The organism is Arenibacter flavimaris, assembly GCF_030291335.1.
GTDB lineage: Bacteria > Bacteroidota > Bacteroidia > Flavobacteriales > Flavobacteriaceae > Arenibacter.
The window spans coordinates 1-57,671 of the sequence record NZ_JASWIM010000024.1; the positions used below are offsets into that span (position 1 = coordinate 1).

The 57,671-nt window shown below is 39.4% G+C and carries 37 protein-coding genes and 1 tRNA gene (1 of these 38 running past the window's edge); 24 read left to right on the top strand and 14 right to left on the bottom strand.

What is annotated here, in order from left to right; genetic code table 11:
• Nucleotides 1–309: 309 nt before the first annotated feature.
• Nucleotides 310–383, bottom strand: a tRNA-Arg gene (locus tag QSE00_RS16770).
• Between the two features lie 334 nt (nucleotides 384–717).
• Here QSE00_RS16770 and QSE00_RS16775 point away from each other — a divergent pair.
• From QSE00_RS16775 to QSE00_RS16810, 9 genes are all read left to right on the top strand, one after another.
• Nucleotides 718–4,668: a hybrid sensor histidine kinase/response regulator transcription factor gene (locus tag QSE00_RS16775; RefSeq protein ID WP_286106829.1), complete on the top strand. Its 3,951-nt coding sequence runs from the start codon at nucleotides 718–720 to the stop codon at nucleotides 4,666–4,668.
• Nucleotides 4,669–5,109: 441 nt separating this feature from the next.
• Nucleotides 5,110–5,457, top strand: a complete 348-nt coding sequence (locus QSE00_RS16780) for a hypothetical protein (protein ID WP_286106830.1) — start codon at nucleotides 5,110–5,112, stop codon at nucleotides 5,455–5,457.
• Between the two features lie 18 nt (nucleotides 5,458–5,475).
• A complete protein-coding gene (locus QSE00_RS16785; protein ID WP_110356503.1) occupies nucleotides 5,476–5,820 on the top strand; it encodes a DUF4870 domain-containing protein in 345 nt (114 codons plus the stop codon).
• Nucleotides 5,821–5,862: 42 nt separating this feature from the next.
• Nucleotides 5,863–7,926 carry a hypothetical protein gene (locus QSE00_RS16790; protein WP_286106831.1) on the top strand — a complete coding sequence of 688 codons (2,064 nt, stop codon included), beginning with the start codon at nucleotides 5,863–5,865 and terminating at the stop codon, nucleotides 7,924–7,926.
• A 122-nt stretch (nucleotides 7,927–8,048) separates the two neighbouring features.
• On the top strand, nucleotides 8,049–8,441 hold the full coding sequence (locus QSE00_RS16795; protein ID WP_110356501.1) for a hypothetical protein: 393 nt from the start codon (nucleotides 8,049–8,051) through the stop codon (nucleotides 8,439–8,441).
• Between the two features lie 12 nt (nucleotides 8,442–8,453).
• The gene (locus QSE00_RS16800) at nucleotides 8,454–9,059 is read left to right on the top strand and encodes a hypothetical protein (RefSeq protein ID WP_286106832.1); all 606 of its coding nucleotides are present in this window, start codon (nucleotides 8,454–8,456) and stop codon (nucleotides 9,057–9,059) included.
• 5 nt (nucleotides 9,060–9,064) lie between these two features.
• A complete protein-coding gene (locus QSE00_RS16805) occupies nucleotides 9,065–9,700 on the top strand; it encodes a hypothetical protein (protein WP_286106833.1) in 636 nt (211 codons plus the stop codon).
• Between the two features lie 178 nt (nucleotides 9,701–9,878).
• On the top strand, nucleotides 9,879–10,196 hold the full coding sequence (locus QSE00_RS25250; protein ID WP_353477483.1) for a DUF3592 domain-containing protein: 318 nt from the start codon (nucleotides 9,879–9,881) through the stop codon (nucleotides 10,194–10,196).
• Between the two features lie 12 nt (nucleotides 10,197–10,208).
• Nucleotides 10,209–10,931, top strand: a complete 723-nt coding sequence (locus QSE00_RS16810) for a hypothetical protein (RefSeq protein ID WP_286106834.1) — start codon at nucleotides 10,209–10,211, stop codon at nucleotides 10,929–10,931.
• A 19-nt stretch (nucleotides 10,932–10,950) separates the two neighbouring features.
• Here QSE00_RS16810 and QSE00_RS16815 read toward each other — a convergent pair whose 3' ends face one another.
• The 3 genes from QSE00_RS16815 to QSE00_RS16825 form a co-directional block, all read right to left on the bottom strand.
• A complete protein-coding gene (locus tag QSE00_RS16815; protein WP_286106835.1) occupies nucleotides 10,951–12,699 on the bottom strand; it encodes an alpha-amylase family glycosyl hydrolase in 1,749 nt (582 codons plus the stop codon).
• Nucleotides 12,700–12,746: 47 nt separating this feature from the next.
• Nucleotides 12,747–13,673 (bottom strand): carbohydrate kinase family protein, encoded by a 927-nt coding sequence (locus QSE00_RS16820; RefSeq protein WP_286106836.1) that lies wholly within the window; start codon nucleotides 13,671–13,673, stop codon nucleotides 12,747–12,749.
• 100 nt (nucleotides 13,674–13,773) lie between these two features.
• Nucleotides 13,774–15,066, bottom strand: coding sequence for an MFS transporter (locus QSE00_RS16825; RefSeq protein ID WP_286106837.1), 1,293 nt, complete (start codon nucleotides 15,064–15,066; stop codon nucleotides 13,774–13,776).
• Nucleotides 15,067–15,754: 688 nt separating this feature from the next.
• Between QSE00_RS16825 and QSE00_RS16830 the strand changes: the two genes are divergently transcribed.
• The 4 genes from QSE00_RS16830 (at nucleotide 15,755) to QSE00_RS16845 (ending at nucleotide 25,145) form a co-directional block, all read left to right on the top strand.
• Nucleotides 15,755–16,807 (top strand): LacI family DNA-binding transcriptional regulator, encoded by a 1,053-nt coding sequence (locus tag QSE00_RS16830; protein ID WP_110356491.1) that lies wholly within the window; start codon nucleotides 15,755–15,757, stop codon nucleotides 16,805–16,807.
• Nucleotides 16,808–17,190: 383 nt separating this feature from the next.
• Complete coding sequence (locus QSE00_RS16835; RefSeq protein ID WP_286106838.1) at nucleotides 17,191–20,202, top strand: SusC/RagA family TonB-linked outer membrane protein; 3,012 nt, start codon at nucleotides 17,191–17,193, stop codon at nucleotides 20,200–20,202.
• Nucleotides 20,203–20,211: 9 nt separating this feature from the next.
• Nucleotides 20,212–21,723 carry a RagB/SusD family nutrient uptake outer membrane protein gene (locus tag QSE00_RS16840; protein ID WP_110356490.1) on the top strand — a complete coding sequence of 504 codons (1,512 nt, stop codon included), beginning with the start codon at nucleotides 20,212–20,214 and terminating at the stop codon, nucleotides 21,721–21,723.
• A 116-nt stretch (nucleotides 21,724–21,839) separates the two neighbouring features.
• Complete coding sequence (locus tag QSE00_RS16845) at nucleotides 21,840–25,145, top strand: VCBS repeat-containing protein (RefSeq protein WP_286106839.1); 3,306 nt, start codon at nucleotides 21,840–21,842, stop codon at nucleotides 25,143–25,145.
• A 233-nt stretch (nucleotides 25,146–25,378) separates the two neighbouring features.
• On the opposite strand, the gene QSE00_RS16850 is transcribed toward QSE00_RS16845, so the two are convergent.
• The 4 genes from QSE00_RS16850 to QSE00_RS16865 all read right to left on the bottom strand — a co-directional run bounded on the left by QSE00_RS16850 (nucleotide 25,379) and on the right by QSE00_RS16865 (nucleotide 33,463).
• Nucleotides 25,379–26,407 (bottom strand): glycoside hydrolase family 43 protein, encoded by a 1,029-nt coding sequence (locus QSE00_RS16850; RefSeq protein WP_286106840.1) that lies wholly within the window; start codon nucleotides 26,405–26,407, stop codon nucleotides 25,379–25,381.
• A 13-nt stretch (nucleotides 26,408–26,420) separates the two neighbouring features.
• Nucleotides 26,421–27,881 (bottom strand): MFS transporter, encoded by a 1,461-nt coding sequence (locus QSE00_RS16855; RefSeq protein WP_286106841.1) that lies wholly within the window; start codon nucleotides 27,879–27,881, stop codon nucleotides 26,421–26,423.
• Nucleotides 27,882–27,914: 33 nt separating this feature from the next.
• Nucleotides 27,915–28,973 (bottom strand): endo-1,4-beta-xylanase, encoded by a 1,059-nt coding sequence (locus QSE00_RS16860; RefSeq protein WP_286106842.1) that lies wholly within the window; start codon nucleotides 28,971–28,973, stop codon nucleotides 27,915–27,917.
• A 350-nt stretch (nucleotides 28,974–29,323) separates the two neighbouring features.
• Entirely contained in the window at nucleotides 29,324–33,463 is a 4,140-nt protein-coding gene (locus tag QSE00_RS16865) for a hybrid sensor histidine kinase/response regulator transcription factor (RefSeq protein ID WP_286106843.1), read from the bottom strand.
• A gap of 500 nt (nucleotides 33,464–33,963) precedes the next feature.
• Between QSE00_RS16865 and QSE00_RS16870 the strand changes: the two genes are divergently transcribed.
• The 3 genes from QSE00_RS16870 to QSE00_RS16880 all read left to right on the top strand — a co-directional run bounded on the left by QSE00_RS16870 (nucleotide 33,964) and on the right by QSE00_RS16880 (nucleotide 39,958).
• Complete coding sequence (locus QSE00_RS16870) at nucleotides 33,964–36,105, top strand: alpha-glucuronidase family glycosyl hydrolase (protein ID WP_286106844.1); 2,142 nt, start codon at nucleotides 33,964–33,966, stop codon at nucleotides 36,103–36,105.
• 48 nt (nucleotides 36,106–36,153) lie between these two features.
• Nucleotides 36,154–37,815 carry a GH35 family beta-galactosidase gene (locus QSE00_RS16875; RefSeq protein WP_286106845.1) on the top strand — a complete coding sequence of 554 codons (1,662 nt, stop codon included), beginning with the start codon at nucleotides 36,154–36,156 and terminating at the stop codon, nucleotides 37,813–37,815.
• A gap of 202 nt (nucleotides 37,816–38,017) precedes the next feature.
• A complete protein-coding gene (locus QSE00_RS16880; protein ID WP_286106846.1) occupies nucleotides 38,018–39,958 on the top strand; it encodes a sialate O-acetylesterase in 1,941 nt (646 codons plus the stop codon).
• A gap of 94 nt (nucleotides 39,959–40,052) precedes the next feature.
• Here the strand turns inward: QSE00_RS16880 and QSE00_RS16885 are convergent, their stop codons facing one another.
• The 4 genes from QSE00_RS16885 to QSE00_RS16900 all read right to left on the bottom strand — a co-directional run bounded on the left by QSE00_RS16885 (nucleotide 40,053) and on the right by QSE00_RS16900 (nucleotide 44,621).
• Nucleotides 40,053–40,784 carry an HAD family hydrolase gene (locus QSE00_RS16885; RefSeq protein WP_286106847.1) on the bottom strand — a complete coding sequence of 244 codons (732 nt, stop codon included), beginning with the start codon at nucleotides 40,782–40,784 and terminating at the stop codon, nucleotides 40,053–40,055.
• A 22-nt stretch (nucleotides 40,785–40,806) separates the two neighbouring features.
• A complete protein-coding gene (locus QSE00_RS16890; protein ID WP_286106848.1) occupies nucleotides 40,807–41,652 on the bottom strand; it encodes a DUF4249 domain-containing protein in 846 nt (281 codons plus the stop codon).
• A gap of 6 nt (nucleotides 41,653–41,658) precedes the next feature.
• Nucleotides 41,659–44,025, bottom strand: coding sequence for a TonB-dependent receptor (locus QSE00_RS16895; RefSeq protein WP_286106849.1), 2,367 nt, complete (start codon nucleotides 44,023–44,025; stop codon nucleotides 41,659–41,661).
• 374 nt (nucleotides 44,026–44,399) lie between these two features.
• On the bottom strand, nucleotides 44,400–44,621 hold the full coding sequence (locus QSE00_RS16900) for a hypothetical protein (protein WP_286106850.1): 222 nt from the start codon (nucleotides 44,619–44,621) through the stop codon (nucleotides 44,400–44,402).
• 266 nt (nucleotides 44,622–44,887) lie between these two features.
• Between QSE00_RS16900 and QSE00_RS16905 the strand changes: the two genes are divergently transcribed.
• The 5 genes from QSE00_RS16905 to QSE00_RS16925 all read left to right on the top strand — a co-directional run bounded on the left by QSE00_RS16905 (nucleotide 44,888) and on the right by QSE00_RS16925 (nucleotide 48,016).
• Complete coding sequence (locus QSE00_RS16905; RefSeq protein WP_110356477.1) at nucleotides 44,888–45,427, top strand: RNA polymerase sigma factor; 540 nt, start codon at nucleotides 44,888–44,890, stop codon at nucleotides 45,425–45,427.
• The gene (locus tag QSE00_RS16910; protein WP_110356476.1) at nucleotides 45,427–45,972 is read left to right on the top strand and encodes a hypothetical protein; all 546 of its coding nucleotides are present in this window, start codon (nucleotides 45,427–45,429) and stop codon (nucleotides 45,970–45,972) included. Before QSE00_RS16905 ends, QSE00_RS16910 begins: the two co-directional genes overlap by 1 nt.
• A complete protein-coding gene (locus QSE00_RS16915) occupies nucleotides 45,956–47,044 on the top strand; it encodes a hypothetical protein (protein WP_286106851.1) in 1,089 nt (362 codons plus the stop codon). Before QSE00_RS16910 ends, QSE00_RS16915 begins: the two co-directional genes overlap by 17 nt.
• An 86-nt stretch (nucleotides 47,045–47,130) precedes the next feature.
• Nucleotides 47,131–47,799, top strand: coding sequence for a hypothetical protein (locus QSE00_RS16920; RefSeq protein ID WP_286106852.1), 669 nt, complete (start codon nucleotides 47,131–47,133; stop codon nucleotides 47,797–47,799).
• Between the two features lies 1 nt (nucleotide 47,800).
• Nucleotides 47,801–48,016 (top strand): hypothetical protein, encoded by a 216-nt coding sequence (locus QSE00_RS16925; protein WP_286106853.1) that lies wholly within the window; start codon nucleotides 47,801–47,803, stop codon nucleotides 48,014–48,016.
• Between the two features lie 55 nt (nucleotides 48,017–48,071).
• Here QSE00_RS16925 and QSE00_RS16930 read toward each other — a convergent pair whose 3' ends face one another.
• Entirely contained in the window at nucleotides 48,072–48,968 is an 897-nt protein-coding gene (locus QSE00_RS16930) for a DUF808 domain-containing protein (protein WP_286106854.1), read from the bottom strand.
• Nucleotides 48,969–49,336: 368 nt separating this feature from the next.
• Between QSE00_RS16930 and QSE00_RS16935 the strand changes: the two genes are divergently transcribed.
• The 3 genes from QSE00_RS16935 (at nucleotide 49,337) to QSE00_RS16945 (ending at nucleotide 57,016) form a co-directional block, all read left to right on the top strand.
• Nucleotides 49,337–54,325 carry a translocation/assembly module TamB domain-containing protein gene (locus tag QSE00_RS16935; RefSeq protein WP_286106855.1) on the top strand — a complete coding sequence of 1,663 codons (4,989 nt, stop codon included), beginning with the start codon at nucleotides 49,337–49,339 and terminating at the stop codon, nucleotides 54,323–54,325.
• Nucleotides 54,326–54,329: 4 nt separating this feature from the next.
• On the top strand, nucleotides 54,330–56,645 hold the full coding sequence (gene tamL / locus QSE00_RS16940) for a translocation and assembly module lipoprotein TamL (RefSeq protein ID WP_258364836.1): 2,316 nt from the start codon (nucleotides 54,330–54,332) through the stop codon (nucleotides 56,643–56,645).
• A 185-nt stretch (nucleotides 56,646–56,830) separates the two neighbouring features.
• Nucleotides 56,831–57,016 carry a CsbD family protein gene (locus QSE00_RS16945; protein WP_110356519.1) on the top strand — a complete coding sequence of 62 codons (186 nt, stop codon included), beginning with the start codon at nucleotides 56,831–56,833 and terminating at the stop codon, nucleotides 57,014–57,016.
• A 220-nt stretch (nucleotides 57,017–57,236) separates the two neighbouring features.
• Here QSE00_RS16945 and QSE00_RS16950 read toward each other — a convergent pair whose 3' ends face one another.
• On the bottom strand, nucleotides 57,237–57,671 hold the final stretch of the coding sequence (locus QSE00_RS16950; RefSeq protein ID WP_110356469.1) for an AI-2E family transporter. 588 nt of this gene lie beyond the right edge of the window; only the last 435 of its 1,023 coding nucleotides appear in the window; the start codon falls outside the window, past its right edge; it ends in the stop codon at nucleotides 57,237–57,239.

Genomic DNA, 57,671 nt, shown 5'->3' on the forward strand with positions numbered 1-57,671 from the left:
GACGTTCGAGTATAAAAATGCAAACGGCGTATACAAAACTGGGCATTGGTACAAGAATGTAGAATTCTTCCTTTATAGATTAACTACAATATTTGCATAAACACAACAATTGTTCTTGACCCCTACAATTGCTCACCTTGATACCTAATGCCCAGCATTGCATTCAAAACGACACAATTGATATCAAAAAACACTAAAGTATTGTTAAAATCAATAACTATGCACAAACTATGCACATTTTAGAACATTTTTTTACGTCAAAATTAATTAAAAAATAAAAACCCCCTGTTTATAGGAGGTTTCGTGTCGTGATGGCACTAGGATTCGAACCTAGGACCGCCTGCTTAGAAGGCAGGTGCTCTATCCAGCTGAGCTATGCCACCATTCACTAAATATGACAGGTTCTGCCTTTAGCGGCTGCAAATATACAATTATCATTAATTATTGCGCAACTTAATTCATAAAAAAAATACCGGTCCGTTTCAACACCAAATCCGACAGATAGTTACCCCCAATACAAATATCCCTGATTCAATTAAATAACTTATTAATTCCACCCCATATATTACTAAGAATTTATCATTGGCCTATAATAGTTCTTGGTGCAATCATATATTTTAATGCTATTTGTAGATTTTAATAAATATTATTCATATGTTAATACCGTCTTTACATTAAGTTGCAAAAAATTATCAATTGAATTAACGTAATTAACATATGACTCCAAATTATATACGAGTTTTTGTAAACTACGTCTTACTTATTTATTGTTTTTCCGTACAATCACAAAAACAAGTCACCTTTCGTCCATTGTCCGTAAAGGATGGATTGTCCCAAAATTCGGCAATTTCAATAGCCCAAGACCAAACTGGATTTTTATGGATCGCAACACAGGACGGACTAAACAAATATGATGGCAGAAGTTTTGAAAAGTACAAACAGTACTTTAAGGATATCACCAACCCCACCTATAGTAAATTAGGAAAGGTATTTGTAGATAGCAACGATGAATTATGGATAATTCCCATATCGCAAATACCACACAAATTAAATAAGGACAACAACTCTTTTGAACCCCTTAACGGAATAGAGGATGCCAGTACCATCTTTGAAGACCAACAAAAAAACATTTGGTTCGGGAGCTATTCAACCGGACTTTACAAACTATCGTTCCAAACCAAAAAAATAGAGCATATTATCGGCCCTGATAAAATTAGCTCCATAAATTCCATTACCCAAGATCACTCTGGTAATCTTTGGCTCAGTTGCGAAAAATATATTATAAAATTAGACCCCCAACAACCGGAAAACATACACTATCGTTATCCCGATGGCAATAAAAATTCCACTTCCAATTATAGCTTTATTCTTTTTGACCATAAAAACAATCAGTGGGTTGGGACTTTTGGCCAAGGTGTTTGGTACAGGGAATCTAGCAACAGCTTGTTTAAACGTCCGGATATTTTTATCGAAGATTTAAAAAATAGCCTAAATACCATTTATGTACTTACCATGTTACTGGACACTAAAAATCAATTGTGGATTGGTACCTATGGCGATGGACTTTTTAAAATTGATATTGCACAAAGTCAATTAAACCAATATTTACCAGAAAAACACAACCCCAAAACAATTCAGTACAAAGATATCCTCAGTATTTACGAGGACTATACAGGTACCATCTGGTTTGGAACCGATGGCGCAGGCTTAAATTATTATGATCCCCTATTGGAAAAATTCAACTCCGTAATCAACTTTCAAACACCGGAGAATATTAACATAGACGTGGTAAGATCCATAACATTGGATGCGCAAAACAATGTTTGGATAGGAACAAGTGGCAAGGGCCTGTCCAGGTTCTCCCCACGCAAAAATGAATGGCACACCTATCAGACCGATAATAAAAAGGGGCTCAGATCCAATAGAATTATGAGCCTGCTCAGCGATAATGATGGGGATCTATGGATTGGCACCCAGGAAGGCGGACTACACATTATGGATGTCAAAGAGAATATAATTGAATATCCAAATCTCAAAAACCTAGAAAATGTTACCATATGGTGTATACAGAATGATACTGACGACAATAAATGGGTAGGTACTAGGGAGAGCGGACTTTTCAAGGTAAATAAATACAAGGGTATCCTAAGATCATTTAAAAAAAGTAAATCCGGCAAAGGACTTCCTTCCAACAATATTAGGGCAATTGCCCAGGAAGCCGGTCAATTTATTTGGATAGGTACCCAGGACGATGGCATTTGCAAAATAAACCTTAAAACCAATGAAGTTAAAGTATATAGACATCAACCCGGAAATGCAAATTCCTTGGCCAGTAATCATATAAAATCCCTTTACTACGACAATAAGGGGATCTTATGGGTCGGCACCAACGGCAATGGTCTTTGTGCCTTTGATGTTGTAAAGGAACAATTCTATAATTACACCGTAAAAGAAGGGCTGGCCAATGATGTGGTCTATGCCGTTTTGCCAGATGAACAAAACAATTTATGGTTAAGTTCCAATAGGGGCATCACCAAATTTTATGTGCCGCAAAAACTGGATTCTACACCAAAAATTGTCAATTACACCAATTATGACGGACTTGCCACTGAATTTAATACGGGGGCATATTTTAAGGCAAGAAATGGCAACTTGTATTTTGGGGGATTGGATGGTTATTATTGGTTTAACCCTTCGGACATAGAAATAAGTACAGTGCTCCCAAAAACGGTAATCACCAAGTTTGAAGTTTTCAACACGGCAAAGCCCCTAATTCCCAATGTAAAGCTCAACTATAAGGAAAACACCGTTGCGTTTTCATTTGCCAGTTTACAATACTCCCTTCCCATAAAAAATCAGTATCAATTTAAGCTTGAGGGTTACGATACCGATTGGACCTTATCCGGTAACGAAAATAGTGCACGATATACCAATTTACCCCCAGGGAACTACACTTTTAAGGTTATTTCCAGTAATTATGACGGGGTTTGGAACAACAAGAAAGATTCTTATAGCTTTGCTATTAATAAACCTTGGTACTTGACCAATAGTGCCATTCTGATATATGCACTGATATTTTTAACTGCTATATATTTAATATACAGATATTTTAAATGGAGGTGGAATATAAAAATGCAATTAAAATTTGAGCGCCAAGAAACCATTAGGTTAAAAGAACTGAATGAATTCAAAGCAAAATTTTACTCCAATATTTCCCACGAATTCAGAACACCTTTGACATTAATTAACGGGCCAATTAAAAATCAGTTGGAAAATGACCTAAAGCCCGATTTAAAAAAGGACCTGATGTTGGTAGATAAAAATACCCAAAGACTTCTGGATTTAGTGGATCAAATGATGGAATTGAATAAATTGGATACCGGTTCCCTAAAACTGAATCCAGAAAAAATCCATTTGGGAGGCTTTATCTTATCCCTTCTGGAACCCTTTGAATATCTTGCTAAAAACCACAATCTAATTTTCTCCCACACCGTGGGAAATATGTCCATGACTTTATTTGATCCTGATATTATGGAAAAGATTGTTGGTAATCTCTTAAGTAATGCCATAAAATACACTTCAGCCAATGGACATATAGACTTTAACGCTAGTGTATCGGAAAACGACTACTTAACAATAAACGTTTCCAATGACATAGATAACACTACAGAAAAAGATACCGATAAACTATTTGAAAGATTCTTTCAGACAAGTCCCACCAATGAAGGAACGGGAATTGGACTATCCTTGGTCAAGGAATTGGTTGAACACCTGCAAGGAACCGTAAACGCCTCCTACTCCAATGATCATAAAAAAATATTTTTTAATTTGGAAATTCCTGTCCATCCAATCAATGATGACAAAATTCCTGCAGAAACAGTTACTCCAACAAATGACCCGGGAACCATCTCCAAAAAGTCCAATGAAGTACAACCTCTAATATTATTGGTGGAAGACAATCTATCCCTATTAAATTTTATGTCTTCCATTTTGAAGGACAATTACAAGGTCATTACCGCCAAAAATGGGAAGGAAGGGGTACAGATTGCCCTCAAAAAAATTCCCGATCTTATAATTACAGATCTAATGATGCCCAAATTAAATGGGATAGAACTTTGCAACGAATTAAAGAACGATGAAAAAACTTCCCATATCCCGATCATAATGCTGACGGGAAAAACCGATCCGGAAAACGAAATTGCCGGCTTGCAAAGTGGTGTGGAGGAATACATGATTAAACCGTTCAACCCAAAAACCTTTCAAATAAGAATAGAGAACATTATAACAACTAGGAAAAAACTTAGGGCACATTACAACAAAGAGAATGTTTTTAAGCCCAAGGACATTGCCTTTACCTCAGCCGATGAGAAATTCCTTTTAAAGGTAGAAGATATCCTGAATAATTATTTACAGGATACTGATTTTTCCGTCAAAAAATTCAGCCAACTTTTGGGAATGAGCCGAATGCAGTTGCATAGAAAATTAATTGCCCTGACCGGACATAACACTACTGCATTTATACGGCTGGAAAGACTAAAACAAGCTCAAAAATTGCTTAAAAAACCAGGGTTAACCATAGCAGAAGTTGCTTATTCCACCGGATTCAACAGTCCTTCGTATTTTATAAAATGCTATAAAAAAACCTTCGGAAAAACTCCTACATCCTAAATCCAAAGGGTAGTATCATCAAAAAGGTTACATCTGTTCTATCTTATGTTACAATTGATTTACTGTTTGTCATACACATAATAGAAATTTGATCGAACAAACAATAGATCAAATTTAACCTTCCAGTATATAGTGATAAATGAAAACAATAAGCCAAGTCGCCAGATTATCCATTCTTCCATTTCCATATTCTGTAGGTGCCCTAACCTACCACGCCCAATTCCTTGTAAAAATAGGGTAAAGGCCTGAAAATACAGTACCTGTAGAATATCAATAAAAGTTACGTATGTAACAAATAAGTCCTGAATACCATTATGGATAGTAATAACAACAATAGAGTAGAAAAAGAATACCTACTAACGAAAAATGCATTATTGACAACTATTATGGAATAGTAAAAGAGATTTTCTAACTAAATATTAAATATAAATTACAATTAAAATGAAAAAAACAAAGAAAAGTCACATTGGATTATTGTACATCGCCAGCAACTTATTAGTGCTGTCAGGGTTTGTTGGATGTAGCAAAGATGATGGTATAGGTACCGCCGGCTGTACCAATTGGTCGGAAAAATACCTTTCCCAGGCCGAATCATATACCAACGCCTTAACGGCCTATAGCAATGACCCAAGTGTTTCCAATTGTAATAAATTAAAAACAGAGGGATTGAGCTACGTAAAAGCACTTGAAGGAATTTTAAACTGTGTCCCCACCGCCAATCTGGCAAACTATAAATCGGACATAAGTGATTTAAAAGCAGAGATCAACAGCACGGCCTGTGATGAATAATTATAAAGAAATACGAATATGGAAACAACGAATAACAAGACAAGCGTGGCAAGTGAAGGTAAGAACATTGCCATTATATCCTATATCACCATCATTGGCCTTATCATAGCCTTTGTAATGAACAATGACAAAAAGGACGCCTTTGCATCCTACCATATTAAACAATCCCTTGGCCTTGCCTGTTTAGGTCTTGCGTTAGGGGCCATAGGCATGATCCCCATATTGGGGTGGATCATTAATTTCCTTGGCATTTTTGTTCTACTCTATATGTGGATTATGGGATTAATGAACGCTTTTAATGGCAAAGAGAGTCCTGTACCCTTCTTAGGTGATAAATTTGTAGAGTGGTTTAAGAATATTTAAACAGCTACCGTTATCAATAACCGTTTCAAAAACCACAATGCCATGCGCTTCCTATACCTATTCTCTTTATCATTGATTTTGCTTGCATGCAATGAAAGCAACAAGGATAAGGCCAGCGCGATAAATGAAGTTTTGGATGATTTTTCCAAAATGCCGGATTCAGTGATCCTAAAAGGGTTTTCCATTTTAGATACCATTCAACTAAAACCGGTAGCGGAAATGGTAAAAGAACTTAGGTTAATACCTGAACTACAAGAAATAGGTGTAGGAGGCGAATTATTGAGTTTTAGACTCAAAAATGGCCCCACAATGTTAATTAAGCTTAAGGAATTTTCATCCGAAACAAAAGGTGGTAATGCAAGTGTTACAGTACCACCTATCACGGTTCTTAACAATTCCGTGCCTGACGAAAATCCCGCCAATGTGGTAGGTGCACAACGGGGCGAAAACCGACAAAATAAGAAAGCTATTCTGTTGGCTCCTTACGCATGGCAATTTGGTGTAGCTGCTGATCCTTTAATTCCATTTAATAAGTTGCCCGGGTATCGTAATTATAAAGGTAGGGTTACCTATAAAGCCAATAAAACAGAAAGCGAACAGCGTATCTCGTTTGAAGATTACTTATCCTTTAACGATTATGATGTGGTGCACTTTAGCTCACATGCCCTTAAAACTTGTGAAGTGGAAGAAGGGGATGTGGAGCCTTCAAGTAAGTGTCGTACCTATATTTCTTCAGGGATTAAATATGAAAAAAAAGACCGACAAGAATTAATTAATTTAATTAAGAGCAAAAACGTTAGGGGTATTTCATTGGAGTACGGGGAATTATTTTTTATACCCAAGTTTTTTTCAGACGCTTATCCTAAAATTAACAATAAGCTATTTGTATTTAGTGCATGTGAATTAGGTCAGCAGGGTGACCTGCAAACTACTTTCAATAGTATTTTGCAAAATGGACAACTCTTTTATTGGCAAAATACCATTCATCCCCTAGACGCCTATAAATCCTTTCACAATCTGTACGATAGGATGCTTCAATATGGAGAACCTGCACCAACCGCATTTCAAAACATGCCAAATTCCCTAAAAAACAATATTCCTTTTTATAAAAATTTAAAAACGGGTAGCGATACCGAACAGATATATAACTTCCTAAAAATGGCTACCCAGGGCAATGCCATGCACATTATAGAACCGGTTAGTTTTATAGACCCTAAAACAGGGGAAGAATTACAGGAAGGAGTTGTTTATCCCTTTGAGGGCATCCTGGAAGATGACCAACCGGATGAGGCTAGTTTTACTATGGAATTTTTGGGCTATACCACTAAAGAGATGGAAGACAAAGGCATGAGCTTTTCTTTGAAAATTGATGGCAAAACGGTACTAGATCACATTTCCTTTGTTCCAGATACCGACCCCAATGATAATATAGAAGTAAAAGCGGGCAAAAACGAAAAAACCACCTTGGTCACCTTTAAAGGCGTACATCTAAAGAAAGACCTAAAAAAAACCAGTTCGGTAAAATTGGAAGCCTTTTTTCATTTTAGTGAAAAGAATTATGGGTATCAAATGATCAATGTATCCACAGGGAGTTCAGATATGCGTATAGTCGTTTCATCATCAGACGCAACCATCACAATGTTTTTTGATGCCGATAATTACGGTCTTAAGGCGATCTACCCCAGTGAAAACAAAATTTTATATTCAGACGAAGAGGGCTACATATATATTAACGCCCCTGGTAAAGGTTGGTTAAAAACCAAGATGATCCAAATGTTTGGTGCAGTAGCACATCTTGCCCCTATTGACATGGACCTTACAGGCTTATCGATGAACAAAGGCTCGGTGATGCACAAAATACCCAACTTTGCGTCAAAGATCACCATTTCTAGCTTAGAAAAAGAGCCAAGAGCCGTAAAAATTATTGATGGCGTTGGCCCAGAAAACACCGTTTTTCTTTTCGATGGTAGGGTAACCGTGACTTTTGATAGTCAAAATAGACTGGAATCCATTGTTGAGGGAGCGTCAACTTTCAAGTATTATTATGAAGAACAACATATAACATTCCCCAATGCGCAAATATTTTCAATGCCATCATTTCAATAATCGACACTTAAAAAACAACATAAAATAGGCAGTATTGATATCCGCCCCCACGGTTGACACATCTTCCTCCAAAATGAAAGTTTAAAGTACTATTAAGAACCAATAACTACAAAATCATGCATATGCAATTTATACTACTATTGGCAGTCTTACTATTTTCCAGAAACATGAATGGTCAATTGAGTTTTTACAACCTTGATGCAGACGGGAGTTTTCCCAAAATTGAGATCAACAATGGCAACACTACCCTTTTCGCTAAAATTGGAGAAAAAACGAAGCCTTGGTTACATTGGAACGAAGTGCCCAAAAATATAGAAAATGGTAATGGGCGTACTATATTTAAAATGACCGTTTACAACAACAATGGTATAGCCAACAGGACTTTTGAAATATCCTACACCATTCCTTATGGCCAGCCCAATACCAATCCCACTGCCAATATAAAAGCCACTTACATCTACAGGGATAAAAGACCCAATAAAGTTTTGGATGAACATTTTAAATTAATACCATAATCATTTATACGTATGAAAACCAATCTATTTTATGTACTGATTATTCTCTTGGCAGCCGCCTGTCAAGAGGGCTCCAAAACAGATGAAAAAGAAGTTGTGGACACAAAGGTCACTTCTCCTTCCCAAAAAGGGAACACAACTAAGAATCCATACCAAGATTCCGAAAATCAAAAAGCTCTTTATAAAGCTTTAAAAAAGAAAGCGCCTTTAACGGGTGAACAATTATTAGCCATAATACCGGAACATATTAACGGTAATGCAAAATTAGGTGAACACAGATACGAGGCCAGCAGTCAAGCTGCCAATGGAGCGTATGGTTCTTTTGATAGCCCCTATAATTTCTGGATAGAGGACGGGTCGGGCTCAAAGGCCATAGTTCGCAACTTTTTTGATAGCTTAAAATTCAAGAATCAGGGTCCGGAAGGAACAGAATACGTATACCAAGAACGAGATGGCTACAAAACCGTTGCTTTTTTACAACCAAAAATTAAAAGAAACCAAATTTCTTTTATCTACAATGATAGATTCCGAATTTCTTTAGAAGGATCGGACTCCCCTGATGACTTATGGTCATACATCGACTTTGAAAATTTAAAAAAATTAGATCAATACAATTAAAAAAAATGAAAAATCTACTAAAACCGGCCTTTGTCATTCTGCTTTTGGTTTCATGTAAAGAAACTCCAAAAACGTCAGATCCCTCACCATCCAAAGTTTTGGATGGGGCAATAAATGAAGTTAGCGGAAAGAATGGGGATATCAATAAAAAATATGATGATCTACGCAAGGATTTAGGCACCAAGACCCCACTAACAGATGACCAACTAATAGAGGCATTCCCGAAAAAACTGAGCAATCTAAGTTTGGATCCTTCGGAACAGAACAAAATAGAACCCAAAATTACCGATACCCAACTTGTTGTAGGCAGCTTTGGAGATGACACCATTAGAATGGAAATTTTGGATGCCGCCGGCCAGAAAGCGATTGGTGCCATTATACCCTTAAAAATGTTACACCTAAACAAAATAACTTCCGAGAGCAACAATACCATAAGATATTCCAAAGTAGAGCGCAACGGAATTTTAACTTTTGGTACCGATCGGGATGCAGATACCAAAGCAGATTTTCAATCCGAACTTAGATTTCTTTACGAAAATAGATTTTATGTAACCGTGGAAGCCAAGGGAATGGACACCAATGCACTTTGGAAAGCCATGGGCATTGATAATTTGAGTAGATTTAAAAACAAAAATAAATAATACCTAAAGTCATGCAATACTTTGAATCCCTTAGTCAATTTCAAATAGCAGGTCTTGTTCTGCAATTGGTACTTCTACCATTTTTATTTACCACATTTCGTCGTTGGTGGTGGGCCAAACAATCCCATCAATGGCCAAAAGTTAAAGGTGTGGTTACAAAGGGACTCGATTTCCCCATATCCAAAATAATCGATTTTATTATACCTATGAATTAAACGGGACCACTTATACAGGAAAAAAACCATTTTTCGCCAATTCCTTTAAAAATTTAAACCAAAAGAAAGCTTCAGGTTTAATCGCCAAATATGTCCAGGGAAAACAGCTTACAGTTTTCTACAACCCATCAAACCCCGGTATATCCACCTTGGAACCTGGAAGAAAAGATGGTGTAATGGAGGCTTTACTACTATTATCCATGCTTTTTTCATTAGGAGCCATATCTTTTTATCGCCCCTCCTTAATTGTGGAGATCATAGAGTACGTATCTACCCCTTAAAACAAATATTCAATGAAAAAGTCAATGCTGTATTTTATGCTTTTTATCCTTATCCATAGTTTGGTCCAATCACAACCAATAATCAGGGATTACCCCCTAAAGGCTATGAATGTGGTGCTGAATACCTTTGGAACGGATAGTCCAATACCCATAGGAACTATCTCGGATTCAGGGGAATTGGATTTTAAATTTCCAAAAGATTTAAATTTTATTTCCGATGCTACAAAAGCGAATTACATGTCGGACACGGCCTATACCCTATTTTCCAAGTGTGATAATAGTTATGACCTTCTATCAGAGGATAAAAATGTGAAAGCCGTAAATGCTGGGTACATTTCATTAAACTCAAAGGATAATCCGTATTCCGGCCTGATCTTTATGGTCACGGATAAAGCGTTGGTGCCTTGGCTGGAAGACACCTTTTCCAATAACGCCATAATCGGATCTTATTTTGAACTGGTTTATATCGAATCGGACTTTAATTATCAAGGGGAATGCACTTCCACCATCGCCAACACGGAAAAAGACAATATTGTAACCTCGTACTCTTACAATATACAACTGAAAGCCGGATTTAATTTCGTTGAGTATAAAATTGAAAACGTTGCCGAATACACTATACCTAGCATGTATGAAGAAAATGCATTCGACAAAATAATAAAGCCACTTAAAATAACCGTTACTTCCTCGCAATCCATACCGTCTGATATCGTATGGACGGGTAAATATTTTTAAAAAATGGAAATTGCCAGTTCTAAAACACCAAGCTTTCCGCAATACCGTTTTGACTATGGTCTATGCGAAAGGTATTGGTTTTAAGATTCGCTCTCAACTGCGCCATGGCTCCATTATTTGTCCAAACAATATCCAATTCACTCTCCGGAGTTTCATTAATTTTTACGGAGCCTAAAAATGCCTTGGAAGTATTTCTTAATTTGATTATGGCGAGTTGATTCTTTACGATGTCCCTTTTTATACCCTGTTCCACCTCCTGCATGGTTAAATTTGTTCTATTAATTTCCTTATGGCCCGAACCACCCCCCATATCCGCAGCAGTATAATCGTTCTTTCCTGCAAAAACATCCAAATACCACACTTGAGGAATCCCTGGCATAAACATTTGAATGGCCCTAGCCAATAACAGTTTTTGTTCATCCTCTCCCAAGGCACTAAAAAAAGTTGCGTTTACCTGGTAATAAGAAATCTTTTTCCCTGATGGATCATACAGATTTTTAACCCTTCCACCCCTTTCCATAATCCTATTCATTATATCCTCTATCTCCTTATCCAGCAGCAAACCTTTATGGTAAACACCATCCACCTCCTTGCCTTTTAGGTCCAACACAGGTATCCCGTCGTGACAGCCCAACATGTTTACGGTTTTGTAACCCTTTTCCAGTATTTCGCCAACCCATACCAACAGTGCCTTGTTACTCGCTTTTTCAATAGTGTGAATAGTGAGTCCCGGCAAGAAAAAATCGTAAATACAATAGCCCTCTGCGGCCACCTCATCGTGCAAATGAAGTCCGTATTCTGCATGAATCTCCGGTAGTAACATTAAACCGTTCTTTCGGGCAATTTTCTTAATGCGGTCCAGATACTCCCAAGTACCCGGCTTATTGAAAAAGTTGGATTGCCCAACCTCCTTATGCAGATAGGCGAAGGCATCCAACCTTAAAATCTTACCGCCAAAACCCCTCACCTTTTCCAGGGTTTCTTCGTAAAAATTCCACACCAGTGGCGATTTGGCATTCACATCCATTTGCCCCAAATAGGACCGATTTCGGTTCACAATCTTCAGGATCTCACTTTTGAACTGATTGCCGTCTTCAAAATCAAAATCGTTAAAGTCCGCACCTTTGGATATGGCCTCATTTACCCGATCACAGATTGATGATATCTGACCACTTGATAGACCTTTTATACCATCAAGATCTTTGGGACTTATTTTCTTATAATCTATACGCTGATAAAAAGTATTCCAAAAGGGCCTTTCCGTACCATCTGGAAAAACTACTTTTAAAATGGGCAATCCGGATTTCCTCATAAAAAGTTTTTTAAGAAACTCTTTTTTGGGGATTATAACCCCATTGGCATCCATATGTCCATTACCTTCCCAAAACTCGTTCCAATTGATAAAAAAGTCTTTGTATTTTGAGTCATCGCCATGTTTCAATACGTCCTGAAACTGGGGCGAAGCCACCGATAAATGGTTTAAAACAATATCGAACTTGAGCTTTATGTTTAGCCTATCCAGAGCTTTAAGATCTTCTTCGGAAACCAATGCCTTATTTAAATCATAATTTATTATGGAAAAGCCTCTGTCCAAATCACTATTAAAAAAAGTAGGCAAAACATAAAACAACGAAAACACATCTTTGAACTCGGGCATTTCCAACATACCCACCAGATCGTGCAAATTGTTTCCTATGCTATCCGGATAGGCATTGAACATTACACCCCTACCAATGGTACTGCTAATTGGTTTGTTTTCTGAGCACATTTACTTTAGTGAATTCAATATTGACCTTTCAGTCAACGGATTAAAATTTATAGAAGTTTGGATATTATATTGATATTATCCGGCAACCTACCTACGTTCTGAAGTTTTAGTGCCGCAAGCTGCAAGGCAACCTTCAAGCATTTTTCAATAGGCTTTTCTTTGATATAGGCAAACAAAAACCCTGACCAAAATGCGTCTCCGGCTCCAGTGGCGTCCATCACATTATCAACCTTTATGGCAGGCAATTGAACAACCCCTTTGCCTTTTTGCGACAATTTAACCCCAAGGCTGCCCAGCGTCAAACATACCGTCCCTACACCTGCCTCATGAAAGAAAGTAAATATTTCATCGTGCGGCAACTTCTTCTCAAAAAGTCGCAACATATCGTCCTCACTGATCTTCACCAGAGGATCAAACTTACAATATGCCTTGATCACTTCTAGCGCTACGGCCTGACTGTTCCATAACTTTTTGGCATAATTTACGTCAATGCTCAACTTGCAACCTAAATGGTAAGCTTCTTCCGCTTTTTTTAAAATGGTAGTTTGGGCAGGATCTTTGCTTAGGGCAAAACAGGTTGTGTGAAATATGGTGGTATTCTCAAGGAGGCCTTTGTTGATCTGGTCTTCGGTAATACGATAATCGGCCTCGCGAAAAGGAATAAAATCCGGAGTATTCTCGGTCCTTGAAACAAAAATAACACTGGTGGGCTTGGCCTCTACGGCCTTGATATATTTTGTTTCAACCCCAACTTCTGCGAGTCGCTTAAATACATAATCCCCAAAAGCATCATTCCCGACCGTGGCTACCAAAACCGATTTCAACCCCAATCTGGCAGAATTCATGGCCACATTGGTTGGGGAACCTCCCAAATATCTGTGATAATCCCTTGTTTCATTAATATTAACCCCCGGCTGGTGCCCAATAAAATCAACAAGTACTTCTCCAATACATAGAATATCTATGCTTCCCATATAGTCTTACTATTTATAATTCCTGAAATGTTTTTCACTTACCCCCTATACTCCCAAAAACCCATTAATGTTATCCACTACACTGGTCTGTCCTCCTTATCTAATCAACTTGTATCTTGGCATAATCCTTGGAAATAAAGAAACAAGAAATAGCTCCCAGAATAAAACAGACCCCTACAAAAGCCAAGGCATTTCGAGGGTCCCCAAGAAACAAAGCATCGTAGTAAAACGGTACGGTAGCCATACTTATAAATTGTGGAACCACAATAAACATATTAAAAATGCCCATATAGACCCCCATGCGGTCCTTGGGGACGGAAAACGAAAGTATTACATAGGGAACGGCCATTATGGAGGCCCATGCCATTCCCACCAAAAACATACATAAGTAAAACATGTTGGTAGTGGTCGCTATTTGCATTGTAAGAAAACCTATGGCTCCTATTGCCAAGAAAACGGCATGTGTTAACCTGTGGCCCAATTTTTTTCCTATCCATGGAATGGCAAAGGAGATTGTAAAGCAGGCCACACTAAATATGGCCAGACTTATTCCCCCATAAAATGCTCCCTTTTCAAAATCTGGATGTGCCGGTGATGCCGCATCAAATACATGGCGTGCAATAGCCAAGGAGAGATATTGCCACATTAAGGGCAGGCCATACCAAACAAAGAACATAACCCACCAGAGTTGTTTCATGGTTTTGGGCATACTTATAATTGCTTCCTTAACTTCCTTCAAGACACTAGCAATTCCTACTTTTTCCTTTTTCAATTTTTCAATATCCTCGGGCGGAAATTCGTCCGTAGTAAAAATGGTCCACAATACGGTACCTAACATTACCGCTGCACCCAAAACAAAGGAATATTTAATAAAATTGGGAATACCGTTTGAGTCTTCCAACTCCGCAATCGCTCCATAAGCCCCAAGGGTTATGATTCCTAAAAACCCCAATAACCAAGGCATTATGTTTGCCGAAAATTGGCCTAATCCAACAAAAAAGCTTTGTACCGAAAATCCCAAGGATCTTTGTTCTCCCGGCAATTTATCCGCAATAAAGGCTCTAAAGGGTTCCATGGCAACATTCATAGAGGCATCCAAAATCCATAACAATCCTGCCGCCATCCAAAGCGTAGAAGAATAGGGCATAAAAATCAGGGCAATACTCGCCAAAATAGCACCTACTAAAAAGTACGGGCGACGGCGTCCCAACTTGGTCCAAGTTTTATCGCTCATAGCCCCTATGATAGGTTGTACCAACAAACCGGTTAAAGGTCCGGCAAGCCAGAGCCAAGGTATTTGTGCCTCATCAGCCCCTAAATATCTATAAATAGGACTCATGTTGGCCTGCTGCAGTCCGAAGCCGAACTGAATACCCAAAAATCCGAAATTCATATTCCAAATTTGCCAGAAACTTAACTTAGGTTTATTTAACATTGGTATATTGATGGAGGTTAGAATACAATTTCTACTAATATGTCAAAAATATACTGGAACCTTCTTCAAGGTTTTCCTTCCACTTCAAAAAATAGACACCAAACCAATAAGTAAAAGCGCTATTTCCAAAATAGTGTATCAAAAGAACCTACTAAAGCTATGCAATTCATCTGATAAACTTGTTTGTTTTTTTAAATAACCCTTTTAGAGTCAGACAGGAGTTCTTCAATATAGTTGATCTTATTGAACGAAAGACCGCATAAAAAGTAAAAGAGCTGACCTTAGTCACCTAAACATCAACTCTATTTACATTCAATCTAAAAAAACAATCAACCAACCTAAAAAAATCTATATTTCGTCATAGGCTTTCCAAGCCATCGAGTAACGATGGTATAACTGCCTAATAATTTCATCATGTCATAGTCTGTCCCAGTAAATTGCGCCTCATTTCTCCATTGACCATTTGATAAGGGCCTTTTAATGATATTGGGGACCACTATTTAACAAGGATTGGAACAAACTTGGTGTAATTTATAGCTAATAATGGCTTGAATTATCATATTAGTTAACGAAAACGATTTCGAAATGAACGAAAACGATTTAGATTTTCATTTTTTTAGTATTTTTATTATAAAACTAACCCAGAATGAAACCCGTTACCCTAAAAGAAATTGCAGAACAATTGAATATTTCTGTGACCACCGTTTCAAAAGCGCTCAAAGACTATCCTGATATTAGTAAAAAAACCAAGGCCATGGTGAAAGAGTTGGCCCAAACCCTGAACTATAAACCCAATGCCTTTGCCGTAAATTTAAGGACCAAGGAATCCAAGACCATCGGCCTCATAATTCCTGAAATTGTCCACCATTTTTTCTCCAGTGTCATAAAGGGAATTGTTGCCCAGGCGGAAAAAAAAGGTTATCTGGTCATTATTCTTCAGTCGAATGAATCCTATGATTTGGAAAAAAAGCAGATTCAACTGTTGATGAGTCAACGTGTTGATGGTATTTTAATATCCCTGGCCAATGGTACTGCAGAATACAATCACATAACCGATGTCCTGGCACAGGACAAACCCTTGGTGATGTTCGATAAGATTGCCAAAATAGTAAAATGCTCCAAGGTCATTATAGATGATAGAAAAGCAGCCTATACGGCAACGCAACATTTAATAGATACTGGATGCAAAAGAATTGCACATTTTAGGGGAGCACTTTTACCACAAAATTCCATTGATAGGTTTCTTGGTTACAAGAAAGCTTTGTTGGACAACAATATGCCCTATGATCCTTCTTTAGTGTACATCTGCGAATGTGGTGATAATAGCTTTGAAGAAGGAAAAATGAATGCGCGGCAATTGTTAAAAGATCACAATAATGTGGACGGTATCTTTATAAATACGGATTTAGTGGCTATAGGCGCCATTACGGAGTTCAATGAACAAGGTGTCAAAATTCCAGAAGACATATCCATTGTAGGGTTTAGCAATTGGTTTATGTCATCGGTCATCTCCCCTAGCCTAACTACCATTGACCAACCGGGATTCGAAATGGGGAAAGCGGCTTTTAAGCAACTTTACAGGGAAATGCAACAAGTAAAAAAAAAGGAACCCATTGTTTACAAAGAAATCGTTTTGGAAACAGGCCTTATTAAACGGCAATCCACCAAAGAGGTCTTACATAAAATGAAACAGATTTAGATCCAAGTTATAAGAATATTTCCTTTCCAATAATTTCAAATAGCTTTTGCCTGTAACTTCAAAAGGGGACATGCCTATAACCCAAAATACAAATTGGGCACCAACTCAACAAAACACCACAAATTCCCATTTTACTTCCATTTCTGTTGATATACGCGCCGTGGCATCAACATAACCGCCAAGTAATGCATATACCATATTTATAATTATACCATGTAATAATTTACGTATTCCCATTTATAAGGACCTTGTGCAACATAATTCTCATTATTTGCTTCATATCTGATATTTCCCAACACAGCCTTGAGTATATATTTGTCCTGATACATCCTCATTTACTTGAAGGTGCATTATTGTAAATCAACTAACTTAAACTGTAAACTATGATTAAATTTAAACACGCAATAATTGCGATTGTTGTATTTATCGGGCATTTTGCCTATTCACAAACATCTACGGTCAGCGGTGTTGTTTCTGATGACACTGGTATTCCATTACCAGGGGCCACCATTGTGATTTCCGGTACCACGATCGGTACCACCAGCGATTTTGATGGAAAATTTACCTTACCCGATGTTCCTTCCAATGCCAGTTTGGTCATTACTTATTTAGGATATGAGAAAATGACAATTGCCCTAAATGGCAGAACATCCATTAATGTAAGCCTTGTTCAGGACCTTGAAGCCTTGGAAGAAGTTGTGGTAGTGGGTTATGGTACCCAGAGTAGATCCGAAGTAACCGGAGCCATTTCCACTATAAAGTCCGAGGACATTACTGCCATACCTGTTACCAATGCCGAATCTGCCTTGCAAGGGAGAGCAGCAGGTATTACGGTTATCAGCAATGGATCTCCAGGTACTGCACCTGAAGTACGGATCCGTGGTTTGGGGACTATGAACAATAGCTCCCCCTTATATGTTATAGATGGTGTTATTTCCAATTCAGGACTTTCAGGATTGAACCCAGGAGATATAGATAACATCAACATTTTAAAGGACGCTTCAACTACTGCCATTTATGGTTCCTTGGGCGCCAATGGTGTTATTATGGTAACCACCAAAAAAGGTAGTCGCAACGGTCTAGTTAGTATTGATTTTGATTCCTATACGGGTGTACAGTTCGTAACCAACAGATATGACTTGCTAAATACGGAACAATATTTAAAATATGCCACTGATGCTTTTGGGTTTACCCCGAATACACCGGCCAGTAAATCTGGCCTAAATACCGATTGGCAGGATGAGCTCTTTACTTCAGGCCTCATCCAAAATTTCGATTTGGGGATTTCCGGAGGAGGAGAAAACAGCAATTACAGATTCTCCTCTAATTACCAAGACCAGGAAGGTGCAATAATTGGAACCGGATTTAAACGATATTCCTTTAGGGCCAATAGTAATTTTACTTCTGGAAAATTGCGCTTGGGGGAAACACTCGCACTTTCATTCAATGACCAGAATCCTGAAGGTGGCCTAAACTCCGGTAGATCTTTAATAGAGCACGCCATCAAAATGGCTCCCTATTTACCAGTTTACAATAGTGCCAATTTAGGTGGGTTCCAAGGCCCAAGTAGCTCCAACGATGGACAGGATGCCGAAAACCCTGTTCGAATTCAAAAATTAAGGGATTTCTCCAATAAGAACGTAATTGTTAATGGAAGCATTTATGGGGAATACGAAATTTTAGATGGTCTTAATTTTAAATCACAACTGGGCCTCATCTATGATAATTATCTAAATGAACAATTTACCCCGGCATATAACCAGGATAGTGAAAATACCGGGACAGGGACACAGGTCTATGCCAATATTGTTAAGAACACAGGAATTAATAAGGATATTATTTTCACCAACAGCCTTAATTATACCAAGTCTTTCAAGGACCTTCATAATTTTGAACTGCTATTACTATATGAACGCCAAGATGCCAAGAACTCCTACATCAATAATAACAGTAGAAATTACTTGAGCAATACCATCAAGGAACTTTCCAATCAGGATGCCAATATTTCATCTGCCACTACCAAATATGCAAGGGTAAGCTATTTGGGTAGGTTGAACTATAATTATGATCAACGCTATATTTTTGCTGCCTCATTGCGAAGGGATGCTTCTTCACGGTTCGGAGCTAACAACAGATGGGGTTGGTTCCCTTCACTGGCTGCAGGCTGGAACCTTGCAAAGGAAGCCTTTTTGGAAGATTCCTCATTTAGTACCTTTAAGCTTAGGGGAAGTTGGGGTATTGTAGGTAATGACAAATCTGAGGATTACACCTATACTACATCCCTCTCTCCCAATTTCAATTACCCTTTTGGAGGAACCAACTATGTTGGTGTTACTGCCGAAGGCGTTTCAAATCCAGATCTAAAATGGGAGGAGACAACCATGGTTAATATTGGGTTGGACCTTGGTCTTATGAACGAAAAGATAACCTTGGCTCTGGAATATTATGACAACACCAGTAACGACCTCTTAATGCAGTTGAACCTTGCAGATTCGTTCGGTTTTCTCAAAAATTACAAATGGTCCAATGTCGGTTCCGTACAAACCAAAGGTTTTGAAATCTCTTTGGGCTATAATGATTTTGAAGGCGATTTTACATGGTCTGCCAATTTAAATCTGGGTACCAGTAAAAATGAAGCTCTTTCCTTGGGTGGCCTTGATCAGCTAGTAGGGGGTGGATTTGAAAATGAGAACCTTACCAGGTTGGCCGTTGGTGAAACCTTGTTTCATTTTTATGGGAAAGTAACCGATGGTGTCTATCAGGACCAAAGTGAGGTAAATGCCGTTTTTACTGCCAACCCATCACAGACTGCCGTACAACCAGGGGACATTCGTTTCAAGGACTTGAACAACGATGGAAACATAAATGATCAGGACCGTACCATTTTGGGAAGCGCCTTCCCTGATCTAACCTATGGCCTTAACTTATCGGCAGGCTATAAGAGATGGGATTTTAATGCTTTTATTAGCGGAGTTTCAGGCAATAGTATTTACAACACAAATATATATGACCTAGAGGGAATGCCACGATTGTTCAATGCGGGCACCGCGGTCCTAAACCGTTGGACAGGACCAGGTACTTCCAACGAAGTGCCACGAGCCTTTGGTTCTACCCAGAACGTTTCGGCCTCTGACCGCTTTATAGAGGATGGGTCCTATACCCGCTTGAAGAATATTTCTTTGGGTTATAGTATTAAAGGTGATATGCTCAACAAACATATTAACAAATTAAGGATGTATATAAGTGGACAGAACCTTGTAACACTTACAGATTATTCCGGCTTAGATCCCGAGATAGGTAAACCCAATAATAACTCAAATTTTGAAGTTGGTATTGATAGAGGTAACTACCCTCAGCCCAAATCCTTACTTCTAGGCATACAAGTTTCATTTTAAAATATAGACATGAGAAAATATAAATATATTACCGCCACCGTAATCGGCCTATTGTTCACTCTTTCGTGTGACAATAGTGGCCTTGAACTTATCAATGAAAACAACATAGCCCCAGAAACTTTTTTCTCGGACGCAGGACAGGTAGAATCATCCGTTACGGCCGTGTACGCCAACCTACAAACACAAGGCCTCTATACCCGGCATATGTTTTTTATGATGGACAATATGTCCCATGAAAATGGCGGCAACTCCCAATTGGAAGCGGATAAAAGGGAATACCTACAATTTTCCTTCAATTCTGCCCACGGTGCCATTGGACTATACTGGAACAGCTGTTATAAAGGTATCAACAAGGCCAACTTCGTCATAGGCAACGAAGAAAAAATAAATGCGATACCCGAAAACAAATTGTCACAGGCCCATAAAAGCAAGTACATAGGGGAGGCCAAATTTTTAAGGGCCCTTTATTATTTCTTTTTGGTAACCCGATTTGGCGATGTGCCACTTATTACTACCATTCCGGACGATATTGTAGGATACCCCAGAAGCCCAAAAGAGCAGGTCTACGAACAAATTATCAATGACTTGACCGATGCATCCAACACCCTACTAGCCAAAGGAGAGGAGACAACCTTGGGAAGGGCTACCAAAGAGGCCGCTTTGGCTTTTTTAGGTAAAGTATATCTGTTTAGAGGGGAACACAGGCTTGCCCTTGACAATTTTGAAAAAGTCTATGGTAAATACCAATTGGAAGAAAACTATTTCGACAATTTTAAGGAACAAACAGAATACGGTCCTGAATCTATTTTTGAAGTAGCCTATGACACCTCCATTGGTGGTTCTGGATGGGGAGATGGTAGTTCTGGAGACCGATTGAACGAGATTACCTTTAGAGGCCAGGAATATGGCTTTAACGATTGGTTCAACGTTTATCCATCAGATGATCTTCTGGACGAATATGAGTTAGGGGACCCGCGCTTTAAAGACTGCTTCTATTCTGAAGGAGACACTTTTCCAGGAGGAACAGTACGTACCGGAACACCTCCGGATCCCATCCCTGAAGGGGAAGTGTACATTGCGCAAAATAGACGTGCAGGTTGGAAAAAATATCAAAATTATTACCAACGGGCACATGAAGAGACCAATTCGGGAATTAATTTCAAAGTGATGAGATATGCCGATGTACTTCTCATGATGGCGGAATGTGAAAATGAGGTAGGGACCCAGGCAAATGCGGTAGGATACATTAACGAGGTTAGATCAAGACCAAGTGTCATGATGCCCGCATTACCCACCACCCTATCAAAATCAGAGGTTTTTGATGCCATTGTACATGAACGCAAGGTGGAGCTGGCCGGGGAACAGGTTAGGTTCAACGATTTGATCCGTTGGGGAATTGCCGCCGAATTTTTGGAAGGAACAGGCTTTCAAGCCGGCAAGAGCGAACTATTCCCAATACCGCTTTCCGAAATTACTTCAAATGAAAATATAAATTCAGAAGATCAAAATCCTGGCTATTAAAATTATAAATAATTTGGTTGGTTAATTAGTTAGTTTTAAAACAGCGTGCCCAGGTACGCTGTTTTTTATAAGGTATAATTGACGTAAATTATCACCACGAATTAAATATAAAAGCAATGAAAATTACAGAGATTGGGAAAATCGTTCTTGCTTCAATTGGTTTGATGCTATTGGTCAATTGTTCCAAAAACGAGGAATTGAACGGAGGCAAAATATTTAGATCCCTGGATCATCCTAAAACGGGAATCACCTTTAGTAACCTCCTTACAGAAAATGATTCCTTAAATTATTTTACCTATTCCTATCTATATATGGGAGGTGGTGTAGCAACCGGTGACATTAACAATGATGGCCTATTGGACATCTATTTCACGGGGAATCAAGTACCCAACAAACTATATTTGAACAAAGGGAACCTAGAATTTGAGGATATTACCGAAAATGCCGGCGTAAGCGGGGACGACCGTTGGTACACCGGGGTAACCATGGCCGATATAAATGGAGACGGATGGCTGGACATCTATTGCTCTGTGGGGGGCAAATTTGGCAAAAAAAACAATCAATTGTTTGTGAATAAAGGCGACGGTACTTTTGAGGAAATGGCCGAGAAATATGGAGTGGACAATTTGGGAAATAGTGTACAGGCCACTTTTTTCGATTATGACAAAGATGGGGATTTGGATCTATACGTTGCCAATTATCCTCCTACCAAATTTGATTCACCTTCATTTGTCTACCTATATAACATGAAAAACGTATCCGATACCGATATGGATTATCTGTACCGGAACGACGGGGATCAATTTACCAATGTCACCAACGAATCAGGACTTAGAAACTTTGGTCTAACGCTGAGTGCCACCGTGGGGGACCTAAATAATGATACCTGGCCAGACATCTATGTTTCCAACGACTTTAGATCTCCCGATTATATGTTTATCAACAACCAGGATGGCACTTTTAAGGAAGTGGTGAAGAAGGCCACCCAACATACATCCTTCTACGGTATGGGAGCTGACATTGCCGATTTCAACAATGACGGCAACTTGGATATCTTTCAGGTAGATATGGATGCCAAGGACAATAGGCGTAAAAAAACCAATATGGCCAGTATGAACATAGCACTGTTTTGGGACGTTGTCAATTCAGGATTTGGATACCAATATATGCATAACTGTATGCAGTTGAATTCTGGGGTATTTGAAGACGGGATACCACACTTTTCCAATATTTCGAGACTTACGGGAACCTCCTCCACCGATTGGAGCTGGGGGCCTTTATTCGCCGATTTTGATAACGATGGCCTAAAGGATCTCTTTGTATCCAACGGCACAAGAAGGGAAATCAACAACAATGACTATTTTAATAAGTTAAAGGGCATAAAATTAAGTTCAGACAGCCTTTTGCAATTGAGTCAGGCCATCCCTTCCGAAAAAATAGACAACTTTATATTTAGAAACAAAGGAAACTTGGAGTTCGAGAAAGCAAACAAAAGCTGGGGGATTGAATACAAAGGTTTTTCCAATGGGGTGGTATACGCCGATCTTGACAATGACGGGGATCTCGAAATTATCACCAATAACCTTGATGACTATGCCTCGGTTTTTGAGAATAAAAGTTCGGAATTAAATGGGCATCTAAAAATTAAATTTAACGGATTACCCGGTAATAAATTTGGTCTTGGCAACAGGGTGTATCTAACAACCGCAGGACAAACACAGATGCAAGAGCTCACCTTAACAAGAGGGTTTCAATCCTCTGTGGCTCCTGAACTACATTTCGGGCTGGGCAAGTCCCCCAAAATTGACCATTTAAAAGTGGTATGGGCAGATGGTAAAATTGAAGAGCTAAAGAACATAGACCCTAATCAGACCCTAATTTTTGATTATTCCAACGCCCGTATCCATGAAATTCCTGCCACAGACAATAAGTTCCTGTTTACAACGGATAGTAGCGAAGTCTTTCCCAAACACCTTCATCAGGAAAATGACTTTGACGATTTTGGCATACAAGTACTCCTGCCCCATAAGATGTCCGCCTTTGGGCCGGCCATAGCCGTTGGTGATATGAACAACGATGGGATGGATGATTATTTTGTAGGGGGATCAGCGGGATCTCCTGGAAGTGTTTTTATTCAAGAATCCAATACATTTAAAAAAGTGGCCTCCAATTTTTTAGAGGAAGACAAATTAAGCGAGGATTCAGGAGCTATACTTTTCGACGCCGACGGGGATGGGGACAATGATCTTTATGTAGTAAGCGGCGGGTATGAATTCTCCCCAAATTCAGAATCCTTACAAGACAGGTTATACCTAAATGACGGAGCAGGGAAATTCTCAAAAGCCCATAAAAACGCCTTGCCCCCAATAAAAAATAGTGGTTCAAAAGTGTACCATGCAGATTTTAACAATGATGGCAGGGAAGATTTATTGGTCTTGGGCAGACAGATCCCAGGCAACTATCCGTCTCCTGCTACTAGTTATATCCTACAAAATGTAAGCACTGCCAATAATGTTAAATTTGACATTTCTTCAGAAATGCATGCGCCAGGGTTTGAAAACCTAGGAATGGCTACAAGCGCTGTAATCTCAGACATAGACAATGACAATCGGTTGGATATTATTGTAGTCGGTGAATGGATGCCCATAAGGGTTTTTAAAAATACTGTTACCGGATTCAAAGAGGTTTCTGAGGAAATGGGACTTACCAAAGATTCAACCGGATGGTGGTGGAGCATTGAACAAGGAGATTTTGATGGGGATGGCGACATGGATTACATAGTAGGAAACAATGGTTTAAACTACAAGTACAAAGCGACAAAGGAGGAGACATTCGATATTTATGCCAATGACTTTGACAAGGATAACGCCGCCGATATTGTGCTTAGTTATTATAATGATGGGAAGCAATACCCACTAAGGGGAAGGGAATGTTCCTCTCAACAGATACCAGGAATTAAACAAAAATTCCAGGACTATGAAAGTTTTGCCCAGGCTACCCTAGAAGATGTTTATAGTGAAAAGGCACTGGAATCTTCACTGCACTATCAGGTAAAATCGTTTGCCAGTATTTATTTGGAAAATAAAAATGGCAAATTGGTCCAACATCTGCTCCCAAGGGAAGCGCAGACTTCCAGCATCAATAAAATCCTAGTGAAAGACTATGATAAAGATGGTTATTTGGATTGTTTAATTGCAGGCAACCTACATGTCTCCGAAGTTGAAACACCCCGTAATGACGCCGGGCATGGGCTTTTCCTAAAAGGAAATGGAAAAGGCGGTTTTACATCGGTACCTCCCGACCAAAGTGGATTTTTTGTCCCTGGGGATGTTAAGGACATGCTCCCTATAAACACCAATAAAACATCCTATATTATAGCGGCCAAAAACAATGATTACCTTCAATTCATTCAACTTAATTAATGGCAAAACAGCTAACAATTCACGCCCGCCTAAACATTCAAACACCCACTAAGGGGGGTGAAAACGGAAAATTTAATTTTGCAATAAAAGGTATTAAACCTCAGGGTAAACCCTGAACCTAATAATAGGAATCGAACCTAGGGTCGAGGTATTGAACCTTGATCCCGCCAAAAAAGGCGGGATTAGTTCAACTTGCAATTTTAAGTGCGTCTTACTGACTTCTCAAAATTGAGTTACACTAATAAATTATTGTAGGGGTCAATAGTTTCTATGCTCCCATCCTGCCTATGGACCAACTCCGTAACCTTAACGGATCTCAAGTGGGTGACTCCTTTGGACAGACTTGAATCGTGATAAAAAAGATACCATTTTCCGTCCACCTCGCAAATGGAATGATGTGATGTCCAACCTACAACGGGGTTTAAAATTCGTCCCGAATACGTAAAAGGGCCATAGGGACTCTCCCCTACCGCATAGCAAATAAAATGGGTATCCCCTGTAGAATATGAAAAATAGTATTTACCCCCATACCTATGAACCCATGAAGCTTCAAAAAAACGTCTATGGGTATCTCCTGCCAATAGTAAGTCACCGTATTCGTCCAGTATTTCCACCTGCTTGGGGTCCTCTGCAAATTGCAAAAGGTCATCGGTCATTTTAGCTACCAAGGGCAAGAGGGCTGGTTCATGGGCCATTGGCAATTCATGCGCATCGTTGTAGCTGTTCTTCCTATACTTCTGAAGCTGTCCTCCCCAAATACCTCCAAAATACATATAATAGCTTCCGTCTTCATCTTCATACACTGCCGGGTCTATGCTATAACTTTTTAAAATAGGTTGCTGTTGGGCTATAAATGGCCCCTCGGGACGGCCCGAAATAGCCACCCCTATTTGAAAAATACCGTCGGCTCTTTTAGCCGGAAAAAAGAGATAATATTTCCCATTTTTATGAGCGGCATCTGGAGCCCATAGCTGTCTTTTCGCCCAGGGAACATCCTTAACATGTAGGGCAACTCCGTGATCCACGGCCGGTCCGTGAATGGTATCCATAGATATTACATGGTAATCCTCCATGGCAAAATGATCCCCGTTATCGTTAAAGGGTACTCCAGCATCAATATCATGGGAGGGGTAAATATAAATCTTACCATCAAACACATGTGCAGAGGGGTCTGCTGTATACAAATGGCTTACAATTGGTTGGGAAATGGCCTTTGAATTTAATTCATCAAAATCGATATGGGATATGGGTTCTTCTGGCATGGTCTATAATTTTTTATCCGTTATTTCTTCGTTCCTTTAAATCAAGTTCTATTTTAACCTCCATTTTTTTATCAATTTCATATAACAATAGAAGTGCTATGGCAATCAAAAATGGAATGGCAGGAAAAATACTTACCAATAATTTAGTCCCTTGAACAGCAGTTTCCGGTTGCACTATGGCCTCCCCTGCTACAGCAGCCTCTTTGGTTATATAATTATACAGGCCTAAAATCCATGTCACCAGTGCACTACCAATACTCAGACCTCCCTTTAAGCCTACCATCATAGCGGAAAAAATGATGGCTGTGGCCCGGCGGTTGTTTTTCCACTCGGAATAATCCGCCACATCGGCTATCATTGCCCAAAGCAATGGAATTGTAAGTCCATAGAAAAAGCCGTGAAGTATTTGCGAAAGAAAGATCAACACCACCGACTCTTCCGAAAAGAAATAAAAGATAAAGATAAAGAAGGTTGCCATAAACAAGGCCACGCTAAAAACATCCCTTTTACCATACTTATCCGCAAAACCCTTTGAAAGTGTAATGCCTAGGATCATAAATATAATACCCCCGGCATTGAATAGACCAAAACCGGCCGACACTGGATTTTCACCAAAAAAGTTAATACCTATCCCAGCCAAGGTATCCAACATAGGTTGTATAAACTGGGTTAGCTTTTCCTTACTTACATAATTTTCAAAATAATACACATAAGCACCCCCCTTCAGGGCAAGGGTAATAAAAACCAAGGTGGTTACGGACAGAATAATAACCCATGGCCTATTTTTAAACAAATCCTTAATGTCTTCTGCCAGGCTAGAGGATTGCTCTGGCTTAGGAATAATACGTTCTTTGGTGGTAAAGAAAGTGATCAGTAGCATTACGGTTCCAATAATTGCCAACCAAGTCATCACTTTTTCAATTCCGATCGCCTTATCACCACCGCCGGCAGTTTCTATGATGGGCAACATAAAGACCTGCACAAAAAACTGGGCAAACATTACAGCCACAAATCGATAGGCCGATAAACTATTCCTATCGGCCATATTCCCGGTTATTACACCGCTCAAGGCCGAATACGGCAAATTATTGGCTGCATATAATAGGAGTAATAGCGTATAGGTTACCACCGCGTAAATTACTTTACCCTTATACTCAAAATCCGGGGTACTAAAAGCCAATAACGCCACAACTCCCAAGGGAACGGCAGTCCAAAGAATCCAAGGTCTAAATTTCCCCCATTTGGATTTTGTCCTATCGGCCAATGCTCCTATGATTGGATTAAACCCAAAGGCCGCTACAAGCCCTACCGTTAAAATAATTGCGGAGGCATGGTTGGCCTCAAGACCATAAATATCCGTATAAAAATAGGCCAAATAGGTCATTAAGGTCTGAAAAACCAAGTTGGCGGCCAAGTCCCCCAGACTATATCCAATTTTTTCCCTTATGGATAATTTTTGTGAAATGTTAGTCATGTATACTTTAGTTTAATTTGAGATAAGGCATAATCATAATTTTAGGGCAACTATACTGTCATATGCCATTTTGGGATTAAATTCTCTATCGAAGAGCAAGGGATAGTTTACCCTACCTTTTATGGGCCAGTTATTGAGCCAAGATCCTTGATCGCTTATACCCCAGAAAGTGACCCTATCTATCTTTTCCCTATGCTTTAAAAAGAGCTTAAAAATATCTTGATAACGATTGGCCAATGCCATTTGAACCGAATCCGGTATACGCTCCGGATAGGGGTTCATATATGAGCTCTCGTCGAAATTCTGACTAATTTCTGCCCCTACGAGGTCCCAAGGATTGGGTAGTACACTAATATCCAATTCTGAAAAATGGACTTTTAGCCCTAGTTCATTAAATGTGATAATACTTTGTTCTATATCTACCAGTGAAGGTTCGGTTAAATTCCAGTGTCCTTGTAGCCCTACGGCATCAATTTTTATTCCGCTATCCTGTAACCGCTTTACCAACCTAACAACCCCCTTCCTCTTTTCCGGTTTCCATAAATTATAATCGTTGTAGATCAATTGAGCTTCCGGATCGGCCTTTTCCGCCAATTCAAAAGCCCTTTTAATATAATCCTCTCCCAAGAACTTTAAAAAAACACTTTCTCTTAAGGAACCATCTTCGTTTAAAGCCTCATTTACCACATCCCAAGCGGCTATTTTTCCCTTGTATCTGGTTACCAGTGTTTTTACATGATTTTCAAGATACCGGACCAGGGTAGCACTATCGCTTACTTTATTTAAATAATCGGGGGCCTGGCTATGCCAAACAAGGGTGTGCCCTAGCGTATAAAGGTTGTTTGCCATGCCTAAAGCTATATACCTATCGGCCTTTTCAAAATTGAACGTTTTAGGCTCGGGGTGTATGTACATCCACTTCATTACATTTTCCGGGCTTATGGAGTTGTATTCACTCGTCACCAGTTTCAGGGCCAAGGAATCCTTTCCGTCTATCAACTGTTCATTAACTGCGGCCCCAATAAAGAAATCGTTTAAAAAGACATCTTTAAGGCTACATATTTGGGTTGTTTGCGATGTATCCTTTTCCATAACCTTTTGCCCACATCCAAATATGCCAAACAACGTGACAAGGAATACGAACATTATTTTACAATTGGGGACCATAATTTAAAATTGAATTTATTTTGGGATCGGTATTGATATTGAGTAAAAATCCTGTGCAAACCTGATTAAAGTACAAAAGGTAAAAATCGCCATATTCGCAGCCTTTGGATACTACATTTGATGCGGTTTTTAAAACATTTGGGGCATACAGGAAATATGCGATTAACTAAAATCCAATTTGAATATTTGCACATATCCTATCATAGAGCTGCTCAAGGATATCCCATGGATTCCCTAATCTATGTACATGGTACATTACCCTTGAAAAATTTCCTTTATTTTATTTCGGTGGGCAACACCCCAAAATGGGCTTTAAAACATTTGGTAAAGTAGGAAGGTGATGAAAATCCAACTTTGAAACATACTTCACTAATGGATTCATTACCGTTTACCAACATGTGCTTTGCCTTTTCCAATCTTATCTTACGCAAAAACTCATTTGCCGAATACCCGGTCAGCGCTTTTATCTTTCGGTACAATTGACTTCTGCTCAAGTTGAGTTCATCGGCCAAATGTTCTACATTGAGGTTTTCATCGGACATATTTTCAGCAATATGGGCCAAGACTTTAGTGATAAATTTTTTGTCCAGTTGGGTCGAATTACCAGGTATCTGTACGTTGTTGGAATCATTGGAATATTTATTGAAAAGCACTTGCCTACTATGTATTATTTGTTTGAGCTGCGCCTTTAAGACCTTCATATCAAAAGGCTTGCTCAAATATACATCGGCACCGGAATCTATACCCTTGACCCAATCATCGGTCATGGCTTTGGCAGTCAACATCAATAATGGGATATGACTGGTTTTAATATCTTCCCTTATATGTTTACAAAATTCAAATCCGTCCATCTCCGGCATTACTACATCGGTTAGTATCATATCCGGAATTCTTCTAGTAGCCAAATCCAAACCTTGTACACCGTTAACAGCTTCGATAATCATATAATCACCACACAATTCGTTTTTAAGGTAATCCCTTAATTCTGTATTATCCTCAACAATAAGTAAGGTCTTCTGCAAGTTGGTTCCCAATATTTGATGTGTTATTTCCTCCTCAAATTCCTGCCGACCAATGTGGTCAATATCATTCTTAGGAGGTAAAAACAATTCGTTGGGTTTAAAATGGGCATTCCCTAAGGGGAGGAAAACCCTGAATTTGGTCCCCTTGAATTCTTCACTTTCCACTTCTATCTTCCCTTTCAATAGGTCTACAAAATTCTTGACTACCTCTAGGCCGATGCCGGTTCCACCATAATATTGACTGTTCATATTCTCCACCTGATAGAAACGTTCAAAAACCTTGACGATTTCTTCCTTTTTTATACCGCTTCCTGTATCCTGTACATAAATTTCCAGGGCCTGAACAGTCTCTTCGCCATATATCAACGGAAAGCTTACCTTATGGTTGCACCTAAAAACCCCTACGGTAATCTCTCCATTGTCAGGAGTTATCTTGAAGGCATTGGAAAGTATATTGAAAATTATTTTTTCCAACATAGAGGGGTCGCTCCAAAGCGTTATGGGAAAATCATCCGATTCCACTTGAAAAACAATATTCTTAAGTACTGCCTCCTCTTCAAAATGTCCGGCAATTTCCTTGACAAAGGCAATCGCTTCCATTTCAGAAATTTTAATGGACAACTTATTGATTTCCAATTTTCTAAAATCCATCAATTCATCAATTAAACGCTTAAGTCTGGTGGTGTTTTTATGGATAATACGCAATTTTTCCTTCACCGTTCTACTTAACACAAGTCCAGGGTCATCCATAATATCCTCCAAAGGATTGAGTATCAATGTCAGGGGTGTTCTAAATTCATGGGAAATATTGGTAAAAAACTGTATTTTTCTGTCATTCAAGGTTTCCTCCTGTATTCTTCTGTCCCTTTCAAATTGCACAATTCGTTTTTCTCTTATTCTTTGTTTTGCCAAATGCGCCAAAAAATAAGTGATCAAACAAAAAAGAAGTATGTAGGATATCAAGGCATAGTTTGTAGCCCACCATGGAGGAAGAATGCTCAGTTTAAGCGTTTTTGGAGTTTCGTTCCAAATGCCATCATTGTTGGATGCCTTAACTTTAAAGATATAATCCCCTGGAGGCAGATTGGTATAAGTGGCACTTCTATTCTCTCCAACATAATTCCATTTATCCTCAAAGCCTTCCAAATAATAGGCATATTGGTTCTTTTTAGGCCTAGTAAGGTTGATGCCCGCGTATTCGATAGTAAAAACGGACTGGCGGTGGTTTAAACTTAGACTTTCGGTCTGTCCAATTATTTTTTTTAAGGGGGAGTCTTCCTGGTTTGGAACCACCGATTTATTAAAAAGCTTGAAATCAGTAAAATACACCAACGGTTTATTGTTATTGTACTTCATGTTTTTAGGATCTATATAATTGATACCGCCGTAATTACCAAAATACAAAATACCATTTTCGTCTTTATACGAAGAATTGAAATTAAAGTCGTTTGAAAGAAGACCGTCATTCATATCGAAATTCTTGAACGTACCATCAACTACATTCATATGGGACAAACCATTGTTTCCTCCCATCCATATATCCCCATTGTCATCTTCCAAAATAGAGGCTATTGTTTCTTGACCAAGGCCATCTTTATTCCCATACCAAGTATAAGTATCACCTACTGGATCATACCTACAAAGACCCGCACCATCGGTCCCTATCCATAAATGCCCCTTACTGTCTTCATACAAGGACACTATTACATCCACTACAAGTTTGTTTTCTACATCTTGATGCATGCTTTCCCGTAGGGAAATAACCTTTTGGGGCTTGCCAAAATCAGAAGAAATTTTGTACAGGCCACTGGTAGTTCCCATCCAAATAGTGTCATTTTTATCTACCAAAACTATGCGCATTGCTCCTTGTCCAGGACTTGGGTCATCAAAAATAGTATTGTTATGATGGCTAAAACTTTTGCTTCCTGGATCAAAGGAATGCAAACCTTCTACATAGGAACCTATCCAAATAACTCCTTTGGAGTCTTCTGAAAAGCTCATTATACGATTCGATTTTAACCCACCATTGGTATTGGATGTATTGTAATTTATAAAGGCCTTGGCATTATTGGGCAGGTAAAATATTCCCGAATTCCAGGTACCAACCCATAGATTATCATTGCTATCCATAAAAAGGACCACTATATCCCCCGCATTCAATTGGGAAACCAACTTATTGTTCGGGTCTTTCAGATGTACAATATTCTTTTTATTGGGGTCATAGATATCAATACCTCCTCCATCCATACCGATCCATATATTGCCCTTTTTATCATTTACAATACCGGTTACAGAGGGTAGCTGCAAGGAATTGTTTAAATTGGCCAGACTTTTTATATCCTTGAACTTGTCATAAAGCCTATCATAGACCCCTACCCCATTATTGTAATACCCTATCCAAATACGGTCTTGGGTATCTACATATAATGACCAAATGGAATTAGACTTTATACTATTGGAGTTAAATTTATTATACCGGTAATTCTTTTGGACGACCCCATTTTTTTTCAACACGAAAAGACCGTCGTTTTCCGTTCCGCACAAAATATTACCGTCAGGTGCTTGGGTCAAAGACAGGATACGTTGATTACTAATTTTATAATTATGTACTTCATATGAATTGAATGGGCTTACTTCCACTTTTATAAGACCATTGGAAAAGGTACCTATCCAAATGGACCCTTCATCATCTTGAAGCATAGACTCTATGTTATACAAGAATTCCGTTTCATCCCCATGGGCCTCAAAGGTGGATAAAATAGGATTGGCAATAGTGCCATTGTATTCAAAAAGACCTTTATTGGATCCCATCAATATTTTTCCGGTACTACTTTGAATTAAGCTATTTATTTGTAATTCTGGAATGGGAACGGTAGTTTGAATGGGAATACTATACCCCTTGAGTTGGTTTTGATCTATTTTGAAAAGACCATTAAAATGTGACCCTATAACCAGGGTCCCATCGGAACTTTCTTGAATGGCCCTAATAGGAACGTTCTCCAAGGCTATGGAATCTTTATATAGAACTACATTTTTAAATTCATCAAAATCGCGATCGTATAAATTTAATCCTGCCTCCGAGCCAATCCACAATCTATTGGATCTATCAACATAAGCTACATATATCAAGGAACTATTGAGGGTTCTTTCATGATTGGAATCCTGTTTATAGGAGCTGATTTCAATACCATTATATTTTTTTAGTCCAACGCCATTGGTACCCATCCAAATCAGTCCCAAACTATCCTGGACTATGCTTGAGACAGCACGTAGTGTATTGTTCTGCTCAATATTAACAAAAGTATAATCCTCCCCATAACTCTGGGCATTTATATTACCTAGGGTTAACATTATACTTACAATGCCGACTTTTAGAATTAGGGCAACTTTCATAATTTTCTAAAATAGTATCAATAGTATATCTACCAAACCAACAATGGTTCTTACAAAATATGGAAATATCCAAAATGGACATAAAAGTAGTCAGAAAACCAGAGGTACCCATCTGGCTTTGCGACAACTATACCACTTAGGACGTATCAATATAATTAGAAAAAATTGCATCCTGATTCAAATGCGCCATAATTACTAGAATGGGCAACATACGTGCTATTCTATTCACTAGGAATCCAACACCTTTGACTGGAAGAAGCCGTTTTAAATGGCCGGATTTGGATAATTTATTATACGGTTTATAACCGGCTTGATTGAATAAAGTCCTGCAATATGCCCTATGCCTGTTTTTTAAAAATTGCCGGCGGATAACACAACACAATTTAATTGTTCCCACTATTAATGTGTCAATTAATTTGTTCATTAATTTTATAGAGTACCTAAAAGTAAAAATTAAAGATTTTATAATGTTCTGTATAAAACCAACAATAATAGTTTTTATGGCATTCATAGCCTGTGCCTTCCCACAATCGCCCGATGGATATCATCTTTGGTTGGGATATGATAAGGTTGGGAAACCATTGCTATTAAAGGAATATAAAGACCTGACCAATTCCATCTATTTTGAAGATGGGAGTGAGGTGCTTAAAGCTGCTAAAAAAGAAATGACCACGGGCCTGGAAAAAATGTTGGGAATCACACTCCATTTTACGGAGGCCCCACATACAAATAACACCTTTCTAATAGCCAAAACTGCTACGCTTGATACTACTCTCAAGAAAAAACTGTCCGATAATCTCGATGAAGTAGGCAACGAGGGGTTTGTCTTAAAATCCGTTACCCATAAGGGAAAAAAACTTATTGTACTTGCTGCCAATGAAGATATTGGAATACTATATGGTGTATTTCGCCTACTAAATTTGATGCAACAACACAAAGATTTAAGCAATGTTTCCCTTTTAGAGTTTCCAAAGATAGACTTGCGAATGCTCAACCACTGGGACAATCTAGACCGCAGTGTGGAAAGGGGCTATGCCGGTTTTTCCTTATGGAATTGGCATAAATTACCAGAGTATCTGGACCCGCGCTATTTGGATTACGCCAGGGCAAATGCCTCCATTGGCATCAACGCCGTCTCCTTGACCAATGTCAATGCCAACTCCCTGATCATGACCCCTATGTATCTGGAAAAAGTTAGTGCCTTGGCCAATGTTTTTAGGCCTTACGGCATTAAAGTCTATCTCACGGCACGGTTTTCCGCCCCTATGGAAATTGGTGGCTTAAAAACTGCCGACCCTTTGGACGCAAAAGTCCAAGAATGGTGGAACGATAAAGTCAGCGAAATCTACTCCTTAATTCCTGATTTTGGCGGTTTTTTGGTGAAAGCCAATTCCGAAGGACAGCCAGGTCCACAAAATTATGGAAGAAACCACGTGGACGGGGCCAATATGATGGCCAGGGCCCTACAACCACACAATGGTCTTGTTATTTGGAGGGCATTTGTTTATTCCGAACACGATCCCGAAGATCGGGCCAAACAGGCTTTCTCGGAATTCGTTCCTTTAGATGGTCTGTTCAACGACAAAGTTTTAATTCAAACAAAGAATGGGGCCATTGATTTTCAGCCACGGGAACCCTTTCACCCCATGTTTGGCGCCATGCCCAATACCCAATTGATGATGGAGTTTCAGATAACCCAAGAATATCTGGGTTTTAGTACCCATCTGGTCTTTTTGCCCAAATTGTACGAAGAAGTACTAGATTCCGACACCTATAGCAAAGGCAAGGGATCTACAGTGGCCAAGGTTGTGGATGGCTCCTTGGGTCACCATAAGATATCGGGGATGGCCGGTGTTTCCAATATTGGAAACGATCTTAACTGGACCGGCCATCCTTTTGCCCAAGCCAATTGGTATGGTTTTGGAAGGTTGGCTTGGGATCCCTATATCAGTGCAGGGACCATAGCGGACGAATGGCTTAGAGCTACCTATACCAATGACCCCGATTTTGTTGAACCGGTAAAAAAAATGATGCTCGACTCCAGGGAAGCGGTGGTGAATTACATGAATCCACTGGGGTTACACCATATTTTTGATACTGGCCACCATTACGGCCCAGGGCCTTGGGTGCACGAATTAAGCAGGCCCGAATGGAACCCTACCTACTATCATAAGGCAGATACAAAGGGGATCGGATTTAATCGTAGCCATAGTGGTAGCAATGCCACTGGGCAATATGCTCCAGAAGTGGCAAAAGCCTTTAACGACCCCAAAACATGTCCCGAAGAATATCTGTTGTGGTTTCACCACTTACCCTGGGATCATACCTTGAAAAATGGTCATAGTTTATGGGATGGCATGGCCCTAAAATATCAAGAAGGAGTTGATCAAGTAGAAGAAATGATCGAGACTTGGAACAATGCCCGGCCCTATATCACCAAAGAACAATTCCAAGAAGTACAAATGCTCCTGAAAATCCAGTTGCAAGAGGCCAAATGGTGGCGTAATGCCTGCTTGCTCTATTTTCAGACCTATTCGCAAAAAGCGCTCCCCGTGGGGGTTGAAAAATCACCAAAGAGCTTGGAATATTACCAGTCCTTGAAATTTCCATTTGCCCCCGGCATCCGACCTCAATGGGACTGAAAGACCAAGGAATGAATTATTTAGCCATGCCCCAAAAGAATATAAGGAATGAATATTTATAAAACACTTTTAACCAGCGCACTACTGTTATCCGTCAGTATTGTTTTATCCCAACAAAACCAATCCAATCAATTAGGGGGCACAGAAGGTTATTCCATCCCTCATTTAAAAAAACAAGGGAATGCAACCCAACTTATAGTAAAGAACAAACCATATTTAATTTTAGGTGGTGAATTGGGCAACTCTACCTTTACCAGTGTTGAGAACATGGCAACTGTTTGGCCAAAACTAAAGGCAATGAACCTTAATACTATACTAGCTCCTGTTTTTTGGGAACTTATAGAGCCCGAGGAGGGAAAGTTTGACTTTAAATTATTGGACGACCTGCTTCTTGAGGCCAGGAAATACAATTTCAAAATAGTATTGTTATGGTTTGGTTCATGGAAAAACAGTATGTCCAGCCACGCGCCTGCCTGGGTGAAGACCAATCAAAAAAGATACCCCAGAGCAAAGGATCAAAATGGGATAAGCCAAGAAGTATTATCACCGTTTGGCGAAAACAACCTACAGGCAGACCGCTTGGCATTCAAAACCTTAATGCAACACTTAAGAGATATTGACGGCAAAGAACAGACTGTTATAATGGTACAACCAGAAAATGAAATTGGTATGTTACCCTCGGCTCGGGACCATAGTCCACTGGCCAATAAAAAATATAACACTAAAGTTCCAGAGGAATTCATAAATTATTTATCCAAAAACAAAAAAGTACTAGTCCCTGAATTTCATAAGGTTTGGAGTAAAAATGGTTTTAGAACCAAGGGCGCTTGGGAAGAAGTTTTTGGTATAGGGGAGCATACCTCTGAAATCTTTATGGCTTGGTATTTTGCCAAATTCACCCAAGAGGTCATTTCCGCCGGAAAGGAAGTCTATCCGCTTCCCATGTTTGTAAATGCCGCCTTGAATGCAAAAGGGAAAAAACCAGGGCAATATCCAAGTGCAGGTCCGCTTCCCCATTTAATGGACGTATGGAAAGCGGCCGCACCTTCCATAGATTTTTTATCCCCGGATTTTTACAACCCGGATTTCAAGTATTGGAACGACCTTTATGTACGCCAAGGCAACCCCCTTTTTATTCCAGAACATAAATTTGACCATACCGTGGCGGGAAAGGCCGCCTACGCCATTGGTCATTACCAAGCTATGGGCTTCTCCCCTTTTTCCATTGAATCTTCCGTTGATCCACATAATGAGCCCTTGGGCAGAATGTACGACCTTATAGGCCAACTTACCCCCCTCATTACAAAGAATCAAGGTTTGAACCGTATGGAAGGGGTATTATTGGACAAGGAAAATATAGGGAGCATTGTAAGGTTGGGCAATTATGAATTTACCTTTAATCACAGCTATAAATTAGGTTGGGAGGCCGAGGCCAAAAATGAAACATGGGATATGGCCGGGGCCATAATCATTCAAACGGGAAACAAGGAGTTTTATGTGGCTGGAAATGGTTTTTATGTGACCTTCAAAAATATTAAAGACCCAAATTTAAAAGTAGGTATCCTAAAGGTTGATGAAGGGGTATTTGAAAACATGAAATGGAAAATAATACGACACCTGAACGGAGACCAGACCCATCAAGGTAGGCATCTCCGCATTTTTAAGGAAAACTATAACATTCAACGCCTGGAACTATATGATTATGAATAAGCAACAATAAAAGGTATTAAACCTCAGGGCAGGCCTGTCTGCCGACATAGGCAGGCCCTGACCCAATAATAGGAATCGACCCTAGGGTAGAGGTATTGAACCTAGATCCCGCCGAAAAAGGTGGGATTAGTTCAACTTGCAATTTTAAGTGCGTCTTACCGACTTCTCAAAATTGAGTTTCACTAATAAAGACCTAGACAAAATGAACATTAAAAAAACACTTTTCCTACTGGTTTTAATTCTGCAATTCCCATTGCTCCAGTGCCAAATAAAACTGCCCAAGCTAATTAGTGATGGTGCTGTATTACAGCGGGGGACCGACATTAAAATTTGGGGCTGGGCCTCAGCTGAAGAAGAAATAATCGTAAAATTTAAAAACAAGGTATACCATACCAAAACGGATAACCAAGGGAAATGGCATGTAACCATTCCAGCTCAAAAGGCTGGCGGCCCCTTTAAAATGGAGTTCAAAGGTCACAGAAACACCATTACCCTTAACAATATTCTCATTGGGGAAGTTTGGCTCTGCTCTGGCCAATCCAATATGGAACTGACCATGAAACGGCTTCAAGACCACTATCCCGAAGCCATAAAAAATTCCAAGAATTCCAAAATTCGGCAATTTTTGGTGCCGGATACCTATAATTTTACCCAAGAACAGACAGATCTAAATAATGGAACTTGGATGGAGGCATCCCCAGAAAATTTAATGGAGTTTTCCGGAGTTGCTTACTTTTTTGCCAAGGAACTATATGAAAAATATCAGGTTCCCATAGGCCTGATCAATGCCGCTTTGGGCGGATCCCCTGTTGAGGCCTGGATGAGCGAGGACGCCTTAAAACCTTTTGATTCCGCTTATAACACACTGCAACGCTTTAAAGATCCAGACCTGATTTCCAATATAGAACAGCAAGACCAGAAGCGTCAACATAATTGGTTTGCCCTACTCAATGAAACGGATAAAGGTTTTGTAAAGGGGTCGGAATGGTTTCTACAGGCCTATAATGATGATACATGGAGCAGTATGCAGGTTCCCGGTTATTGGGAAGATCAAGGTCTCCCTAATGTTGACGGTGTAGTTTGGTTTAGAAGAACCTTTGAAATTCCCCAAAGTATGGTGGATAGGGAAGCAAAATTATGGCTGGGACGAAGCGTAGATCAGGACCATGTATATGTGAACGGTACTTTTATTGGCAGCACTGGATATCAATACCCCCCCAGAAAATATAAAATTCCCAGTAACGTATTGGTTCCTGGAAAAAATACCATCACCGTACGATTGATAAACCAACAGGGAAAGGGCGGTTTTATCATGGATAAACCCTATTTTCTTTCTGTTGGAAAGGACAGCATAGATTTAAAAGGCAGTTGGAAATACCAATTGGGAGCCACTATGGAACCTTTACCAGACCCAACATTTATTAGGTGGCAACCTGCCGGTCTCTTCAACAGCATGATAGCCCCACTATTAAATTACAAAATTAAGGGAACTATATGGTATCAGGGAGAATCCAATACCCAAAATCCAAAATTATATTTTCACACCTTTCCTGCCTTGATAAACAACTGGAGAGCTAGATGGAATATGGGGGATTTCCCATTTATTTATGTGCAATTGGCCAATTATATGGAAGAGGCAAAGATGCCTTCGGAAAGCCAATGGGCAGAATTGAGGCAGGCGCAATTGAATACCCTTAAACTTGCCAATACCGGCATGGTGGTTGCTACCGACCTAGGAGAATGGAATGATATACACCCATTGAACAAAGAAAGTGTTGGGCAACGATTGGCTTTGAATGCCCAAAAGCTGGCCTACAACGAAAACGTTGTGAGTTCTGGGCCTATTTTTAAATCCTCAGAAATAAAGGATAGTCAAATTGTAATTTATTTCAAGCAGGTGGGAGGTGGGTTAATGTCCAATGATGGCCTGGCACTGCGACATTTTCAAATATCAGGGCCCGATGAAAACTTTGTCTGGGCAGATGCAAAAATAGTCGGTAATACGGTGGTTGTTAAAAATATTGAGGTTGCTAACCCAACATATGTCCGATACGCCTGGGCAGACAACCCTTTTGGCGCCAATTTATACAACAAGGAAGGCCTTCCGGCCGCTCCGTTTAGAAATTACAATCCCAAACCTTAATACCAAACCCATGCATCCAGTTCTATAATACCCTAGGATATTCTTATATCCCATTTAGCTGCTTCAAGGATTTACAAATATCTTGCCCTTCATTCTACTTGTTCTTTTCAATAAAATGGTAAACCTTATTGATAAGTTCCTTGGGGTCGTCTATAATAAAAGGCGGGGCAAGTATATTTGCAGAATGCACTTGGCTTCTGGTAATGTGGTTGGTTACGGCAAAAACGTGCATCCCGGCAGCAAGACCTGCTTTTATTCCATTTAACGAATCTTCAATAACCAAACATTCATGGAATTCAATTTTGAGCAATTCTTTAACTTTGAGATAAATCTCTGGATGCGGCTTTCCGTGCACAATATCATCGCTCGTAAGGACAATGTCCAGTTTTCCATGGATTCCCATGGCCCCAATTACCTTTTCGGCCTCACGGAAATGGGACATGGTAGCAACGACCGTTCTAAAATTATCATTGTGAACCCTATGCAGCAACTCCAGGTTATATTTGCAAAAATGACTGGACAAGAGTTTTTTATCGTTTAACATTTCATGGTATATGGCAAGTCTGCCACTTATAATCCTCTCTTTTACAGTTTCATTATCAAGACCATTCAAATGTTCCAATAATGGGCTCTTGTATTCCTCAAAGAGCCCGTTCACAACTCCAGCCCTGGGAAGTCCCACATACTGCCCGAAACTGTCCACTACCATTTTGTGTGTTACCGAGCCATTGGTCAAAATCTGAATGGCCTGGGCATAAGATTCCGCTTTTAATAATTCGGTATGCACCAAGGTTCCATCCAGATCAAAAATTATTGCTTTTATCATCTTGTTGTAAAATTGGCCAAAGTTATTGAAAGGTATAACTTTTTTTCACCATCTCGGTAAGCCTAAAATATCCGTATGCATAATTTTCCGGATTGTCAACATTGATACAATTTCCCTTTAGGGGAACGGGAGTGGAACTAAAAAGGCCAGTCCCCCCGGATTGTTCAATAAGTATCCTTATAAAATTGGAATATTGTTCCGAAATGCCATAAAACTCAATATCGATAATATCACCTGGAACAAATGCCTCTATTTTATCAGTGCTATCATCTTCCTCCTTTTCAAAATACCAACTAATTTCGTTTCCGTTGACAAATTCGTCATCAGCATCTTCCAAATAAGGCAAAAGATCTCCCCGTTCCTTAAACTTGAAAAGGTAATAATTTTCTTCCTCCTCGGGATCTGTAAAAATAACGTTCACTTCAAGATCTTCATCATTGAAACCTTTTTTTCGCGACTGGGTGAGGTCTGAAATATCTACTACCGAAGTTAATTTTTCCGTGGCCGTATAGGTTTCACTATTATAAATAACTTCCAAGGTATAAGTCCCGTTTAAAACCGGTACAAATGACGTAGTGGTATATTCCCCGTTGTTCTGGTCATCAAATACATATGTTGCCCCATTATCTTTGTTGGTGACGATTACGGAGGCACCCGTTACACCAGAATTGCTATGGTCTCCAAAATAGGGGGTAGAAGTACTAAGCTTAATTGTTTGTTCGTTCCCCAAAGTTCCCTTTTCCCAATCCAGGGAAGCTTCGATCGTTAATCGAGACGGAGCCGTTTGCACCTCAACATCTATTACATCGGTACATGAGCTAAAGCTTATAAGAATGGAAATAATTGCAAGCGTTATATATGTCTTCATTTTCTATTAAAATTTAAAGTTATATGTTACTGATGGCACAATGCCGAAAATGGCCGTTCTGGTGGCTTCGTTGGCTCCTGTATCCACATTCTGCCCAAAAGAGATGGAAGCTGCATTTTTGTGATTATATACATTGTACAATCCCAAGACCCACTCCCCTTTCCATCTATTATTTGGCTTTCTATTGGGTTTATAAGTAGCGGAAATATCCAATCTATGATAAGCTGGCAAGCGGTCGGAATTTCGGTCCGAGTAACTGGCAATGGAAAGGTCTTCGTAAGTATACTGACCATTTGGATAGGTAACCGGCCTACCTGTCTGAAAGACCAAATTGGTACCGAACGACCATTTCCCATTTAATTCATAGGCGCCGGTCAAAGAAAAATCATGGGTCCTGTCATAAGCGGTATTGTACCACTTCCCATCATTGATTCCCAAGCCTCCCGCATTGCCGCCAGGAGTTCGCTGTTCGGATTTGGCCAAGGTATAGGAAAACCATCCCGTAAATTTACCTTCATTTTTCCTAGCCAAAAATTCCAACCCATAAGCTCTGGATTCCCCGTTCAAAATTTCTGTTTCAATATTGTTGGTTCCTATGAGGTCAGATCCGTCTATATAATCTATCCTGTTATCCGTAGTCTTGTAGTAGGCTTCCACCTCCAGGGAATACATTTTATCGTAGAAATTTCTAAAATAGCCCAAGGCAAATTGATCGGAAAGTTGTGGTTTTACAAATTCCCCACTGGGTGTCCAAACATCCAGAGGTGTAACCGAAGTGGTATTGGACAATAAATGAATATATTGTGCTGCCCTGGAATAGCCTGCTTTTATGGAAGATAAATCGTTCAACTGATACGCCAGGGAAACCCTAGGTTCAAAATTTCCAAAAGTCTTAATAGTTTCACTTTTCCCATAGGGGGTCTCACCTACTGCAGTGCCTCTTACGTAAATACCCAATAGCGGGTTATACACCACTGGTTTGTCATCTACATAATCGGTCATGGCCTGTCCTCCCATACGACTAAAAGTGCTATATCGAAGACCGTACTGTACCGTTAGCCTATCGGTCAGCTTCTGTTCCGCGTTAATGTACAATGCACTTTCAAAAGCCTTTTTCCGGTCTAGGGATAGAGGATTGATTTCGGAGGTTTCGGAAGTAGGTCTAATTTGCCCTGGATCAAAATCGTAATAAATACCACTTGCGCCAAAATCCAGTTTAAATTTTTCACTGGTATAATACTTTAAATCATATTTTATATTGTAGTTGTTTATGGAAGAAATCCAATCGAACTCTTCAATAACAATACCCAAGTCATAATCGTACTTGCTATAGATCAATGATAGGTTGGAGAACAATCTATCATTAAAAATATGGTTCCAGCGCAAATTCCCCGACAAGTTTCCATAGCTGCTGTTAAAGCTTTCCCCGAGTTCAAAGGCGTCCCTTCCAAAATATCCGGAAAGAAAGAGCTGGTTGCTCCCATTTAGGTTGTAATTGGTCTTAAGATTCAAATCATAAAAATTTGCGCTGTTATCCTCTCCTGCAGCCTTCAGTAGCAAATGGGCATATGATCCTCTTCCCGCAATCAAGAAAGATCCTTTTTCCTTGAACATAGGGCCCTCAAGTGCCAATCTGCTAGAGATTATTCCGAGTCCTCCGGTCATGGCGAAATTTTTGCTATTCCCATCCTTCTGGCGTACATCCAGAACTGAAGAGGTTCTTCCTCCAAATCGTGCCGGAATTCCACCCTTGTACAATTTAATATCCTTGATGGCATCTGCATTAAAGACCGAAAAGAAACCTAACAAATGGGAGGTATTGTAAATAATGGCCTCGTCCAGCAGTACCAAATTTTGGTCGGCCGCACCACCTCTAACATGAAACCCACTGGAACCCTCTCCATTATTGGTGACTCCTGGAAGCATTTGAAGAGATTTTATAATATCCAATTCCCCCAATACCACTGGCATCTGTTTCACTGTATTAATGTTTAGTTTGGAAACGCTCATCTCCGGTTTTCTAAGGATGGCACGTTCCGGTTCCTCGGCAGTCAACACAATTTCGTCCAATTGGGTGGAAAACTCCATGATTTCAAAATCAATTTTATGATCCCGATCTAAGGTTAACTCCTTTTTTAATTCAGTAAATCCGATATAGGAAATAATAATATTGTAATTCCCTTTTGGAGCGGTGATAGAGTAAAAACCGTATTCATTGGTAGTGACACCAATGGTGGTCCCTTCCAAAAAGACCGAGGCCCCAAAGAGGGTTTCCCCATTGCTACTATCCATAATGGTTCCGCTTACGGTATACTTTTCCTGAGCGGATATTATGGCCGTGAATAACATAAATGCTAAAAAAATATTTTTCATTCTTTGTTTGTTGAATATTTCATTATTGATTGTTCGTTTTTTTTTATGTACCTAAGACAGCCTTTTGCCGTTACCTTTTAGTTTTGATTGATGAATAAACCTCCCAAGGTGTTTGGTACCTCTGCTGAATACTTGATAATTTTTGCTACATCTATTTTTCTTTATGATTAAAGGGATTACTAATTATGTTTGTCATTATTCCAAAATACCAACAAGGCATATGCCCATGTGCTTGTGCCGGCAAGGCTACCTTTTTTAACTAATGGTTCCAATGGGTACTGCCATAATTCATTGGTTATTTTCCTGGCAAAATTGCGCATTCATTTCCTTTCAAACGTTCTGGATTGAAAATCCGAACCTTATTCAGTATTTTCTTAGGGTTTGATATCATAACAGGCAACTATATTGAAAATTGACAATGTTGCACCCCGGCCGCCATACGTATTTCCTTTACCCGTATGTAGATGCCTTATTTCCTTCCTATGATTATTAATGGGTTTGGCAACACCACTATCCGATATTAACCAACCAACATCTAAGGTTCTGCCCTGCTCAATGGGGGATATCTCTTTTCTTCGGTAATTTTTTGATTTCAATTTTTGATATTCATGATTATTATATAGCCTATTGACATTCTAAAAAAGTAAAGGTTGCATATCTTCCCCAAAAAAATTAGGTCAAATTTCGACTGCTGTCTTTATTCTTTGGAAAAGGGCGCTATTTAGGGGCTTTTACAGTGTAGGATTATGAGTGGAATTAAATTCTACAAAAAAAAGTTTCCATTTGATGCAACTTTTTCAACCATTGCTTGTCTATTATTTTGAAATTTCCCCTGATTGGACCGTTAAAACCATTTTTTTAGTTGAAAACCAATATCCGTTTTACACACCAGGAACTTGTTGAAAAAAGCAAGTTGGGCGACCGAAACTCACAGTTTCAATTGTATGAACAGTATGTAGATGCTATGTACAATGTTAGTATGAGGATGTTGTGCAGTAAGGAGGATGCTGAAGATACCGTACAGGACAGTTTTGTGGAAGCATTTAAAAATTTGGGGAATTTTAGGTATGAGAGCACTTTTGGTTCTTGGCTAAAAAGAATTGTAATCAATAAAAGTATCAACCATCTAAAACTAAAGCGAATTTCTTTAGTGCCGATTATTGACCATGAATATCATCTCACTGAAGAACCTATTGAAAATATAGAGGACATTGATATAGAAAAGGTAAAAAGAGGGATAAAAAAGCTGCCGCCCGGTTACCAGCAGATTATACATCTATACTTGATAGAAGGGTACGACCACGAGGAGATAGGGGAAATTTTGGAAATATCAAAATCCACCTCCAAATCCCAGTACCACAGGGCAAAGAAAAAGTTACTTGAAATTATAAAAGAAATATAATGGATTATTTTGAAAAACATATAAGGGACAACAAGGCATTGTTCGATGAACACAAGGCGGATAGATCCAAAATGTGGGCCAATATAGAATCGGAACTGGACAATTCCAAGCCAAAGGTAGTTCCGTTATGGAAATCCCCTTTATTGCGTGTGGCGGCCAGTATTGTATTGGTCCTGCTTTTGACTTCCCTAATCGGGATTACCGTATATGGCGGATACCAGTCCAACAGGCAGAACGGGGTAGTCTCCCAAGAACTGCTGGACATTGACATGCATTATAGCAACTTGGTACAACACCAGGTACAATTGGTAAAGAATCATCCCGACTTATCACAGGAGGACAAAGATGAATTTCTATCGTTTATGGATGAATTGGATGAAGAATACGGAGTTTTAAAATTGGAAATGGAAAAAAATCTGGGCAATGAACGGGTCCTGGAAGCTATTATTGGCAATTATAAAAAAAGGATTGAACTCATAGAAAACCTATTGAAGCAAATAAATGATTCAAAAATGATAAATGACGATTATGGATACACCTTATAAAAATTCGCTATTGTGCCTAGCCATGGTCCTAATAACCAATTTGATGCTAGCTCAGGAACAAGTGTCTAAAACCATATCGGAGACTTTTGAAATGACCAATGCAGGAGAACTCCAAGTAGACAACAAATACGGCAACATAACCATCCATGGGTGGTCCAAGAACAACATTTCCATTACTGTAGATGTAATAACCAGCCACAAAAAAAAGGAGAACGCACAAAACCTATTGGATAGGATAGAACCTAGGATTAAATCCATGACCGATTTTGTGACTATAAGCTCGGAAATTGCAGAAAAAAACAAAGGCTTTTTAGCCGAGTATTTCAGCAAAGCAAATCCGTTCGACTTCGACCGAAGTAATATACAGATAAATTATTCCATTTATTTACCGTCCAATGCCGTGGTGGATATCAATAATAAGTTCGGCGATGTAATTTTGGAGGATTGGACAGGTAAATTGAGAATAGACGTTCAACATGGCGATATATGGGTCAATAAGAATCTAAAAAACGCTGACATCACCTTAAAATACGGTAAACTAAAGGCTAAGAATATAAACTATGGCAGTATAAATATAAAAAACGGGAATTTATCACTTGGCAAATCCAAAGACTTAAGATTGACAAGTAGTGGTTCGGTAATGGATTTGGATGAAATTTCCTCCTTGGAAATCTATTCCAGCAAAGATGAAATTACCATCAACGAAGTTGAATCCATACACGGTGAACTCGAATTTACCAACTTGCAGTTGGCCAATGTTGATGATGAAATTGATTTGGTAATGAAAATTGCGGAATTTAAAGTATTGACCATTCACAGTGCCGATGCCAAAATCAACATTCAGCAACAGTCGTCGGAAATTGTTCTCAATGTTCAGGAATTCTCCTTTAGATTTAATGCAACCTTGGAAGAAGGGTTGTTGCGGCTTCCAAAAACCTTCGAAAATGTGGAAACCCATATGATCGATAAGGGAAAAAGAATACGCGATATTAAGGCTACTTACGGCAAATCCAAACAGGGTTCGATTACCATTACTGGAGAAAAAGGGGTAATACTTTTAAAGGAGCTTTAATTTATTTAAAAAAAAATGTAAAAAAAATGCAACTTTTTAAAGAGTTTGTTGTCTACTATAACATCATCAATCAAAAATCAAAGAGCATGAAATTAAACACAGCCATTTTACTTCCCTTTTTATTGGGATTCATTCTTCCCACTTTTGCCCAGGATATTACTGGCGATTATGTAGAATTTAACGATCGAAACAATGTAGTACATGGGGTCTACCTAGGCTTAACTACCCACTATGGGGAGATTGAGGATAAGGACACCTTCTTTACCAGTTTAAAGGTGGCATACGTGGCCAACCAACAATTTGAAATAGGTTTTGTAGGTACTTTCTTCTATTCGGATCAAAACATTTACAGGGGCATATCCAGTTATGATGAAGATCTAATCGGGGCCTATGGAGGCCTACATTTAGAACCTATCTTTTTTAGCAAGTCTTTGGTAAACCTATCATTTCCAGTGCTAATAGGAGCGGGAGGCATGGGTTACATAGATGACAACTACAATGATCATGATTTTGACGAACAGGAATTTGAAGATAATGCACAGGCCTTATTTATAGTTGAACCTGGGATAAACGCCTTATTCAATATTTCCAGATATTTACAATTGGAGGCTGGAGTAAAGTACCGGTTTTCCAGTAGTGTAAACGACACGAATAACTTTGACCCCATTAAGCGAATAAATGGCTTCTCAGCAGGGATAGGTGTTAAAGTAGGTATTTTCAACATGGGCAGGAACAGATATAAACAAAATCTTTAATATGAAAAATAGAACCAATACCCTTTGCAGCATTTGCCACGATGTTATTGAGACCCAACACGTATTCTCCGAGGACAATCAGGTTTTTATAAAAAGAAATAGGGTTGAATCATCAAATGGGTCCATCCTCAAAGACCAATGGTATCCAATTAATTTTCAATGGGTATCGGACATGGAGCTAAGAAAAAACTTAGCGTTGCAATCAAATATGGAGTAAATAAGAATCACCAAAATGGCTTTTTCCCAATTTTAAAAGGAATCCCTTCACCTGTTCATTTTTGGTCGGTATCCCGTTTGGGCCATATCTTGGCAAAGCCCTTTTTAAATACCATAACAATCAATAAACAAAGTAAACCTATAACCAGACCGGCTAAAAATTCCCCCAATATTGCCGGCAATGCCTCTAACCAATGATGAAGAAAATCCAGGTTATGTACAAAAATCCCCCCGGACACCAACACCAGGGCAATAGTCCCTATTACCGATAAACTTTTAATAACGACCGGCAAGGCTGCCACTAGAAACTGCCCTATGGCATCGGATATACTGCGCTTCCTGCCATTAAGGGCAATAAGTTTAAGGCCCAGATCGTCCATCCTTACAATCAACGCCACTATACCATAAACCCCGGCCGTTGCCACCAATGCAATTATGGAAACAACTATTACTTGTGTCCAAATAGACTGTTCAACTACTGTTCCAAGAGCAATGATTACTATTTCCACTGAGAGAATAAAATCGGTAATAATGGCCGATTTTATTTTTTCCTTCTCCAAGAGTAAAATCTCCGCTTTGTTCAAATGGGTTTGTACCTTCCCTGCTTTTGGCTTGTGGTGGGGTACTAGAAAATGGTAATTTTTCTCCGCCCCTTCATATGCCAGATAAAATCCACCTAACACCAAAATTACCGTGATTGCCAATGGAAAAAAGGCACTTAGCAGAAAGGCGAAGGGCAATATAATCAATTTGTTCAGCAATGATCCCTTTGTAATGGCCCACAACACAGGTATTTCCCGGGAAGAAATAAAACCGGAAGCCTTTTCGGCATTTACGGCCAAATCATCGCCCAAAATACCAGCTGTTTTCTTACCGGCTATTTTACTCATAGCCCCTACATCGTCCATTAAACTGGCGATATCATCCAATAAAGCAAAAAATCCTGATGCCATTTGATTACACTTCCTTATATAATTTATATTATTTTATCCTCCATTGTCCTCAGCTCCCCAAGGCTACCGCTCCCTACCCGCAAATATATTTTATAATTCCTTTACATACATTTTATTTACAAGAATAGGTCCTTTTCCTAATAATCCTAGGCTCAAAAAATTTCAATCTTGCCCCAATAACCCATAACGCCCCTATCCAAACCGGGATCCCACCTCTCCAATAGCCCAATCAGGTCCAAACTTGCCCAAAATGGTCCAATAAAATGGAGCAATTATCATTTGCCCGTATATTTTATTTAATAAGTTAGCATAAGATTCGTAAAAGCGCATTTTCTATTCCACTAATGATGATCTTTGGTCTACGAAATATGAAACTAACCAGGTCAAAATATCGATTTATAAAAAGGGGCGCCAAAGTTGTTTTGGTACTTGCCTTGCTTTTTATCGGTTTGGTACTTATCATTAGAAGCCCATGGGCCCAGAATTTAATTGTAAACAAAGCAACAGATTACATATCCAACAAGACCAATACCAAAGTTGAAATAGATCAACTTTTTATAACTTTTTCAGGGAATGCCCTATTGGAAGGTTTGTATCTGGAAGATAAAAAAGGGGATACCTTGTTGTACTCCAAATCCATTGAGGCCAATGTGCCTCTTAGCGCTCTGCTATTCCGTAATGAGTTGAATTTAAAGTCCCTGAAATGGCAAGGTTTACGCGCTCAAATTAAACGCAATTCAGGTTCGGGGAAATTCAATTACCAATTTCTAATAGATGCCTTGGCACCTAAAGATACCGTTCCCCAACAGTCGGACACAGCAGCAATGAAGCTAAAAATTGGCACTCTCGATTTTTCCAACTTTCAAATATCCTATAACGATAAGGTATCGGGCTTGGAGGCCAAGCTTGCCTTGGGTACATTCTATTTGAAAGCCAACAAGGTCAATTTTGAATCTATGCATTACGAGCTGGACGAAGTGGCATTTTCGGATACCCAGATCCAGTATATACAAGGCAAACCGTTGGTATCCAAGGACAACCCGGACAGCAAACTTCCTTTCTTGTTGATCAACGACCTTAATTTCAACAATATTCTGATAGATTACCAATCCATTCCTGATAATGTAGTGGCGGCAATAAAATTAGGGGAGTTTAAACTAGACCTCCCCAAAGCCCATCTGGCAGAAAATGAGATGGACATAAAATTCCTCTCCCTAAAAAACTCGGACATCTCCCTGCAACTCTTAAGAGATGATACGGGGGTGACACATGCTTCAACACCCACACCCCAAAAGCCAAACTTTTCGTGGCCCGATTTCTCATTGGTGGCAGATAAAATTGCCCTCGAAAATAATTCGATCCAATATCAACTTAATAACGGATCATCTGAGGCAGAACACTTCAACCCTAACAATCTAGGGTTATCCAAACTTACTTTGAACGCCTCGGACCTGTACTATCAACCCAAAAATATCAACCTAAACCTAGTCCAGTTTTCATTCGTGGAAAAAAGTGGCTTTACATTAAACCACATGAGCATGGCCGCCCGTTTAAACGGAACCACGGCCTCCATTGCCGGGTTAAAAATGCAGACCGCTTCAAGTTCCATAAATGGAGACTTTGCATTGGGATATCCTTCCATACAGCAACTGATAGACTACCCTGGGGATACAAAGGTGGACCTGCAATTGAGGGAGATGAAACTGGCACTTAAAGACGCCCTATATTTTAAACCTACCCTAGCGGAAAATGAATATTTTACCATTGGCCAACAACATCCCGTTACAGGAAATTTAAGTCTAAAGGGCACACTTAATGATTTGACACTGTCTACTTTAAATTTAAATTGGAACAACACTGCCGTGATAGGTAAAGGCCAACTATTATGGGCTACAGAGCCCGATTCACTTTCTTATGATTTTGCAACGGTAAGAGTTAGCTCCACAAAAGAAGATCTACAGTTGTTTATGCCCGCAAAAGACCTGGACATTTCCCTACCGCTTACCATGGTGGTAGAGGCCAAAGTGCAGGGCAGTTTAAAAAACATCTCAGGGGAGCTATTCGCAAAAATCCCTGAAGGTACTGCCCACATCACGGGCAACTATACCAATTTGGAAGCAATAAATTTCAATGGCGACCTTCAGGTAAGCGAACTGCAGTTGGGCAAGTTGCTAAACGATGATCAACTGGGCACCATGACTTTTAGGATTAATGCAAGCGGAAGTGGAAGCAGTTTAAATACCATGAATGCCGAGGTTGGGTCCAAATTCGACCAACTTACCTACAAGAATTATGATTTTTCCGATCTGGAATTAAATGGAAAAATCCGTAACGGAAAAGGCAACATAAATCTCAATTTTAAAGATGACAATCTAAATTTCACTTCCCAAACAAGGGTAAGCCTGGATTCTTCCAAGTCAAAATATGGCCTGCATCTAAATGTTATTGGTGCCGACCTTCAGGCCTTGGGCATTACTTCGGAGAATATTAAGGCTGGGCTGGATGTGGAAGCACAGTATACAGGCAATCCAAAAGACTTTGTATTGAATGCATCCGTGAAAAATGGGTTGGCCGTATATGACGGCCAACAATACCAACTGGGTGAAGTGGAAATTAAATCCAAAATCGATACCCTTAATACGGAGGTTGCCATTATCAGTGATTTTCTAACAGGAAATTTATTTTCCAACGGTTCTCCCCAAAGCATAAACTCTTCTTTACAACAATATTTTAAAAATTATTTTCGGGATTCGATAGTGCCTACCTCCCCTATCGACTCCCTAAAACTAAAAATGGATTTGAAATTAATTCCGAATTCCATTCTAACTAAAATATTTTTAAGGGATTTGGAACAATTGGACTCCGTAAGCGCACAGGCCAATTTTGATGCTGCCAATCGCAGCTTGGTGTCGGACATACAAATACCCTATGCCAGATATAAAGGTATTGCCCTGGACAGTTTAAGCTTTTCCATAAATGGCGATGCAACCAATCTGAGTTTTAAAACTGGTCTGGCCAAACTACTGGCCGATCCCGTAGACCTTGGAAGAACAACTTTGGAAGGAAGGTTGTACAATAGGCAATTATTACTAGAATTTAGTTCTTATGACGGAGCAGAAAAAATAACGTACTTGGCCTCGGAAATGTCCCTTGCCAAGGACACCACCCTACTCCATATAAATCCCACCTCACTAATATTCAACAAATCGAAATGGAGTGTTCCAGAGGACAACAGTATATCATTTTCAGAAAACCATTTGGAATTCAACAATGTAATATTGAAAAGAAATTCACAAAAACTGAGTTTTGCAAGTGGACTTCCTGAAACGGAGGCACAGCCTATCACCCTAAGCTTCGAACAATTTAAGCTACAGACCTTTATAGCGATGCTAAACCCCGAAAGGCCCTTGGCATCAGGTATAGTAAATGGGGATTTTACCATTGAAAACCTATTTGGTGCCACTGGTATTGTGGCAGATTTCAATATAAACGATCTGGAAATTTTGGAACATACACTGGGCAATCTTAGATTAAATGCCAATTCCAAATTAAATGGAACCTACGATTTTAATCTCGCCTTAAAAGGTGGGGGCGCGGATATAGATCTTAACGGGGATTATGCTGCCTCCAAAACTGGCGCCCAATTAAATTTGGACCTGGATCTCAATAAGATAGACCTCCAATTTATAGAAAAATTCTCGCGAGGAGGGTTGAAAGACTCCCATGGAACACTTTCTGGTAATATTGATGTTTCAGGGACGACGACTTCCCCTATTTATTCAGGTTCCGTTACTTTTCAAAACACCGATTTTAATGTGTCGAGTTTAAATTCTGTTTTTAAGATTTCCGATGAAACCCTTACAATGGATAATGAAGGGGTTTATTTGGACAACTTTCAGATTACAGACGCCAATGGCAGTAACTTTACAATGAATGGTTCCATTGGCACCGAAGAATTAACTAACCCAAAATTTGATCTCACCCTGAATGCCGAACAATTTCAAGCCCTTAACTCCACAAAGGAAGACAACGAATTGTTTTATGGAAAGTCTAGCTTTGATTTGGACCTAAACGTTAAAGGCTATTTAAAACTCCCGGTAATAGAAGGGCGGATCCGTGTCCGAAAAATAACCGATATTACCTATGTAGTTCCTAAAATCCAGTTGGATGTGCAAGAACGCGAAGGGGTGGTACTTTTTGTAAACCGTGAAAATCCCAATGCCATCCTTACCAGAAATGAGCAAGAAGAAACTCCAGCCTTTTTTTCGGGAATGGATGTCAATGTTATATTGGAAATCGCGGACGATTCAGATTTTAACATTATAATTGATGAACGTACCGGAGATAACCTAAGGGTTTCTGGAAATGCTACCTTAAACCTTAATATGGAACCCAACGGATTAACGAACCTTACGGGCAGGTACGAACTAAATTCCGGGCATTACGAAACTTCTTTGTACAATCTGGTAAAGCGAAGATTTGAAATCAACCCCGGTAGTACCATTACATGGCAGGGCGACCCCACCGATGCCAAACTGAAGGTTACCGCAGTGTATCAGGTGGAAACTTCCGCAACACCACTCATGTCGTCCATTACTTCTGGCGAAGATATAAGCGTAACCAATAAATACAGACAAGTACTGCCCTTTTTGGTTTACCTTAATGTTGACGGTGAACTATTGAAACCAAAGTTATCCTTTAGATTGGATATGCCAGAAGATGAACAAGGGTCGCTTGGAGGAGCTGTTTACGGTAGGGTGCAACAATTAAATCAACAAGAAGCCGAGTTGAACAAACAAGTGTTCTCCTTATTGGCCCTTAATAGATTTTATCCAGATTCAGGAAGTGACGGAAGTACGGGAGGTACGGCAGCCATTGCCAGGGACAATGTAAACAAAGTGCTATCCGGAGAGATCAATGCCTTTTCCGATAAGGTATTTGGCAAATCGGGATTTGAAGTGGATTTTGACCTGGACAGTTTTACGGATTACCAGGGCGAAAGTCCACAGGACCGCACCCAATTGAACATCAATGCCAAGAAAAAATTGTTCGATGACAGATTGGTGGTAACAGCAGGCAGTGCTGTGGATGTGGAAGGAAGTGCGCAATCCGGCCAAGATGAAACTCCAATTATCGGCAACGTAAGTCTAGAGTATTTACTTACCAAAGATGGCCGCTATAGACTAAGGGGTTTCAGAAAGAACGAGTATGAAAATATCATAGACGGCCAATTGATCGTCACAGGAATAGCCCTGATTTTCAACAGGGAATTCAATAAGTTTAGTCAATTATTCAACCCCCTGAAAGAAACGGATACAATAAATGGAACGGAGAAGGGGGATCAAAAAAAAGAATAGAATTTTGAAAGCATCCAACACATATCGCTATGCGCTGATTTTGCTAATTATAGGAAATTTATTTTCCTGTGGTGTAAGTAAATTTATCCCCTATGGGGAAACCTTATATACCGGTTCCGAGATCAACATTGAATCCGATAGAGAAATAGGAAATACCAAAAAAGTTTCCCAGGAACTGCATACGCTTCTGGAACCCGAACCAAATTCCAAAATTCTGGGGATAAGACCAGGCTTGTACTTCCATTACAAAGCCCAGCAGAAGAACCCTGGTTTTTTAAACAGATGGCTCAATAAAAAACTGGGGGAAGAACCGGTATATTTATCGGATGTAAATCCACAACGTATAGAGCAACTCATGCTGAACCGCTTGGACAATCGTGGATTTTTTTACAGCAAAGTATCGTCCAAAATAGACAGTACCCAAAAACATGCGGCACTAAGGTTCCATGCAGAAATAAAACAGCCATATACCCTTGAACAATTTAAGTTGGATAAAGATTCATTGCCAATTTACAAGGATATATCCAAGGCTCTATCCCAAACAGAAATAAGGCTAGGACAAAGATTCGATCTGGAACTGATGAAATACGAGCGGGAACGCATAGACCAGGAACTAAAACAAAAGGGATATTACAATTTTAATCCTGATTTTTTAATTTTTGAAGTCGATACCAATCGCTATGACAACAAGAAATTTGATCTTTTTTTGAGACTTAAAAAAAATGTTCCCAAAAAGTCCCTTATCCCCTATACCATCGATTCCATTTCTGTATTCCCCAACTTTTCCATAGAAACAGACACCTTAACACCCTCAAGGGCCACATTGATCAACGGTATAAGTTTTTTTCAGAAAGAAGAATTTTTTAAACCAAAAAAACTCGAGCCTTACATCCTGTTCGGACTTGGTCAAAAATATAATTCAAGAATGGCCCGCCGGACCAGCAATCGCCTATCATCCTTAGGCACCTATAAATACGTTAACATTAGATTCAATGAAAATGATAGTTCCGCCACGGATAGTGTAGGATCATTGTCCGCAGACATATACCTTTCGCCCCTGACCAAGAGGTCGGTGCGTGCAGAATTGCAGGCCGTAACCAAATCCAATGGCTTTGCCGGTCCGGGCGTAGCCATCACCTACAATAACCGAAATTTGTTTAAGGGGGGCGAGACCTTTAGCTTAACCGGAAACTTCGCCTATGAGACACAGCTTTCAGGAGGAAAGAACACAGGCCTTAGTAGTATAGCAGGAGGCCTTAAAACAGATCTGATCATTCCTAGACTCCTTCCCTTTTCTCCCAAGAAATTTAAATATGCCGTACCCAAGACCAAAATTAGCCTGGGAACCGATTTCTTAAAGCGCTCCAAACTTTATACCCTAAGTTCGTTCAACACTGCCTTTGGGTATACCTGGAATGCCAATAGGTTTGCATACCATGAGCTTAATCCCATTAGCATCAATTACGTAAAACTGTCCAATACCACTGAAGAATTTACGGCAATTTTGGAAAAAAATCCATTTTTGAAACAAAGTTTCGACCAGCAGTTCATAGCTGGACTCAACTATACTTTTACTTATAACGAACTGGTAGATGTAAATAAAAAACACCCAATATTCATTTCAACAAGTTTAGATATTGCTGGTAATACCTTACATCTTATAGGTGGGTCCGACAACACAGTTTTTGGATTGGAATATGCCCAATATGCCAAGGCCGATGTAGATTTTCGATATTATATAAAATGGGGAAAGGAACAGACCCTAGTGAGCAGACTTTACGCAGGATGGGGCATACCCTATGGCAACTCCACTACCCTACCCTTTGTGAAACAATTTTTTTCTGGAGGTCCCTATAGTGTTAGGGCCTTTAAAACTAGATCGTTGGGACCAGGAACATTCAGTTCTACGGAAAATGGCACATCTTCATTTTTTGACCAATCCGGAAATCTGAGATTGGAAGGTAATTTGGAATATAGATTCCCCATATGGTCTTACCTAAAGGGCGCCGTTTTCGCCGATGCCGGGAACGTATGGTTGACCAATGATATAGAGGTTTCCGATGATGAACCGGTAGCCAGTCGAGAATTTAATGAAGAATTGCTCAACAAGGGAAAATTTGGTTCCAATTGGGCCGAAGAATTGGGCATTGGCTTAGGATTGGGCCTTAGGATAGATATTCAAAGTTTTGTAATACGATTTGATCTTGCTTCACCCCTGCAAGTCCCTTACTTACCGGAGGGGGATCGTATCAGGACCCCATTCTTTGATGGCGGCAGCAATAATCTCATCTTCAATTTTGCTATCGGATATCCTTTTTAACAGGACTTAAAACGTAAAAAGCCCTATCGTTTTATTAAAGAAATCATAAACTTTTCCTTTCCCATTAAATGGATCAAAAATGGAATCTTTTGAATTATCGCCTTTTGGTATTTAGGTCTAATTTTAAACAAGATAAATTATTAACCTGTCTGCCCATAAGTGCAGACCTTAAAATAAATAAGACTATGAACAGTGATCAATTGGAAGGAAAATGGAAACAAGTCAAAGGTAAATTCAAACAAAAGTACGGTGATCTTACCGATAATGACCTAACTTATTCAGAAGGTAAGTTTGACGAATTCTTAGGCCGTTTACAAGAAAAAACCGGAAAGGCAAAAGAGCAATTAAAAGAAGAGATCGACAATATGTAATGTCGCGACCACGGTTTAATTTTTATTACAACAACCCCTACCATTGGTAGGGGTTGCTTTTTTTAGGGAAGATCTATATCCAATAAAACGTAAAAAATAGTACTTAAAGGGAATTTTGCAATATTATTTGGGCGGGCACGGTTTAACGGCTAACACCATGCAAATAACTGAAAAGAGAAAACGTGCTACTGTTCCAAAGTATCGGGGATTACAACGGGAATTAAAGTCTATCCTTATTGTCTTTGGTGTATTCCTTTTTATACATTCTTACGACTATTAGAAAAAGGCTTATTAGTAAAGGGCCAAATATGAGGCCGATAAATCCAAAGATAGGTACCCCAACAATTACCCCAATCAACGTAATCAAAGGATGTACGTTATCCAACTTTTTAAGTACATAGAGTCGGAATAGATTATCAGTAGACCCAACTACGATTAAACCATATAACAGTATGCCCCAGGCATCAAAACTATTGCCAGATGACAATGAAAGAATAAATACCGGAATTATCCCTAACATTGCCCCAATAAAGGGTACCATAGAACCAATGGTAACTATAACCGCCCAAAAAAAAGGCGAATTAATGCCGAACAATAAAAAACCAATAAGGGCAATTATACCCTGTGCCAAAGCAACAAGTGGGATACCCAAGGC

Excerpts from the sequence above, each read along its gene's own strand:
- QSE00_RS16775 (WP_286106829.1), top strand. The coding sequence starts at position 718 with ATGACTCCAAATTATATACGAGTTTTTGTAAACTACGTCTTACTTATT.
- QSE00_RS16780 (WP_286106830.1), top strand. The coding sequence starts at position 5,110 with ATGAAAAAAACAAAGAAAAGTCACATTGGATTATTGTACATCGCCAGC.
- QSE00_RS16785 (WP_110356503.1), top strand. The coding sequence starts at position 5,476 with ATGGAAACAACGAATAACAAGACAAGCGTGGCAAGTGAAGGTAAGAAC.
- QSE00_RS16790 (WP_286106831.1), top strand. The coding sequence starts at position 5,863 with ATGCGCTTCCTATACCTATTCTCTTTATCATTGATTTTGCTTGCATGC.
- QSE00_RS16795 (WP_110356501.1), top strand. The coding sequence starts at position 8,049 with ATGCAATTTATACTACTATTGGCAGTCTTACTATTTTCCAGAAACATG.
- QSE00_RS16800 (WP_286106832.1), top strand. The coding sequence starts at position 8,454 with ATGAAAACCAATCTATTTTATGTACTGATTATTCTCTTGGCAGCCGCC.
- QSE00_RS16805 (WP_286106833.1), top strand. The coding sequence starts at position 9,065 with ATGAAAAATCTACTAAAACCGGCCTTTGTCATTCTGCTTTTGGTTTCA.
- QSE00_RS16810 (WP_286106834.1), top strand. The coding sequence starts at position 10,209 with ATGAAAAAGTCAATGCTGTATTTTATGCTTTTTATCCTTATCCATAGT.
- QSE00_RS16815 (WP_286106835.1), bottom strand. The coding sequence starts at position 12,699 with ATGTGCTCAGAAAACAAACCAATTAGCAGTACCATTGGTAGGGGTGTA.
- QSE00_RS16820 (WP_286106836.1), bottom strand. The coding sequence starts at position 13,673 with ATGGGAAGCATAGATATTCTATGTATTGGAGAAGTACTTGTTGATTTT.
- QSE00_RS16825 (WP_286106837.1), bottom strand. The coding sequence starts at position 15,066 with ATGAATTTCGGATTTTTGGGTATTCAGTTCGGCTTCGGACTGCAGCAG.
- QSE00_RS16830 (WP_110356491.1), top strand. The coding sequence starts at position 15,755 with ATGAAACCCGTTACCCTAAAAGAAATTGCAGAACAATTGAATATTTCT.
- QSE00_RS16835 (WP_286106838.1), top strand. The coding sequence starts at position 17,191 with ATGATTAAATTTAAACACGCAATAATTGCGATTGTTGTATTTATCGGG.
- QSE00_RS16840 (WP_110356490.1), top strand. The coding sequence starts at position 20,212 with ATGAGAAAATATAAATATATTACCGCCACCGTAATCGGCCTATTGTTC.
- QSE00_RS16845 (WP_286106839.1), top strand. The coding sequence starts at position 21,840 with ATGAAAATTACAGAGATTGGGAAAATCGTTCTTGCTTCAATTGGTTTG.
- QSE00_RS16850 (WP_286106840.1), bottom strand. The coding sequence starts at position 26,407 with ATGCCAGAAGAACCCATATCCCATATCGATTTTGATGAATTAAATTCA.
- QSE00_RS16855 (WP_286106841.1), bottom strand. The coding sequence starts at position 27,881 with ATGACTAACATTTCACAAAAATTATCCATAAGGGAAAAAATTGGATAT.
- QSE00_RS16860 (WP_286106842.1), bottom strand. The coding sequence starts at position 28,973 with ATGGAAAAGGATACATCGCAAACAACCCAAATATGTAGCCTTAAAGAT.
- QSE00_RS16865 (WP_286106843.1), bottom strand. The coding sequence starts at position 33,463 with ATGAAAGTTGCCCTAATTCTAAAAGTCGGCATTGTAAGTATAATGTTA.
- QSE00_RS16870 (WP_286106844.1), top strand. The coding sequence starts at position 33,964 with ATGGCATTCATAGCCTGTGCCTTCCCACAATCGCCCGATGGATATCAT.
- QSE00_RS16875 (WP_286106845.1), top strand. The coding sequence starts at position 36,154 with ATGAATATTTATAAAACACTTTTAACCAGCGCACTACTGTTATCCGTC.
- QSE00_RS16880 (WP_286106846.1), top strand. The coding sequence starts at position 38,018 with ATGAACATTAAAAAAACACTTTTCCTACTGGTTTTAATTCTGCAATTC.
- QSE00_RS16885 (WP_286106847.1), bottom strand. The coding sequence starts at position 40,784 with ATGATAAAAGCAATAATTTTTGATCTGGATGGAACCTTGGTGCATACC.
- QSE00_RS16890 (WP_286106848.1), bottom strand. The coding sequence starts at position 41,652 with ATGAAGACATATATAACGCTTGCAATTATTTCCATTCTTATAAGCTTT.
- QSE00_RS16895 (WP_286106849.1), bottom strand. The coding sequence starts at position 44,025 with ATGAAAAATATTTTTTTAGCATTTATGTTATTCACGGCCATAATATCC.
- QSE00_RS16910 (WP_110356476.1), top strand. The coding sequence starts at position 45,427 with ATGGATTATTTTGAAAAACATATAAGGGACAACAAGGCATTGTTCGAT.
- QSE00_RS16915 (WP_286106851.1), top strand. The coding sequence starts at position 45,956 with ATGGATACACCTTATAAAAATTCGCTATTGTGCCTAGCCATGGTCCTA.
- QSE00_RS16920 (WP_286106852.1), top strand. The coding sequence starts at position 47,131 with ATGAAATTAAACACAGCCATTTTACTTCCCTTTTTATTGGGATTCATT.
- QSE00_RS16925 (WP_286106853.1), top strand. The coding sequence starts at position 47,801 with ATGAAAAATAGAACCAATACCCTTTGCAGCATTTGCCACGATGTTATT.
- QSE00_RS16930 (WP_286106854.1), bottom strand. The coding sequence starts at position 48,968 with ATGGCATCAGGATTTTTTGCTTTATTGGATGATATCGCCAGTTTAATG.
- QSE00_RS16935 (WP_286106855.1), top strand. The coding sequence starts at position 49,337 with ATGAAACTAACCAGGTCAAAATATCGATTTATAAAAAGGGGCGCCAAA.
- QSE00_RS16945 (WP_110356519.1), top strand. The coding sequence starts at position 56,831 with ATGAACAGTGATCAATTGGAAGGAAAATGGAAACAAGTCAAAGGTAAA.